General features: G+C 70.9%; 40 protein-coding genes, 4 tRNA genes, 1 pseudogene and 1 riboswitch. Of the genes and pseudogenes, 26 read left to right on the top strand and 19 right to left on the bottom strand.

Annotated features, from left to right (window positions below):
• The first annotated feature begins 577 nt into the window (after nt 1-577).
• Both ACWENQ_RS44100 and ACWENQ_RS44095 read left to right on the top strand, forming a co-directional pair.
• Complete coding sequence (locus tag ACWENQ_RS44100) at nt 578-1,027, top strand: hypothetical protein (protein ID WP_449927735.1); 450 nt, start codon at nt 578-580, stop codon at nt 1,025-1,027.
• A 548-nt stretch (nt 1,028-1,575) separates the two neighbouring features.
• Complete coding sequence (locus tag ACWENQ_RS44095; RefSeq protein WP_449927733.1) at nt 1,576-2,376, top strand: glycosyltransferase family 2 protein; 801 nt, start codon at nt 1,576-1,578, stop codon at nt 2,374-2,376.
• Nucleotides 2,377-2,539: 163 nt separating this feature from the next.
• On the opposite strand, the gene ACWENQ_RS44090 is transcribed toward ACWENQ_RS44095, so the two are convergent.
• Nucleotides 2,540-3,730 carry an MFS transporter gene (locus tag ACWENQ_RS44090; RefSeq protein ID WP_452419537.1) on the bottom strand — a complete coding sequence of 397 codons (1,191 nt, stop codon included), beginning with the start codon at nt 3,728-3,730 and terminating at the stop codon, nt 2,540-2,542.
• Nucleotides 3,731-3,955: 225 nt separating this feature from the next.
• Here ACWENQ_RS44090 and ACWENQ_RS44085 point away from each other — a divergent pair, with 225 nt between their 5' ends.
• Complete coding sequence (locus tag ACWENQ_RS44085; protein ID WP_354922510.1) at nt 3,956-4,360, top strand: nitroreductase family deazaflavin-dependent oxidoreductase; 405 nt, start codon at nt 3,956-3,958, stop codon at nt 4,358-4,360.
• Nucleotides 4,361-4,547: 187 nt separating this feature from the next.
• Here ACWENQ_RS44085 and ACWENQ_RS44080 read toward each other — a convergent pair whose 3' ends face one another.
• Nucleotides 4,548-6,026, bottom strand: coding sequence for an Nramp family divalent metal transporter (locus ACWENQ_RS44080; RefSeq protein WP_452419536.1), 1,479 nt, complete (start codon nt 6,024-6,026; stop codon nt 4,548-4,550).
• A gap of 68 nt (nt 6,027-6,094) precedes the next feature.
• Between ACWENQ_RS44080 and ACWENQ_RS44075 the strand changes: the two genes are divergently transcribed.
• Nucleotides 6,095-6,475: a PH domain-containing protein gene (locus tag ACWENQ_RS44075; RefSeq protein ID WP_354922518.1), complete on the top strand. Its 381-nt coding sequence runs from the start codon at nt 6,095-6,097 to the stop codon at nt 6,473-6,475.
• Here ACWENQ_RS44075 and pgeF read toward each other — a convergent pair.
• A complete protein-coding gene (gene pgeF / locus ACWENQ_RS44070) occupies nt 6,454-7,161 on the bottom strand; it encodes a peptidoglycan editing factor PgeF (RefSeq protein WP_452419535.1) in 708 nt (235 codons plus the stop codon). The two genes, ACWENQ_RS44075 and pgeF, sit on opposite strands and share 22 nt — an antisense overlap.
• A 240-nt stretch (nt 7,162-7,401) precedes the next feature.
• Nucleotides 7,402-8,568, bottom strand: a complete 1,167-nt coding sequence (glgA, locus tag ACWENQ_RS44065) for a glycogen synthase (protein WP_449927724.1) — start codon at nt 8,566-8,568, stop codon at nt 7,402-7,404.
• 294 nt (nt 8,569-8,862) lie between these two features.
• On the opposite strand from glgA, the gene ACWENQ_RS44060 reads away from it, so the two are divergent.
• The 7 genes from ACWENQ_RS44060 (at nt 8,863) to ACWENQ_RS44030 (ending at nt 16,299) form a co-directional block, all read left to right on the top strand.
• A complete protein-coding gene (locus tag ACWENQ_RS44060) occupies nt 8,863-9,285 on the top strand; it encodes a hypothetical protein (protein WP_449927722.1) in 423 nt (140 codons plus the stop codon).
• 133 nt (nt 9,286-9,418) lie between these two features.
• The gene (gene glgC, locus ACWENQ_RS44055) at nt 9,419-10,654 is read left to right on the top strand and encodes a glucose-1-phosphate adenylyltransferase (RefSeq protein ID WP_449927720.1); all 1,236 of its coding nucleotides are present in this window, start codon (nt 9,419-9,421) and stop codon (nt 10,652-10,654) included.
• Between the two features lie 383 nt (nt 10,655-11,037).
• Nucleotides 11,038-12,336, top strand: a complete 1,299-nt coding sequence (locus tag ACWENQ_RS44050) for a lipopolysaccharide biosynthesis protein (RefSeq protein ID WP_449927718.1) — start codon at nt 11,038-11,040, stop codon at nt 12,334-12,336.
• Between the two features lie 26 nt (nt 12,337-12,362).
• Nucleotides 12,363-13,445, top strand: coding sequence for a GNAT family N-acetyltransferase (locus ACWENQ_RS44045; protein WP_354922536.1), 1,083 nt, complete (start codon nt 12,363-12,365; stop codon nt 13,443-13,445).
• Nucleotides 13,445-14,590 carry a DegT/DnrJ/EryC1/StrS family aminotransferase gene (locus ACWENQ_RS44040; protein WP_452419534.1) on the top strand — a complete coding sequence of 382 codons (1,146 nt, stop codon included), beginning with the start codon at nt 13,445-13,447 and terminating at the stop codon, nt 14,588-14,590. Before ACWENQ_RS44045 ends, ACWENQ_RS44040 begins: the two co-directional genes overlap by 1 nt.
• Before the next feature lie 186 nt (nt 14,591-14,776).
• Nucleotides 14,777-15,430, top strand: a complete 654-nt coding sequence (locus ACWENQ_RS44035; RefSeq protein ID WP_452419533.1) for a hypothetical protein — start codon at nt 14,777-14,779, stop codon at nt 15,428-15,430.
• Nucleotides 15,340-16,299, top strand: coding sequence for a membrane-associated oxidoreductase (locus ACWENQ_RS44030; RefSeq protein ID WP_449927710.1), 960 nt, complete (start codon nt 15,340-15,342; stop codon nt 16,297-16,299). Before ACWENQ_RS44035 ends, ACWENQ_RS44030 begins: the two co-directional genes overlap by 91 nt.
• On the opposite strand, the gene ACWENQ_RS44025 is transcribed toward ACWENQ_RS44030, so the two are convergent.
• The 5 genes from ACWENQ_RS44025 to ACWENQ_RS44005 form a co-directional block, all read right to left on the bottom strand.
• Complete coding sequence (locus ACWENQ_RS44025) at nt 16,228-17,340, bottom strand: mechanosensitive ion channel family protein (RefSeq protein ID WP_449927708.1); 1,113 nt, start codon at nt 17,338-17,340, stop codon at nt 16,228-16,230. The genes ACWENQ_RS44030 and ACWENQ_RS44025 overlap by 72 nt on opposite strands.
• Nucleotides 17,341-17,353: 13 nt before the next feature.
• Nucleotides 17,354-18,349: a ribonucleotide-diphosphate reductase subunit beta gene (locus tag ACWENQ_RS44020; RefSeq protein ID WP_354922548.1), complete on the bottom strand. Its 996-nt coding sequence runs from the start codon at nt 18,347-18,349 to the stop codon at nt 17,354-17,356.
• Between the two features lie 45 nt (nt 18,350-18,394).
• On the bottom strand, nt 18,395-20,584 hold the full coding sequence (locus ACWENQ_RS44015) for a ribonucleoside-diphosphate reductase subunit alpha (RefSeq protein ID WP_452419532.1): 2,190 nt from the start codon (nt 20,582-20,584) through the stop codon (nt 18,395-18,397).
• 87 nt (nt 20,585-20,671) lie between these two features.
• Nucleotides 20,672-20,870, bottom strand: a riboswitch (cobalamin riboswitch).
• A 23-nt stretch (nt 20,871-20,893) separates the two neighbouring features.
• Complete coding sequence (locus ACWENQ_RS44010; protein WP_452419531.1) at nt 20,894-21,790, bottom strand: tripartite tricarboxylate transporter substrate-binding protein; 897 nt, start codon at nt 21,788-21,790, stop codon at nt 20,894-20,896.
• 61 nt (nt 21,791-21,851) lie between these two features.
• Nucleotides 21,852-22,430 carry an ArsR/SmtB family transcription factor gene (locus ACWENQ_RS44005; protein ID WP_449927700.1) on the bottom strand — a complete coding sequence of 193 codons (579 nt, stop codon included), beginning with the start codon at nt 22,428-22,430 and terminating at the stop codon, nt 21,852-21,854.
• A gap of 79 nt (nt 22,431-22,509) precedes the next feature.
• Here ACWENQ_RS44005 and ACWENQ_RS44000 point away from each other — a divergent pair, with 79 nt between their 5' ends.
• The gene (locus tag ACWENQ_RS44000; protein ID WP_452419530.1) at nt 22,510-24,105 is read left to right on the top strand and encodes an alpha/beta hydrolase; all 1,596 of its coding nucleotides are present in this window, start codon (nt 22,510-22,512) and stop codon (nt 24,103-24,105) included.
• 102 nt (nt 24,106-24,207) lie between these two features.
• Here the strand turns inward: ACWENQ_RS44000 and glmS are convergent, their stop codons facing one another.
• A complete protein-coding gene (gene glmS / locus ACWENQ_RS43995) occupies nt 24,208-26,028 on the bottom strand; it encodes a glutamine--fructose-6-phosphate transaminase (isomerizing) (protein WP_452419529.1) in 1,821 nt (606 codons plus the stop codon).
• Nucleotides 26,029-26,040: 12 nt separating this feature from the next.
• Nucleotides 26,041-26,304 carry a hypothetical protein gene (locus ACWENQ_RS43990; RefSeq protein ID WP_354922564.1) on the bottom strand — a complete coding sequence of 88 codons (264 nt, stop codon included), beginning with the start codon at nt 26,302-26,304 and terminating at the stop codon, nt 26,041-26,043.
• Between the two features lie 188 nt (nt 26,305-26,492).
• On the opposite strand from ACWENQ_RS43990, the gene ACWENQ_RS43985 reads away from it, so the two are divergent.
• The 6 genes from ACWENQ_RS43985 to ACWENQ_RS43960 all read left to right on the top strand — a co-directional run bounded on the left by ACWENQ_RS43985 (nt 26,493) and on the right by ACWENQ_RS43960 (nt 30,913).
• Nucleotides 26,493-28,445 carry an N-acetylmuramoyl-L-alanine amidase gene (locus tag ACWENQ_RS43985; RefSeq protein ID WP_452419528.1) on the top strand — a complete coding sequence of 651 codons (1,953 nt, stop codon included), beginning with the start codon at nt 26,493-26,495 and terminating at the stop codon, nt 28,443-28,445.
• Nucleotides 28,446-28,535: 90 nt separating this feature from the next.
• Nucleotides 28,536-28,607 (top strand) — tRNA-Gly (locus ACWENQ_RS43980).
• 16 nt (nt 28,608-28,623) lie between these two features.
• Nucleotides 28,624-28,694 (top strand) — tRNA-Cys (locus ACWENQ_RS43975).
• Nucleotides 28,695-28,744: 50 nt separating this feature from the next.
• Nucleotides 28,745-28,816: transfer RNA gene (locus ACWENQ_RS43970), tRNA-Gly, on the top strand.
• Between the two features lie 19 nt (nt 28,817-28,835).
• Nucleotides 28,836-28,910 (top strand) — tRNA-Val (locus ACWENQ_RS43965).
• Nucleotides 28,911-29,128: 218 nt separating this feature from the next.
• The gene (locus tag ACWENQ_RS43960; RefSeq protein ID WP_452419527.1) at nt 29,129-30,913 is read left to right on the top strand and encodes a hypothetical protein; all 1,785 of its coding nucleotides are present in this window, start codon (nt 29,129-29,131) and stop codon (nt 30,911-30,913) included.
• A 102-nt stretch (nt 30,914-31,015) separates the two neighbouring features.
• Here ACWENQ_RS43960 and ACWENQ_RS43955 read toward each other — a convergent pair whose 3' ends face one another.
• Both ACWENQ_RS43955 and ACWENQ_RS43950 read right to left on the bottom strand, forming a co-directional pair.
• On the bottom strand, nt 31,016-31,669 hold the full coding sequence (locus ACWENQ_RS43955) for a response regulator (RefSeq protein ID WP_449927686.1): 654 nt from the start codon (nt 31,667-31,669) through the stop codon (nt 31,016-31,018).
• A complete protein-coding gene (locus tag ACWENQ_RS43950) occupies nt 31,659-33,680 on the bottom strand; it encodes a sensor histidine kinase (RefSeq protein WP_452419526.1) in 2,022 nt (673 codons plus the stop codon). Before ACWENQ_RS43950 ends, ACWENQ_RS43955 begins: the two co-directional genes overlap by 11 nt.
• A gap of 227 nt (nt 33,681-33,907) precedes the next feature.
• Here ACWENQ_RS43950 and ACWENQ_RS43945 point away from each other — a divergent pair, with 227 nt between their 5' ends.
• Nucleotides 33,908-34,579 carry a hypothetical protein gene (locus ACWENQ_RS43945; protein ID WP_449927680.1) on the top strand — a complete coding sequence of 224 codons (672 nt, stop codon included), beginning with the start codon at nt 33,908-33,910 and terminating at the stop codon, nt 34,577-34,579.
• 10 nt (nt 34,580-34,589) lie between these two features.
• Nucleotides 34,590-37,985, top strand: a complete 3,396-nt coding sequence (locus ACWENQ_RS43940; protein WP_452419525.1) for a BTAD domain-containing putative transcriptional regulator — start codon at nt 34,590-34,592, stop codon at nt 37,983-37,985.
• A gap of 293 nt (nt 37,986-38,278) precedes the next feature.
• Here ACWENQ_RS43940 and ACWENQ_RS43935 read toward each other — a convergent pair whose 3' ends face one another.
• The 3 genes from ACWENQ_RS43935 to ACWENQ_RS43925 all read right to left on the bottom strand — a co-directional run bounded on the left by ACWENQ_RS43935 (nt 38,279) and on the right by ACWENQ_RS43925 (nt 40,793).
• Nucleotides 38,279-38,941, bottom strand: coding sequence for a DUF4097 family beta strand repeat-containing protein (locus tag ACWENQ_RS43935; RefSeq protein ID WP_452419538.1), 663 nt, complete (start codon nt 38,939-38,941; stop codon nt 38,279-38,281).
• A gap of 433 nt (nt 38,942-39,374) precedes the next feature.
• Nucleotides 39,375-39,887 (bottom strand): N-acetyltransferase family protein, encoded by a 513-nt coding sequence (locus ACWENQ_RS43930; protein ID WP_452419524.1) that lies wholly within the window; start codon nt 39,885-39,887, stop codon nt 39,375-39,377.
• A gap of 213 nt (nt 39,888-40,100) precedes the next feature.
• Nucleotides 40,101-40,793: a TetR/AcrR family transcriptional regulator gene (locus tag ACWENQ_RS43925; protein WP_449927671.1), complete on the bottom strand. Its 693-nt coding sequence runs from the start codon at nt 40,791-40,793 to the stop codon at nt 40,101-40,103.
• A 54-nt stretch (nt 40,794-40,847) separates the two neighbouring features.
• On the opposite strand from ACWENQ_RS43925, the gene ACWENQ_RS43920 reads away from it, so the two are divergent.
• On the top strand, nt 40,848-42,020 hold the full coding sequence (locus ACWENQ_RS43920; protein ID WP_452419523.1) for an FAD-dependent oxidoreductase: 1,173 nt from the start codon (nt 40,848-40,850) through the stop codon (nt 42,018-42,020).
• Between the two features lie 303 nt (nt 42,021-42,323).
• Here the strand turns inward: ACWENQ_RS43920 and ACWENQ_RS43915 are convergent, their stop codons facing one another.
• Entirely contained in the window at nt 42,324-42,938 is a 615-nt protein-coding gene (locus ACWENQ_RS43915; protein ID WP_449927665.1) for a hypothetical protein, read from the bottom strand.
• Between the two features lie 42 nt (nt 42,939-42,980).
• Nucleotides 42,981-44,234: a DUF1254 domain-containing protein gene (locus tag ACWENQ_RS43910; protein ID WP_452419522.1), complete on the bottom strand. Its 1,254-nt coding sequence runs from the start codon at nt 44,232-44,234 to the stop codon at nt 42,981-42,983.
• Nucleotides 44,235-45,211: 977 nt separating this feature from the next.
• Between ACWENQ_RS43910 and ACWENQ_RS43905 the strand changes: the two are divergent.
• Nucleotides 45,212-45,797, top strand: a pseudogene (locus tag ACWENQ_RS43905) (isochorismatase family protein).
• 1,488 nt (nt 45,798-47,285) lie between these two features.
• On the opposite strand, the gene ACWENQ_RS43900 reads toward ACWENQ_RS43905, so the two are convergent.
• Nucleotides 47,286-47,699: a hypothetical protein gene (locus tag ACWENQ_RS43900; RefSeq protein WP_452419521.1), complete on the bottom strand. Its 414-nt coding sequence runs from the start codon at nt 47,697-47,699 to the stop codon at nt 47,286-47,288.
• Nucleotides 47,700-48,720: 1,021 nt separating this feature from the next.
• Between ACWENQ_RS43900 and ACWENQ_RS43895 the strand changes: the two genes are divergently transcribed.
• From ACWENQ_RS43895 to nfi, 4 genes are all read left to right on the top strand, one after another.
• Nucleotides 48,721-49,221, top strand: coding sequence for a hypothetical protein (locus ACWENQ_RS43895; protein ID WP_452419520.1), 501 nt, complete (start codon nt 48,721-48,723; stop codon nt 49,219-49,221).
• Nucleotides 49,222-49,307: 86 nt separating this feature from the next.
• The gene (locus ACWENQ_RS43890) at nt 49,308-49,865 is read left to right on the top strand and encodes a TetR/AcrR family transcriptional regulator (RefSeq protein ID WP_452419519.1); all 558 of its coding nucleotides are present in this window, start codon (nt 49,308-49,310) and stop codon (nt 49,863-49,865) included.
• The gene (locus ACWENQ_RS43885; RefSeq protein ID WP_354907193.1) at nt 49,862-50,254 is read left to right on the top strand and encodes a DUF6463 family protein; all 393 of its coding nucleotides are present in this window, start codon (nt 49,862-49,864) and stop codon (nt 50,252-50,254) included. The genes ACWENQ_RS43890 and ACWENQ_RS43885 overlap by 4 nt, the downstream gene beginning before the upstream one ends.
• A gap of 261 nt (nt 50,255-50,515) precedes the next feature.
• Nucleotides 50,516-51,172, top strand: coding sequence for a deoxyribonuclease V (gene nfi, locus ACWENQ_RS43880; protein WP_452419518.1), 657 nt, complete (start codon nt 50,516-50,518; stop codon nt 51,170-51,172).
• Nucleotides 51,173-51,271: the final 99 nt, after the last annotated feature.

Raw genomic sequence — 51,271 nt, 5'->3', positions numbered from 1 at the left:
CGGCGGCAACGCCAACGGCGCCAGCGGCAACCAGCCCGGCGGCAACGGCGGCAACAACAACAGCGGCAACATCAACGTCGGCAACAACTGAGCCACACCACCATGGCCCGCCATGTCACCGACACCCCCCGCCAGTTACCAACCCACACCCAAACATTAGAAACACCGCGAAACAGGCGGCCGACGCGACCACAAGCGCCGGCCGCCTTCGCGTGTGCGCGGAAAGCAGTCCCGGCCACCCAGGTGACAGGAGCCGGGCCTTCTCTCATCCGGCCGGCCGTTCCGTCGAGTGCCCTGGCGCATGCCGGTACCGCCCGCTCATCCGCCGGTGCGTCTTGATGTAAAGATCAGCCCAAGCCGGAGACCCCTGCCCGGCGCCGCGCGGAGACTCCCTACGATGGCCGCCGGCACGGCCCCCAGGAGGGTCCACGTCGCCGTCCGCCGGCCGTCACGGACTCCTTCTCACGTCCTCCCGACCCGGGCCGATGTGACAGCGGGCTGCGTCATAGCGGGTTCGGGCCGCGAATTGTCGGTGACGCCGTCTACCATGAGCGGCCTCACGGAGGGATGTTCACAGATGCTCGACTCGCTGATCGTGCCGCTGCTGGTCACCACCGATCTGCCGCCGGAGGCGGATCTGGCCGAGTTCGGTGACCTGCTCACCGGCGCCGCGCGCACGCTTGATCGCGACGGGTCGAGCTATCCGGCGTTCCTGGCGGGCAAGGTGTTCTGGCTCGACCAGCCGGGCACGGCCGAGGCCGCCCAGGGCGATCTGAGGTTCGCGGCGTTGCTCGGCTTCCTGGCCGCCTCAGGCCCCGAGCACATGGCGAAAGACGTGGTGGCCGACGCGCGCAGAGCCATCAGCGCCGCCGTCGACGCCCGCTACGGCGATGTGGGAGCGGCGACCCCGGCGGTCATGGCCATCAGGGCGACCGACGTGCGCGAGCGCACCCCGTCACCGGCGCTGTTCGTCGAGACGTCTGATGCCCTGCCCGCACTGGTCGCCGTCGCCAAGCCCTACACCTGACCGACCTGCCTGTCCTCCTGCCGTCCTGCTGTCACCTCTCGCACCTGACACCTGACCGCATCCACCCGTCCGGGTCCTCCTGCTGTCGCCTCTCGTACGTGACCGCACACCCGTCCGGGTCATCGTCGCCCCCGCCCGCCGCGCCCGCCCATGCGCCCGTCCGTGCCACACCGTCCCGTAGCGCCCACCCATGCGCCCGTCCGTGGGCCGCCCGTGCGCACATCCGTGCCGCGTCGCCCCCGTCCGTGTCCGGTTCGGGGTTTCTCGTGGTACGGCAGGCCGTGCGCCGGGCCGTTCCGTCGCCCGCACCCGCTTCGTCCCTCACCCGCTTCGTCCTTTACCCGGGCCGTCCCTCACCCGGGCCGCGGCCCTCCTGGCCCGCCGACGCCTGGCCGGCCCCGCTCGCCCGGACCACACGCCCCTACCTGAACCGGCGCCCTTCGCGTTCCGTGCACACACCTCCCGCAGGACTTTCTGAGGTGCTGCCTCAGCCGGACGCGGGGGCGTCGTTAGGGTGGTGATCGACCACTCTCTCGGGAGACACGGCATTGTTCACCTTCGTCATCCCCGCACACAACGAAGAGGCCACCGTCGCCACCATCGTCGGCCAGGCCCGCGCCGCCGCGAGACCGGGCGATCGGGTCCTGGTCGTCGACAGCGCCTCGACCGACGCCACGGCCGAGCGCGCGGCCGCGGCGGGGGCGGAGGTCCTGCGCGGGCCGAAGGGCAAGGGCGCCGCGATGAACGCCGCGATCGACGTGGCCGGCGCCGAATGGGTGTGCTTCCTCGACGCCGACCTGGTCTCCTCGGAGGTCAACATCGCCGCCGAACTCCGCGCGGCGGCGGCCTCCAGCACCGCGGGCCACGTGGTGGGCGACTACGAGTACGACCACCCAGGCACGATCCTGAGCTCCACCTTCACCATCTACGAGCCGCTGACCGACAGGTTCTTCCCCGAGACGGGGTTCATGGGGGCGAACGCGCTGACCGGCTACCGGGCGGTGCGCCGGTCGCTGCTCACCGATCCGCTTCCGCCGGACTTCGGGGTGGAGTCCTTCCTCAACATCACGCTCGCGCTGGCGGGGGCGCGGGCGGAGGTCCGGCATCTGGGTGTCATCGGGAGCCGGTTCCGTCCGACGGGCGGGTCGATGGCCCGCGAGATCGGTACGGCGATCCTCGACCTGGCGATGGCGCACGGCCGTCTGGACAGCGGTGAGCGCGGGGCGTGGGAGGCGTGGCTGGAGGAAGGCGTCGCGGCCATCGCGCCGCAGGCGGCCGACGGCGGCCGGTCGGCCACGCTGTCCCGGCTGTTCGCCGCGGTCCGCCGGCCGATGCCGTCCACCCGATAGCGCCCCGCAGCCCGACCCTCCCCGCACCACCGCCCCGCGGCGGGCACCCTCGCGGCCTCGAACCAGCGGGCGGCCATGCCTGGCCGAGCCCGGCCCGGTGGCGAGGGCGTCGGGGCCCGTGTGGGGGTCGAAGGCGGGAGGGTGAAGCCGAGGCGTGGCGTGCTCAGCTGATGTCCTCTCTGCTTTCCTGATGCCTCTCCCCCAAGGGTCGCGGCCGGCCCGTCCTTCGCGACAGCACCCAGGCGGCCACCAGGTACGGCACGCTGAACAGCACGAAGATCCCGCTGTGGGGCAGGACGAGGGACGCCGCGGCGTACAGGCCGAGGGCCGCGATGACGCAGATGTCGGTCAGCAGGCCCGCCAGCGAGGTGACGGTGGCCCGGCTGGGCCCGGTGATGCGCCGTTGCAGCCTGGCGTCGGCCAGCACGTCGCCGAGCTGGAACATCGCGAAGGCGACGGCGATGGCCACGAATCCCGCGAGATGCCCGGACGCCGCACCCGCGGCCAGGGCGACGGCGCCGGTGGCGAGGAGGGCGGCCAGGCCGCGTGAGCGCAGACCGGCGGCCCGCTTGGCGAGCAGGCCGCCCGAGGTGGCGCCGAGCCACACCAGCAGCACCATCAGCGGAACGGTCTGCGCCGTCGCGCCGCTCTCCTGGGCCAGCAGCGGCACGTACTCCTCCAGCTCGCCCCACACGGCCGTGACCGCGGGAACCAGCAGCAGCGCGTGCCGTACCCGGGGGGAGCGGCGCGCCTCGGCCAGTCCTTCCTTGAGGGTGTCGAGGTAGCCGGTCGGGTCGTCGTCCTCCGGCTCGGCGCGGTGTTCGGGCAGGGTGGCGGCGATGGCGGCGCACAGCAGGCAGGCCAGGACGGTGGCCACTCCCACGCCCTGGTAGCCGGCGACCGCGAAGAGAGGACTGGCGGCGGCGGTGGCGAGCGCCGTGGCCACCAGGCTGATGGACCGGGCGCGGCCGGCGACCTCGGCGTAGCGCTCGGCCGTACCGGTGTGGGCGAGGTTGTCGTGGACGAGCGCCTCGAACGCGCCCGACTCCAGGGCCTCGCGGGCGCCCCACAGCACGAAGCCGGCGGCGAAGGCCCAGTAGGAGGGCACGGCCGTCCACAGTGCGAAGCCGGCCGCGCCCAGCAGCGGGCCGGCGATCAGCAGCGCCTTGCGGGACAGCGTGTCAGCCAGCGCACCGGAGGGCACCTCGAGCACCAGCGCGGCCAGCACCCAGATGACCAGCAGGGAGGTGATCTCGGGGACGGTCAACCCGGTGTCGGTGAACAGCAGCGTGTAGACCGGGTAGAACAGGACGAAGTCACCGAGGAACGAGTAAACGTAGAGCTTTGGCAGCATGAGGTCTTTCCTGTCGGGGGGCGGTGCGGACGTCGGGCGTGCTGCCGTGCCCGGGGGTCCGCGCTCACGCGCCCCGTGACCTCTGGTGCTGGATCAATGTCGCCAGGTCATGGTCGGATTCTAGCCAGAGCGGATCAGATGTGGGCGACATTTCCGACCTGGGGTCGGGAGGGAACGTCCGCAACCGTGGCTGTGTCATTACCGATTCTCGGGTAGGAGGGCCACATGCTCTACGGTAAGGAACACGTCCAGCGCTATCAGGAGACCGACGGCGCCGAGGGTCACGACTGGAACGGCACGACGACGCTGCTCCTGACGACGACCGGCCGTAGGTCCGGCAGGAAGCACACCACTCCGCTGATCTACCAGCCGTACGACGACAAGTTCCTGGTCGTCGCCTCCAAGGGGGGCGACCCGCGCCATCCCGAGTGGTACCTCAACCTGCAGGCCGATCCGGCGGTCGAGGTGCAGGTGAAGGACAGGAGGTTCAGGGCCCGCGCCCGTACGGCCGAGCCCGGCGAGAAGCCCGAGATGTGGGGGCTGATGACCAGGGCCTGGCCCGACTACGACGAGTACCAGACCAAGACCGACCGCCCGATCCCCGTGGTGGTCCTGGAGCCGATCAGCTGACGGGTCTCCTGAGCACCGCCCAGACGGTGGGACCGTCCCGGCAGATGGATCTCCCGGGTGACCTGGAACCCGTGCTTCTCGTAGCAGGGCACGATGCTCTCCTTGCTGCTCGCAGGCAGTCCGCCACGCCTTCGGCGTCGCACGTCTCGAGCCTGGCGCGCGGCAGCGCGCTGCCCCCATGATCATCTCAGAACGTCACCAGTGGCTCTCCGAGGAAGTCGGCGACGAAGTTGACGAAGAAGAACCCGAAGAACAGGAAGTTCAGCACCAGCACCACGTAGTGCCACCAGTGCAGCCGCGCCGGGCGCGGCAGCCTGCTGTTGAGGTACATCAGCATGAACGGGTAGATCAGCGCGCCCAGGTTGGACATGTTGGCCGACCACTGCACCAGTTCGACGGGCACCGCAAGGTGCAGCACGATCGCGATGACCACCAGCAGCGCGCCCATGAACGGGTAGTAGAAGCGCCTGGGATCGCCCTCGATGAGGCCGCGCAGGCGCGGGCTGGTGGCGTGCGCGGCGTCGGTGGTGACGCGGACCATCGCCTCGAAGATGCCGAGCTGGGTGGAGAAGAGGATCAGCACGCCGATGATCAGCACGATGACGAACATCGGCCTGCCGTAGTCCTCGTAGAGGACGCTGGCCACGAACGTCGGCACATTGGCCGTGGTCGGCCGCTGGCCGGACAGCTGGACGGCGCGGGCCATCAGGATCGTGGGCAGCAGCATGCCCAGCATCGCGCCGATGAAGAAGACGCCCCACATGTCGACCATCAGCAGCCGGTACCACCGCTTCCAGGTGGCGGCGTTCTCCACGTTGTCGGGGAAGGTCACGCCGGTCTCGAGCAGTTCGTTGCGGCCGCCGCGCAGGCCCGCGATGAAGCCGGTGCGGAAGCCCATGCCGTAGCCCTTGTCGCGGTAGTGGCCCATGACGTACCAGTTCAGGCCGGAGGCTAGGGCGGTGAAGCCGGCCAGGGCGCCGAGTTGGGTGGCGGTGATGCCGGAAGGCGGGGCGGCGGGTGTCACGAAGCCGCGGATGGCCTCCCACCACTGCGCGAAGGGAACCACGAACAGGTCGATGAGCAGGAGCGTCACGAGGATCGCGCCGACCATCCCCCAGTTGGCCAGCTCCAGCGCCCTGCTGATGCGGCGCGCGGCGGCGGTGATGAGGAAGACCAGCACCAGCAGGGCGATGGCCCACAGTCGGGGCTCCTCGGCCCCGGCCGGGGGGACCGTCCCGTGGACCAGCGCGTAGACGCCCTGGCCCGCCGAAGCGGCCCAGCCACCCGCGATGAAGGCGAAGATGACCACGAAGACAGACAGGGGCACCCAGAGCCTGTAGCCGGGCGGGACCCTGCCCCATCCGACGACGGGGGCCTCTCCCGTCGCCATCACGTAGCGCGCGCACTCGACGTTGTAGAAGGTCTGCAGGACTGCGGAGACGGTGATGACCCAGCCGACGCCGACGAAACCGTACTGACCCACCGCCTGCGGTCCGAGCAGCCATTCGCCGCTGCCGATGGAGATGCCCAGAGCGATCAGGCTCGGGCCCACCGCGTACATGAACAATTCCTTGACCCCGATGTGCCGGACACCGAAGACCTCCTCCGGCTGGGGCAGGTCGGTGACGGCGAGATCAGGGCGGCTGACTCCGAGAGCTTGGGACATGTCCTCACCCCCCTCTCACTTCCAGAGTGATCTGCGACAAAGCCCGAGGCAAGCCGCATGCTGGGGGTATGGACGTCACTTACGACCGCCGGGAACAGCTCCAGCAGGTCCAGAGCGGACTGCTGCCCGGGGAGCAGATCATCGCCGTCTACGACGCCATCGGCACCGGAACGGGATTCCTCGGTCTCACCGACCGGCGCGTGATCGTGCAGGACAAGTCGTTCGTCGGCAAGCGGCTCGCGATCACCAGCATCCCCTACTCACGGGTCTCCGCCGTCAGCGTCGTGAGCAACAAGTCGTTCGCCGGGTCGTTCTTCTCCTCGGGGGCGATCGCCATCCACGTCGGCACCCACACCTACGAGGTGGAGTTCCGCGGGGAGAACAAGGCCCAGCACGTGCACAACGTGATCATGCACTACATCTCCGGTCAGGGCGCCAGCCAGGCGTAGGCGGCGAAGCGGCCGGTCACGCGGTCGCGGCGGTAGGAGAACAGCTCGGGCGACTCGATCGTACAGCGCTCGTCGTGCCGTACGTCCTGGACGCCCGCGGCCCGCAGCTGGGCGGCCACTCCCGCGCGGACGTCGAGCGCGGGAGTGCCGAGCCGGGTGGTGGAGCGCATCTCGGGCGGCGCGGACTCGCTCAGCTCGGGCGAGACCTCGTAGCACCGGCCGCAGGCGGACGGCCCGGCCAGCGCGACCATCCTGCCCGGCTGCGCCCCGTGCCCCGCCATGGCCTCGACCAGCGCCGGGACCACGCCCTTGAACGTGCCCTCGCGCCCGGAGTGTGCCACGCCGACCAGACGCGCGACCGGATCGGCCACGACCACGGGCACGCAGTCGGCCACCAGCACGGCCAGGCCGACGCCCGGCAGGTCGGTGAAGACCGCGTCGAGCGCGGGCGGCTCGGCGCCGAACGGCTCGCTCACGTAGGCCACCTCGGCGCTGTGGACCTGGCGCATGTACACCACCCTGTCCGGGTCGAGCCCCAGCTCCGCGGCGGTGTCGCGGCGGTTGGCCAGCACGCTGCCGGGATCGTCGCCGACCGCGCCGCCGAGGTTCCTGCCGTCGTACGGCGGCGCGCTGGCGCCTCCCTTCCGGTCGGTGACGACAGCGTGCACTCCCTCGGCCAGCAGCACGGGCTCCCCTTCGATCGTCGGCCCCTGCAGCCTACGCCAGCCGCATCGCCACGGCCGCCGCCCAGAACCCCGGAAGGCCCGGCCCTGGCGCACCCGCCGACCGGCCCCCGGCGGGCGGCGCGAAACCGACGGGCAGCGCGAAACCGACGGGTGGTGCGAAACCGACGGGCGGTGCGGAGCCGGCGGGTGGTGCGGAGCCGGCGGGCGGTGCGGAGCCGGCGGGTGGTGCGGAGCCGGCGGTCAGCTCGTCAGTGAGCGGTAGAGGTCCATGGTGCGCTCGGCGATGCGCTCCCACGAAAAGTGCTCGATCGCACGCGTCCGGCCGGCCGCGCCCATCTCCCTGGCCCGGTCGGGGTCGCCGAGCAGCGCGTTGATCCGCTCGGCGAGGTCGGCGGCGAACTTCTCCGGATCGTCCGGCGTGCCGTCGGCCCCCTGCTCGATGGGCACCAGCAGCCCGGTCGAGCCGTCGGCCACCACCTCGGGGATGCCGCCGGTCGCGGTGGCGACGACGGCCGTCCGGCAGGCCATCGCCTCCAGGTTCACGATCCCCATCGGCTCGTACACCGAGGGGCACACGAACACCGTCGCGTGCGTGAGCAGCTGGATGACCTCCGGCTTGGGCAGCATCTCGGAGATCCAGAACACCCCGTCGCGCTCCAGCCCCTCGACCAGGCCGCGCACCTCGGCGGCGATCTCGGGGGTGTCGGGGGCGCCGGCGCACAGCACGAGCTGCGCCCCCGCGTCGAGGTCGCGGGCCGCGCGCAGCAGGTGGACCAGCCCCTTCTGCCGGGTGATCCTGCCGACGAAGACGACGTACGGCCGGCCCGGGTCGATGCCGTGCTTGCGCAGCACCTCGAGCCCGTGGTCCGGCGCGTACTCGACGGTGTCGATCCCGTTGTGGATCACGGTCACCCGGTCGGGGGCGATCTCGGGGTAGGCGGTCAGCACGTCGCGGCGCATGCCCTCCGACACCGCGACGATCGCGTCGGCCGAGGCGAGCGCGGTGCGCTCGGCCCACGAGGACAGCGTGTAGCCGCCGCCCAACTGCTCGGCCTTCCACGGCCTGAGCGGCTCGAGGCTGTGGGTGGTGACGACGTGCGGCGTGCCGTACAGCATCTTGGCCACATGCCCGGCGAAGTTGGCGTACCAGGTGTGGCTGTGCACCAGGTCGGCGCCCTCGCACGCGGCGGCCATCTCCAGGTCGACGCCGAGGACCTGGAGGGCGGCGTTGGCGGTCTCCAGGCCACCGGGCACCCGGTAGGCCGAGACACCCGGCTCGTCCCTGGGGGCGCCGAAGCACCGGACCCGGACGTCGGCCAGGCGCCGAAGCTCCCTGGCGAGGTATTCGACATGCACTCCGGCACCGCCGTACACCTCGGGCGGGTATTCGCGACTCAGCAGATCCACGCGCACACTGCGACCCTAACGCACGCCGCCCTCCCGGCGACGCGGGAAAACACCCGGGTAAAAACGTTGATGAGATGTTCTTGGTGTACTTTCCTTCGCCGGCATGTGCACCATGCTGTCGAGGAGCCGGAAAAGGACCTTCCCGTTTTCCCGCCCCACCGCTCCTCGCCGTGCCCCTGCCCCAGCGAATTCGCACGTCACCCACCTGCCGGCGCCGGCCGAATGAATTGTCCCGCACCATGGATCCCGCGGCCTTTCCGAAATGTCCGCGGCGGCAATGGAAGGAGGACGAGAATGCACGGAAGGCAACGTGCGCTCCTCATCGGAATGGCGCTGGCCGCGCAACTGGCCGGGCAACTGGCCGGGCAACTGGTCACGGCCCCGGCCGCGAGCGCCGGGGTCGCGGCGATCCCGGCGGCCGGTCCGGCACCGGGCGCCGGGATCCTCGCGCGGACTCCGCCGCGGACCGACCGGCAGAAGCAGCTGTACAAGAAGGGTTACGACAAGGGCATCTACCGCGGACGGCTGGACTGCGAGCAGAGCAAGCCCTTCCACATCGATCCCACCGGGGTGAAGTGGTACGACCAGGGCTACCGGCACGGCTACTCCAAGGGCTTCACCACCTGCGAGCGTCCGATGACGCCGAAGCTGACGCCCACGCCGAGGCCACCCATCAGCCCGCCCGTCAGCCCACCGACCAGCCCGCGGCCGTCGTAGCGACGGCTCCGCGGGGCCTTCCAGGGCGGCGAACGTGTCCCCATGGTCGCGATCATGGCGGTCCGCGACTCGCCGCCCGGATGACAGGCATGTGGACCTGCGTGGACTGCCCGTTTCGGGGTAGCGTCCAGCCATGACGTCGCCCAGGGTTCTCGCAGTCGTTCTCGCCGGTGGAGAAGGCAAGCGGTTGATGCCGCTGACAGCGGACCGCGCCAAACCCGCGGTGCCGTTCGGCGGAATCTACCGGCTGATCGACTTCGTGCTGTCGAACCTCGCCAACGGCCACTACCTCCAGATCGTGGTCCTGACGCAGTACAAGAACCACAGCCTCGACCGCCACGTCTCGCGGACCTGGCGCCTGTCGGCCATGCTGGGCAACTACGTCACGCCCGTCCCCGCGCAGCAGCGGCTGGGTCCGCGCTGGTTCTCCGGCTCGGCCGACGCGCTGTTCCAGAACCTCAACCTGATCTACGACGAGATGCCCGAGCACGTGATCGTGTTCGGCGCCGACCACATCTACCGGATGGACCCGCGGCAGATGGTGGCCCAGCACGTCGACTCGGGCGCCGACGTGACGGTGGCGGCGATCAGGCAGCCGCTGTCGCTGGCCGACCAGTTCGGCGTCATCGAGACCGATCCGTCCGGCCGCAGGATCGTCGCGTTCAGGGAGAAGCCGAAGGACGCGGTGGGCCTGCCCGACTACCCGCACGAGATCTACGCCTCGATGGGCAACTACGTCTTCAAGACGCAGGCCATGATCGACGCGCTGCGCGAGGACGCGCTCGACCCGACCAGCAAGCACGACCTGGGCGGCAACATCATCCCGATGATGGTCAAGTCGGGTGGCGCCGACGTCTACGACTTCGCCAACAACCTCGTGCCCGGCTCGACCGAGCGCGACCGGGGCTACTGGCGTGACGTGGGGACGCTCGACGCCTACTACGAGGCGCACATGGACCTGATCTCCGCGCACCCGGTCTTCAACCTGTACAACGACCGGTGGCCGATCTTCACCGGGCACGATCCGCTGCCGCCCGCCAAGTTCGTCCACAACGAGGGCGACCGGGTGGGCCGCGCCATTGACTCGCTGGTCTCCCCCGGGGTGATCATCTCGGGCGGCGCCGCGCAGCGCTCGATCCTGTCGCCGCGCGTGGTCCTGCACTCGCACTCCCGCGTGGAGGACTCGGTGCTGATGGACAACGTCAAGGTCGGCAGGGGCGCCATCGTCCGCAAGGCGATCATCGACAAGAACGTCGTCATCCCCGACGGCGCCAGGATCGGCTTCGACCTCGACTACGACCGCACCCGCTTCGCCGTCACCAGGGGCGGCGTCGTGGTGATCGGCAAGAACGAGATCGTGGATCGCTAGCCGGAGCGCGAGAAGGTCGCCCGCGCGCGAGGGACGGCCCGGTGGTCTCTCCCGCGCGAAGGCCGCCGGACGCGGTGGACGGTGGTGCGCCACGCTTCGGCGCCGGTCTCCCGCGCGCGAAGGCCGCCGAGGGCCGCGCTAGAGGGCCCGCCGATGCCGCCGAGGGCTACTGAGGGCCGCCGAGGATCACTGAGGAGGGTCGCTGAGGGTCCGCCGATGGCCGCCGAGACGGGCCGGCCCGCATAACGAGTGGCGCAAGACGTGCCGGGTCACTCCGGCCATCGGACATCATGGTCAGTGTGACAAGTGAGGCACCTGACGCGGACGACCGGTTGAAAGTTTCCGGAAAGACCGCCGCAAGCGGCAAGGCCGACGATGACGCCATGCCAACCCCAGGCGCCACACCCACTCTGGCCGACCGGCTGCGCCGGGATCTGCGGAACCCCCTGTTCCTCCAGGCCTACGCGCTCATGATCAACACCGGGATCACCGCCGTGCTCGGGCTCGGCTACTGGTTCCTGGCCACGAAACTCTACTCGCCCGCCGCCTTCGGCGAGGGACAGACGATGATCAGCGCGATGCGCCTGTTCTCCTCGCTGACCGGACTGGCGTTCGTGGGGGCGATGGCGCGGTTCATCCCCGTGGCGGGCCGCCGCACCTCGGAGTTCGTGCAGCGCGGCTACGCCGTGGCGGGCGCGACAGGTGTGGTGGCGGCGCTGGGCTTCCTGCTGACGCTCCCACTGTGGGGCCCGGCCTACGCGAGCCTCGGCGGGCTCGGTCCCGGGCTGTTCTTCCTGGCCTCCGTGCTGGTCTGGACGATCTTCACGCTCCAGGACGTGACGCTGGCGGGCCTGCGCAAGGCGATCTGGGTGCCGGCCAACAGCCTGGCCTTCGGGCTGGTGAAGATGGCGATGCTGGCCGGTCTGGCCTTCGCCCTGCCCGAGGGCGGCCTGTTCGGCGGCATCTTCCTGTCGTGGATCATCCCGACCGCGATGGCGCTGATCCCGATCAACTGGTTCATCTTCAGGTACGCCATCCCCCGTCACGTCAGGGAGAACGCCGGCGACCCGCCCCGGCTCCGCGAGATCGGCAGGTTCCTGGCCGGAGACTTCCCCGGCGCGCTGTCGCTGCTGCTGACCCTCTACCTGGTTCCGGTCCTGGTGGCCGCCTGGCTCAACAACGCCACGGTGTTCGGCTACTTCTCGGTCACCCACACGCTGGGCTGCATGATCGGCCTGTTGGCCGCCAACATGGCCGTCTCGCTCACCGTCGAGGGCGCGTTCAAGGCCGAGGAGTTGGCCCGCAGCGTCCGCAACGCGCTGCGCCGTACCGTGGTGATCATCGTGCCGATCGTGGCGATCGCGGCGCTGGGCGCGCCGCTGATCCTGTCGGTCTTCAGCGCCGAGATGGCCGAGGCCGCCGCGCCGCTGCTGCGGCTGATGGCGCTGTCGGTGCTGCCGGGCATGCTGATCGAGATCCACCTCAGCACGCTCAGGGCCATGAGCCAGGCCAGACGGCTGGCGATCGTGCAGATCGGGCTCGCGGGGCTGATGCTGGGCCTGATCGGCGTCCTCTTCCCCGTCGCGGGGATCACCGGCGTTGGTTGTGCGGTGCTCGCCGCCAATGCCGTCGTCGCGCTGGCGGTGGTGCCGCATCTGCGCAGAGTTGCCGCAGTTTCCTAACAAGGATGGGTATGTTCCAGCTTGATATGAAACGCTCTACCTTCTCGGTCATCCGCCCGGCTGAGCTCGGTGAGAGCGAACTGACCGCCTGGCGTGGGATGCAGGCGGCCCAACCGCATCTGGCCAACCCCTTCCTGAGCCCCGAGTTCACGATCGCGATGGGTGAGGTGAGCAAGGCGGCGCGGGTCGGCGTCATCAGCGACGGCGAGGGCATCGCCGGATTCCTGCCGTTCGAGGTCGGCGCGGGCGGCGTGGGCGCCGCGATCGGCTCGTGGGTGTCGCTGTGCCAGGGCGTCATCCACCGGCCCGGCGCCGACTTCGCCGCCGACACGCTGCTGAAGGGGCTGGGCCTGCACGTCTGGGAGTTCGGCTGCCTGGTGGAGCGTCAGCCGTGGTTCCACCCCTACGAGACCCTCTCGCAGCAGAGCGTCGTGCTCGACCTGTCGGACGGCTACGCCGCCTACGCGGCCGGGCTGGCCAAGCGCTCGTCGAAGTTCTACAAGAGCACCCTGTACAAGGAGCGCAAGCTCGGCAGGGACTTCGGGGAGGTCACGTTCGACTTCGCCGCGCGCGGCGCCGACGACTTCCGCGTGCTGCGCGAGTGGAAGTCGGCGCAGTACCGGCGCATGGGGCGCGCCGACAGGTTCGGGCAGTCCTGGGTGGTGGAGCTGGCCGAGCGGCTGCACGCCATCGACTCGCCCACCTTCGCCGGCCCGCTGTCGATGATGTACGTCGACGGCCGTCCGGTCGCCGGGCATTTCGGGCTGCGCTCCGACACGGTGCTCATCGGCTGGTTCCCGGCCTACGACCCCGAGTTCGCCAAGTACTCCCCCGGCCTCATCCAGCATCTGCACATGGCCGAGGCCGCCGCCGAGATCGGCATTCGCTCCCTCGACCTGGGCATCGGCACCAACTCCGAGTACAAGGACGCGCTGCGCAGCACGGGCGCCCCCGTGGGCGAGGGGGTGGTGCGCCGCCGCACGATGGGCGCCGCGCTGCACCGCATGCGCCACGAGCCCGTCCGCCGGGTGCGCCGGCTGATCCTGGAGTCCCCCCGGATCTACGGCGCCGTCGACAAGGTGCTGCGCGCGTACGGCAGGCGCCGGTGATGCGCGACAGGGCGGGCCAGGACTGCATCCACGTGCCGTCGGGCCGGTTCGCTCTCTACCTGGCGCTGCGCCACTGGTTCAAGCCCGGTGACACGGTGCTGCTCGCGCCCACCAACTGCGAGATCGTGCTGTTCATGGTGCTGGCGGCCGGCCTGACGCCGGTGCTGGCGCCGGTCTCCTGGCGCGACGGCAACATCGACGTGCCCGCCGTCGACTGGACGGGCGTGTCGGGCGTGCTCACCACCCACCTGTACGGCCAGCCCGACCGGATCGCCGAACTGCGACAGGCCTGCGCGCGCCACGGCGTCACGATCATCGACGACGCCGCCCACGCCATGCTGACCACGGTCGACGGGCGGCTGGCCGGCACGTTCGGGGCGGCGGGCGTCTACAGCCTGGCCAAGCACGGCCGCGCGATGTCCGGCGCCTACCTGACCTGCGCCGATCCGGCGGACCTGCGGACGCTGGCGCAGGCGAGGGACGACCTGCTCGTGCCGGGACGCCAGCTGGCCGCCGTCCTGCGGCCGGTGATCAGGGAGACGATCTACCGCACCGGGCTGGTGCGCCCGATCTGGCACGCGCTCAAGCGCCTGGGCCTGATGACCTGGACGGGGCACCGCCTGCCGTCCAGGGAGCCGGAGCTACGGGCGGCGCTGGCCGCGCGCGGGACGGGCCCGGCTGCCGACGCCGCGCTGCTGTCCGCCCTCGACTACTGGCTGTCGATCGACCAGGCGGACTGGCGGATGCGCCACGGTCCGCTCGTGCGCCGCTACCAGGACTCCAGGTTCCGGGTGATCGACCGCGAGCGGGAGGCGCGCCTGGCGGGCGTCCGGCTGCTGCGCGACACGCCCTGGGCCGCCGAGGGGGTGCGCCACGCCGAGCCCCAGCCGCTGCTGCGGGTCCCGCTCGTGGTCGAGGACAGGGACGCCGTCGTCGCCCGGCTCGAACAGCAGGGTGTGGTGCCCGGGTTCATCTACGACCCGCCGCTCCACGACTATCTCGACCTGGTGCCGGCCGGGCCGAACCCGGAGGCCGCGCGCTGGTGGACGAGCCATGTGCTGCCCGTCGACCCGCTGCGCGCGCGCCGGATCGCGGGGCTGCTGGCCGAGCTGGAGGTCCGGCCCGCCGTACCGCCGCCCATGTGACCCCGGGCGTGGCTGGCGTGGGTCCATGCCCGGGGCGAATGGCGTTCACATCCATCCGGGGGGCGCCATTCCCGCCGGTCAGACCTGAGAAAGAAAAAGCCTGTCGGCTTGGACCGTTTTCTTTCTCGCGAACACCACAAAGGTAAATGGCAATTCGCGTGTCCGCCACAGAATAAAATCTGGTCCGTGCGCAGATTATCCGCCGCCGAACGCCGCCTGTGGCGGGCCTTTCCCACGGGGGCGTGGGTGGACCTGCGCACGGGCGACAGGGAACTCGACGACCCGGCGCAGGCCGATCGCTGGGGCCGCGAGCGCGAGGTGCGGGCCGAGGTGATCGCCGCGCTGCTGCTCGGCGCGGTCGAGCGCACCCCCGGCCGGGTAGCGGGGGTACGGCTGGCGGGCGCCAGGGTGGTCGGCGCCCTCGACCTGTCCGGCGCGACCATCGACGCCACCCTCTACCTGCTCAACTGCCACCTGGCCGAGCCCGTCGACCTGTCCGACGCCACCGCCAGAGGTGTCCGGCTGCGCGGCTGCGAGCTGGCCAGGGTCAAGGGTTCGCGGATGAAGGTGGACGGCCTGTTCGAGTTGGACGGCTCGACGGTGCACGCGGGCGTGCGCCTGGACAACGCGCGGGTGGAGGGCCAGTGCCGCCTGTCAGGACGACGATCAGCGCGCCGCTGCCGCGCACCTCGACCTCGGAGTCGGCCCACGGCGACGTCCGCGAGCCCGAGGGCGGCGTCACTGACACGATGCACGAGTGGGCGCTGTGGGCGGGCGGCCTGTCGGTCGGCGGCGGCACCTTCCTGCGCGGGCTGCGCGCCCACGGCGACCTGCGGCTGATCGGCGGTACCTTCCCCGGCGGCCTCTACCTGGAGGGCGCGCACGTCGGCGCGGTCAACGCCGACTTCATGACCGCGGGCACCGCCGAGCTCAGCGCCGGCTTCAGGGCGGACGGCACGATCAGGATGCGCGGCGCACGCGTCGACGGGGTGCTGTCCTTCCACCATGCAGAGCTTCGTGCGGAGGGCCGGGCGCTGCACCTCAGCCACATGCAGGCGGACGAGGTGATCATGCGGCCCGACGTGATCGAGGGCGAGGTCAACTTCGGCTACTCGCGCTTCGGGGTGCTGCTGGACTCCCCCGACGCCTATCCGGGCGCGGTGCGGCTCAACGGCCTGACCTACGAGTCGCTGCGCGGTCCCTGGTCCCTGGCCGAACGGCTCGGCTGGCTGGGCCACGACCCCGGCGGGTACCGGCCGCAGCCGTACGAGCAGCTGGCCTCGTGGTACCGGCGCATCGGGCACGAGCCGGAGGCGCGGCGGGTGCTGCTGGCCAAGCAACGGCGGCGGCGCGGCACCCTGCGGCCGGCGGGCAAGGTGTGGGGGCGGCTGCTCGACGTCATGGTGGGCTACGGCTACCGCTCGTGGCTGGCGGGTCTGTGGGCGGCGATCCTGCTGACCGCGGGGACGGTCATCTTCACCCGCGTTCCGCCGGTCCAGGTCGACCCTGACCAGGTGCGCACGTTCAACGCGTTCGTCTACTCGCTCGACCTGCTGGTGCCGGTGAGTGTGTTCGAGGTGCGCGGCGCGTACGAGCCGGCCGGGTGGACGGCCTGGGTGGCGTGGACGCTGGTGGTCTCAGGCTGGGTGCTGGCCACCGCGCTGATCGCGGGCGCCACGCGGGTCCTTCGGCCAGCCTCCGGGGCCTGAGTCGGCGAAGGCGCCGTAGGAGGAGCTCTCCACCCGGAAGCGGGGCAGCGCGTGCGGGTGGTGGGCCTTCAGGTAGGCCACGAGGTGCTCGCGGGCGTCGGCCTTCAGGTCCCAGACCGAGGCCGAGTCGGCCGCGCTCATCAGTGCCCGCAGCTCCACCAGGCCGTTGGGCAGGATGTCGGTGACCTGGAGGGTCCAATCCTTCTGGTCCCACAGCGGGTGGTCCTTGATGAAGCGGTGCAGTTCCTCGCGCAGCTCCGGTACGGGCACCGACCAGTCGACGCGGAAGTAGACGTGGCCGATGACCCTGCTGCCGTGCCTGGTCCAGTTCTCGAACGGGTTCTGGGTGAAGTAGGAGACGGGGAAGACCAGACGCCGCTCGTCCCACGAGCGGACCACGACGTAGGTGAGCGTGAGCTCCTCGATCCTGCCCCACTCGCCGTTGACCACCACCACGTCGTCGAGCCGCAGCGCATCGCTGAAGACGAGCTGCAGCCCGGCGAGCATGTTGCCGATCGTGGACTGCGCCGCGATGCCGACGATCGCGCCGGCGATGCCGGCCGAGGCGAGCAGTCCGGCGCCGAGCGCGCGCACCTCGGGGAAGGTGAACAGCGCGGCGCCGAAGGAGATCACGATGATCACCGCCGCGGCGGCCCTGCGGACCAGCGCGATCTGCGTTCTGGCCCGCCTGGCTCTGCGGTTGTTCTCCTCGACCTGTTCGAGCCGGTCGAGGACGACGTCGGTGACCGCGTAGGCGGCCTGGATGAGCAGCCAGGTGAACGCGGCGATGGTGAGGATGCCGGTGAGACGCTCGACGATGGGCAGCGCCGCGCTGCCGACCATGCTGGGCACGAACGCGGTGTTGAAGGCCACCACCGACGCCACGGCGAACGCCGGCCAGGTGCACCTGCGCACCAGATGCCCGACGAAGTCCCAGGTACGGGCGGCTCTCAGGAGGAGCCTGCGAACCAGCTCGACACAGACGACCGCTCCGAGGACGGATGCGATCAGGATGAGCCAGTTCACCGGCGCCACGATCATGCCCCCTAATGTCTCAGAATGTCTCGTCGAAGGTCACATTGCCCTCGACCGCGACCTGGTATGCCGACACCCTGCGCTCGAAGAAGTTCGCCAGCTCCTGCACGTCCTGCAGCTCCATGAACGCGAAGGGGTTGGCGGTTCCGTACCTGACGGGCAGGCCGAGACGGCGCAGCCGCTGATCGGCCACGTACTCAAGGTACTCGCGCATCTGCTCGACGGTCATTCCCGACATGCCATCGCCGCACAGGTCACGGGCGAAGGCCAGCTCGGCCGCCACCGCCTCCTCGATCATCCTGGTGACCTGCTCGCCGAGCTTGTCGTCGAACAGGTCGGGCTCCTCGGCGCGCACGGTGTCGACGACGCTGAAGGCGAACTCCATGTGCATCGACTCGTCACGGAAGACCCAGTTGGTGCCGGTGGCCAGGCCGCCGAGCAGGCCGCGGGAGCGGAACCAGTAGACGTAGGCGAAGGCGCCGTAGAAGAACAGGCCCTCGATGCAGGCGGCGAAGCAGATCAGGTTGAGCAGGAAGGCCCGGCGGTCCGCCCTGGTCTCCAGCCGCCGCAGGTCGGCCAGGGAGTCGATCCAGCGGAAGCAGAACTCGGCCTTGTCGCGGATGGAGGGGATGTTGTCGACGGCGGCGAAGGCCTTGACGCGCTCGTCCGGGTCGGGCAGATAGGTGTCGAGCAGCGTCAGGTAGAACTGCACGTGCACCGCCTCCTCGAACAGCTGCCTGGACAGGTACAGGCGGGCCTCGGGGGCGTTGACGTGCTGGTAGAGGTTGAGCACGAGGTTGTTGGCGACGATCGAGTCGCCGGTGGCGAAGAAGGCGACCAGCCGGTTGATGAGATGGCGTTCCTGGGGCGTCATCCTGGCCAGGTCGGCCAGGTCGCTGTGCAGGTCCACCTCCTCGACCGTCCAGGTGTTGCGGATGGCCGCCCGGTAGCGCTCGTAGAAGTCGGGGTAGCGCATCGGGCGCAGCGTCAGGTCCATGCCGGGGTCGAGCAGCACGTGGTTCTCCTTGCGGTGGGTCGTCGTCGGCGCGGCGGGCGAGGGCTACTGGCAGGCTTCGCAGATCTCGGGGTTCTCCAGCGAGCAGGCGACGGCCTCGCTCACCGTGAAGGCGGGCTCTGGGGCGGGCTGAGCGGTCGCCTGCACGGTCGTCTGGGCGATCCTCGTCGCCGGGCGCGAGCGCAGGTAGTAGGTGGTCTTCAGCCCCTGCTTCCAGGCGTAGGCGTACATCGACGACAGCTTCCCGATCGTCGGCGTGGCCATGAACAGGTTCAGCGACTGCGACTGGTCGATGTACGGCGTCCGCGCCGCCGCCAGGTCGATGAGCGCCTTCTGCGGCAGCTCCCACGCGGTCCGGTACAGCGTCTTGAGCTCGGCCGGGATCCCGGGGATGTCCTGCACCGACCCGTCGGCCCGCTTGATCTCGTCGCGCATCTCCTGCGTCCACCGCCCGAGCCGCTGCAGGTCGGCGACCAGATACCGGTTGACCTGCAGGAACTCGCCGGACAGGGTCTCGCGCTTGAAGACGTTCGACACCTGGGGCTCGATGCACTCGTAGCATCCGGCGATCGAGGCGATCGTCGCGGTGGGCGCGATGGCGATCATGAGGGAGTTGCGCAGGCCGGTCCGGTCGATCTTGGCGCGCAGGGCCGTCCACGCGGGCGAGTCGCCGGCGCCGAAGTGGTCGGGGTGCAGCACCCCCTGGGCCGCCCTCGTGTCGCCGTAGGAGGGGTGGCGCCCGCGCTCGACGGCCAGGTCGGCGGAGGTGTCGTAGGCGGCCAGCGCGATCTCCTCGGCGATGCGCGTGGACAGCGCCAGCGCCTCGGCCGAGTCGAACGGCAGGCGCAGCGAGAAGAACACGTCGGCCAGGCCCATCACGCCGAGCCCGATCGGCCGCCACCGCAGGTTGGCGGTCTCGGCCTCCGGCGTCGGGTAGAAGCCCAGGTCGATCGTCTTGTCCAGGAAGCGCACCGCGGTCCGCACGGTGGCCCGCAGCCGGGCCCAGTCCATCGAGCCGCCGGCCAGGTGGGCGGCCAGGTTGATCGAGCCGAGGTTGCAGACGGCGGTCTCGCCGTCGCTGGTGACCTCGAGGATCTCGGTGCAGAGGTTGGACAGGTGGATGACGTTCTCCGGGCGCGCGGTCTGGTTGGAGGCGCGGTTGGCGGCGTCCTTGAAGGTCATCCAGCCGTTGCCGGTCTGCGCGAGCGTGCGCATCATCCGGCCGTAGAGGGTGCGGGCCGGGATCTGGCGGGTGTGCAGGCCGGCCGCCTCCGCGGCCCGGTAGGCGTCGTCGAACGCCTCGCCGTACAGGTCGGTGAGGTGCGGCACCTCCTTGGGGTCGAACAGCGACCACACCTGGTCGGCCTCGACGCGGCGCATGAACTCGTCCGGCACCCAGTTGGCGAGGTTGAGGTTGTGGGTGCGGCGGGCCTCCTCGCCGGTGTTGTCGCGCAGTTCGAGGAACTCCTCGATGTCGGCGTGCCAGGTCTCCAGGTAGACGCAGGCCGCGCCCTTGCGGCGGCCGCCCTGGTTGACGGCGGCGACACTGGAGTCGAGCGTGCGCAGCCAGGGGACGATGCCGTTGGAGTGGCCGTTCGTGCCGCGGATGAGCGAGCCCCGGGAGCGGACCCTGGTCCAGGCGATGCCGATGCCCCCGGCGTACTTCGAGAGCCTGGCGACCTGGCCGTAGCGCTCGTAGATGCCCTCGAGGTCGTCGCGCGGCGAGTCGAGCAGGAAGCAGGACGACAGCTGCGCGCGGCGCGAACCCGAGTTGAACAGGGTGGGCGAGCTCGGCAGGTAGGACAGCGTGGACATCAGGGCGTACAGTTCGGCGGCCTCGGTGACCGAGGCGGAAAGGCCGCACGCCACGCGCAGCAGGAAGTGCTGCGGGCGCTCGAGCACGCCGCGCGTGTCGGGGTGGCGCAGCAGGTACCGGTCGTAGACGGTGCGCAGCCCGAAGTACTCGAACCTGTCGTCGGCGCTCTCGTCCACCAGCGCGTCGAGGGCGGCGGCGTGGGCGGCCACGAAGGCGGCCAGCCCGTCCTGGAGCAGGCCGGCGGCGTGGGTGGCCGCGATCGACTCGGAGAAGGTCCGCACGCCGTGCGCGGCGGCCTCGTCGGCGATCTCCTCGGCCAGCAGCCTGGCGGCCACCCTGGAGTTCTCCGGATCGGCGATCACCCTGGCGGCGGCCTCCTCGATGGCCAGCCGGCGATCCACCTCTACGGTCTGCGTCACGCTCTCTCCTCGCGAGCTCGGCCTCGTGAGGGCAGGCGAGAGCGCGCGGGCATGCCGCGAGGCCCCCCGGCCCTCCCTCGAGGCCATGGACAGGTCACACCGCTGGCAGGTCTTCGGACTCGCGGGCGTTCGTCAGCTTCCTACTGGCCGTCGCTTCCCAGGCCATGGGCCCAGTGCGTCGTGACGGCGGTCGTTCCCGCTCACCGCTGCGGGGCAGCGCCGGATTCGCACCGGCTTCCCTTTTTGCTCCGCCCTGATCGGGCGAACCAGCGACGACCAGGATCCTACATCTAGTGGCCGCGGGCGCAACTACCCCAACATGTCGATGAGGCCGAGGTCTTTGAGCACCTCACGGGTCCGCTCGGTCTCCGACCCGAGCCACACGCCGAAGTCGCCGCCGCTGAGGGGAATCGGCTTCCACCCTCTCGTACGGCACGCATCCGCCCACTGCCGGGACCCGGTGATCTCCTCGAGGATCGCGACCGCCTGGGCGTGCTCGCGCTCGGTCATCTCCCCCGGCCCGAGCACCCCGCACCAGTCGGCGAAGTCGACCCGCACGCCCGACTCCAGCAGCGTCGGCGCCTCGATGCCGTCGACCGGTTCGGCGGAGGAGACGGCCAGCACCCTGACCTGGCCCATGTCGATGCGCTTGCGCCAGTCGCCGAGCGGCCCGGCGGCGACGGCGGCCCGGCCCACGAGCAGCGCCGCGGCCGCGTCGTGCGTGGTGGGATAGCCGGCGTAGTCGAGCACCCTGGCGTCGGCGCCGAGCCCGCGCGCGACCAGCCCGAACAGCAGGTGGTCGGTGCCGCCCTGGGGCCGGCCCGCCAGCACCGTGGCGCCCGGGTCGGCGAGCAGCCGCCCGGCGAAGTCGTCGAAGCCGCGCAGCAGCGAGGCGGCGGGCACGACCAGCACCTCGACGTCGCCCACCAGCCTGGCCAGCGGGGTGCCGGCCGCCTTGGAGCCGTTGCGCAGGGCGGTCGCGAGCGCGGGCAGGCCCGTCACGGTCAGCGAGGTCCCGCCGTCGGCGACGCCGCTGTATCTGAACTGGCCCGCCAGGACCTTCGCGACGGGGATCCACGCCTCTCCGCCCGGCACGACGGTGAAGCTGGCTCCCTGCCGGGGGACCGTGGCGCCGCACCCGGCCAGGCACGCCAGCGCGGCCACCGTCCCCGGCACGAACGCTGCCACGAACTCCCGACGGCGCATGCGCGCCCCTCCCCGTCGCCCCCAACCCTTGTACAGGATGTTATTGGATGATCACCTTGCGTCACACCTCGGGGGTGGCGGGCAGGTCGGCGGGAACGGCGAGCAGCCGGATGTGGAGGGGCCTGGCCTCCGGCGGGGCGTCGGCGGCCCGCCGGCTGTACTTCTTCAGCAGCAGGATGTACTCCTCGAAGAAGTCCTCCAGCTCGTCCAGCCGCATCCGGCCGAGCGCGCGCGACACCTTCACCCAGGCGGGGTCGGCCTGGTAGGCGGCGGGCAGCTGCTCCAGGAGGATCCGCTTGTCCTCCTCCAGCCCGATCCGGTGGAACTCGGCGAGGACCGGGCGGTCCTCGGGGGCGAGCTGGGCGGGCAGCGGCAGCCTGATGTCGCCCGTCTCCGCCCTGCGCCACCACCGCTCGCGCCCGGTGGACCGCTCGGGGATCTCCTCGATGAATCCGTACTTCTCCAGCTGGCGCAGGTGGTAGCTGGTCGTCCCGGTCTTGGCGTCGAGCAGCGAGCCGAGCGTCGTGGACGTGGCCGGGCCGTGCAGGCCGAGGTGGCGCAGCATCGCGCGGCGCATGGGATGGGCCAGGGCCTTCAGCTTGCCTGGATCGTCCAGAACCCAGGGCTCGTCATCCTTCATGACGATCACCCTAGTACTCCAGAAGGATTTCTGCAGACATCTCTTTGCCGATAGTTCTCTGCAGACTATCTTCGGCAATATGACGCGATTCGTGAAGACAGTGATGCCGGCGCTGCTGGCGCTCTTAGCGGCACTCGGCCTGGCCGGGGCGGCTCAGGCCGCGCCCCCGGCCGCGCCCCCGGCCCCGCCCGCCGTACCCGTGCCCGGCGACCTGGCGGCGACGGAGGTGAGCTTCGCCGGCAGCGGGCTCACCCTGCACGGCACGGTCCTGGCCCCCAGGAACCGGCGCGGCGCGCTGCCGGGGATGGTGCTCGTGCACGGGGCCGGCGCCGGCACGCCCAGGACCAAGCTCATCACCGAGGCCGTGGAGTTCGCCAGGCGCGGCATGGCGGTGCTGGTCTACGACAAGCGGGCGGCGGGCTACTCGACCTTCCGGCGCTCCTACTCGCAACTGGCCGACGACGCGCTCGGCGCGGTGGCGGCGCTGCGCCGGCAGACCGGGGTGGACCCGGGCAAGGTCGGGCTCTGGGGGCTCAGCGAGGGCGGATGGGTGGTGCCGCTGGCCGCCTCCCGCTCCCGGGACGTGGCGTTCGTCGTGCTGGTCGGCGCCAACTCCCTCGAGCCGCTGCGCCAGCAGTCGTGGGCGGTCATGGCGGGCCTGCGCAAGGCGGGCGTGTCTGGGGCCCTGCCCGGCAGGGCGGTCCCCACGCTGTACCGGGCGATCTCCGCCGGCGGGCTGTTCCCCGAGCCGTGGCACGACCCGCTGTCTGTGCTGCGCGCTGTCCGCCAGCCGGTCCTCGCCATCTGGGGCACCCACGACCTGCTCACCCCGCCGCGGGAGAGCCCGCCGCTGATGGCGCGGGCCCTGGCCGAGGGCGGCAACGAGCACGTGACGCTCCGGCTGTTCCCCGGCGCCGAGCACGCCGCCCACCTGACCCCCGACGGCGGCGTCACCCGGCTGCCCGAACTGGCCCCCGGCTACGCCGACCTGGTCGGCTCCTGGGTGTCGGACGTCGCCACGGGCCGGGCGCCGCGGACGAGCCCGCCCCCCGCCGCCCCCCGGGCGCACCAGGCCTCGGCGACCGTCGCGGTGCCGCCGCCCGCCTGGTGGGAGTCGGCGCCCGTGCAGACCGCGGCGCTGCTGCTGTTCCTGACCGCCTTCCTCGGCTACCCGCTCACCGCGGCCGCCCGCCGGATCAGGCGCCTGGCCACGGCTTCGGGCGCACGGGGATCCCGCGAAGGGGCCTCCGGCACAGGGCGTCCAGGCGCGGCCGCCTCCGGCACAGGGCGTCCGGGCGCGGCGGCCTCCGGCGCCGGAGGATCCGGAGCGGAGGAATCCGGCGCGAAGGGAGCCGGGGCACGGTGGGCCGGGGCGGCGCCGAGGGTGCTGGCGGCCTCCGGTCTGGTCGTGGTGCTCGGCGGCTTCGCGTACCTGACCTACCTGATCATGACCGGTGGCAAGCTGGCCCAGCCCGGCCCCGTGCTGGCGGGACGGCCCGTGCTCTGGCTGGCGTTGCAGGCGCTGACGGTGACCGTCGCCGTCACCACCGTCCTGACCGCCCGCGCCTGGCGCGCGGCCGAGCGGCGCGCGGAACGGGTACGGCTCGGCCTGCTCGTCACGGCGGGCGCCGTGATGATCCCCTGGGCCCTCTACTGGGGCCTGCTGCTGCCGTGAAAGCGGGTAGGCCGTGCGGGGGGAAGGCGGTGCGGGGTGCGGGGGGGTGCAGGCCGTGCGGCTGTGCGGGCGCCCGGCCCGCACGGCCGCACGGCCGCTCCGCTACTCGACCGTGACGCTCTTGGCCAGGTTGCGCGGCTTGTCGACGTCACGCTCCAGGGCGACCGCCGCGTGGTAGGCCAGCATCTGCAGCGGGATCGAGAGCAGGATCGGGTCGAGTTCGATCTCGTTCTTCGGGATCACGATCACGTCGTCGGCCAGCTTGGCCTCGGGCTCGCGATGGCCGACCATGAGCACCCGCCCGCCGCGCGCCCTGATCTCGCCGAGCGTGGTGAGGTTCTTGTCGAGCAGCTCGTCGTCGGGCACGATCGCCACCGTCGGCAGCTCGGGGCCGATCAGAGCGAGCGGCCCGTGCTTCAGCTCGCTGGCCGGGTAGGCCTCGGCGTGGATGTAGGAGATCTCCTTGAGCTTCTGCGCGCCCTCGCGGGCCACCGGGTAGCCGCGCACCCTGCCGACGAACATCATGCTCGGGTGCCCCGCGTACTTCCTGGCCAGCTCGGCGATGCGGTCGCCCTGCTGGAGGATCTTCTCGATCTGCGCGGGCAACTCGCGCAGCCCCTCGACGATGCGGCGGCCGTCGGCCGGCGACAGGTCGTGCACCCGGCCGAAGTGCAGGGCCAGCAGGGCGAAGGCGACCGCGGTCGAGGTGAAGGCCTTGGTGGAGGCCACCGACACCTCGGGGCCCGCGTGCAGGTAGATGCCGCCGTCCACCTCCCTGGCGATCGCGCTGCCCACGGCGTTGACGATGCCGATGACCCGCCCGCCCTTGCGCTTGAGCTCCTGGACGGCCGCCAGCGTGTCGTAGGTCTCGCCGGACTGGCTGATGGCGACGTAGAGGGTGTCGGGGTCGACGACCGGGTTGCGGTAGCGGAACTCGCTGGCGGGCTCGGCGTCCGCGGGGATGCGGGCCAGCTCCTCGATGAGCTGCGCGCCGATCTGGCCGGAGTAGTAGGCGCTTCCGCAGCCGATGATCTTCACGCGGCGGAAGGAACGGGTCTCGCGGGCGTCCATGTTGAGGCCGCCGAGGTGGGCGATGTGGAAGCGCTCGTCGAGGCGGCCGCGCAGGGTCCTGGCGATCGACTCGGGCTGCTCGGAGATCTCCTTGAGCAGGTAGTGCTCGTAGCCGCCGGTGTCGTAGTGGCCCGCGTCCCAGTCGACGGTCAGCGGCTCCTTGGCGGTCTCGCGCCCTCCGCTGGCGAAGGTGTGGAAGCCGTCGGCGGTCAGGACGGCCAGCTCGCCGTCCTCGAGGTGGACGACCTGGCGGGTGTAGCGGACGAGGGCGGCCACGTCGGAGGCGGCGAACATCTCCTTCTCGCCGAGGCCCAGGACGATCGGGCTGCCGTTGCGGGCGACCACGATCTCCTTGGGCCGCTCGGCGTCGACGACCGCGATGCCGTAGGTGCCGACGATGCTCTTGAGCGCCTTCCTGACCGCCGCCTCGAGCGTGTCGGTCTCGGTCACCGTACGGGCGATCAGGTGCGCGAGCACCTCGGTGTCGGTCTCGGAGGCGAAGGTCACGCCCTCGGCGACGAGCCTGGCGCGCAGCTCGTCGGCGTTCTCGATGATGCCGTTGTGGACGACCGCGATGCGCTCGTCGGACGACAGGTGGGGGTGGGCGTTCTCGTCGCTCGGCACGCCGTGGGTGGCCCAGCGGGTGTGCCCGATGCCGAGCGCGCCCTTGAACCTGGCGGGTACGGCCTTGGCCAGGTCGGCCACGCGTCCCTTGACCTTACGCAGCTTGAGGCCCTTGTTCGAGACCACCACCCCTGCCGAGTCGTAGCCGCGGTACTCCAGGCGCTGAAGCCCCTCCAGCAGGATGGGCGCGGCATCCTTGCTGCCGACATAGGCGACGATTCCGCACATGGGCCAACCTTCCTATCCGTAGACGATCCTGCGCAGCTGGCGCAGCGACAGCTCGGGAGCCGCCACGCGCCGCACGGGTAGTTCCGCCGCGATCCTCGGGAAGATCTCGTCGTTGGTGAGGCCGCGAGACTTCAGCTCGCCGTGGCGGCGCCGTACGAACTCCTCGACCGGCTCGGAGAAGTAGGCCACCACGTCGGCCACCACGCGCGCCGCCTCACCGGGATCGAGCTGGCTCGTCCTGGTCAGGTGCGCGATGAGGTCCTCGTAGGGATGCACAGGGCAGGACACTACGCATGGATCACACGACACGCCAACATCCTGCCCGAAATCGGGCAGGAATTCCCTCGATCGGATACGACACGCCGAAGGGCGGGATGCCCGCAAGCCCCGTAGGCGCTGACAACGCGCGCAGAGATCGCCATACCCCTCGAAAACACGAGCCACATGCCCTTTACGCTACGTAATTGACTGGTCTCGCATCGCAGGGGGTTCTCATGCTCTTCTGGGCCGCCGCACTTCTCGTCGCGCTCGCCCCAGGAGGGGCGCAGGAGGATTTCCGGGCCGCGGCCAAGGAGTACGGCGTGCCGGAGAGCGTGCTGCTCGGGGTCTCCTACCTCGAGTCGCGCTGGGACTCCCACGACGGGCGGCCCAGCGTGTCGGGCGGTTACGGGCCGATGCACCTGGTGGACGCGGAGGCCGTACCGCAGGAGGGGCATGACCACACGGGCGACCCGCGCGGCGACGACGCGCGCCCCATGCGCATCGCCCCCGCGCACCCGCCCGCACACCCCGGCGCCCGCTCCCCCACCGCCACCCGTGACGCAGCCGCCGGTGACGCCGCCGCCGGTGACTCCTCCTCCGGTGACTCTGCCGCGGGTGACTCTGCCGCGGGTGACACCGCCACCAGTGACGCCGCCGCCGATCAGGACGCGCCGACCCTGCAGCGGGCCGCGCTGCTGACCGGGCTGCCCACCGAGACGCTGCGGCGCGACCGGGCGGCCAACATCCGGGGCGGCGCCGCGCTGCTGGCCGACCGGCAGCGCAGGCTCGGCGCCCCGCTCAGCGCCGAGCCCACCGCCTGGTACCAGGCCATCGCCGCCTACGCCGGCCCGTCCTTCGCCGGCGAGGTGTTCGAGGTGCTGCGCGAGGGCGCCGAGCGCCGCACCGACGACGGCTCGCTGGTCCGCCTGCCGGCCGCCCCCGTGCCGGTGTTCAGGACGGCGTCCGCCGCGAACACCGAGTGCCCCGCCACCCTGGCCTGCGAGTGGATGCCCGCCGCCTACAAGCGCTTCGGCAAGGACGACTACGGCAACCACGACAGGATGCGGACCGAGCGGCCCATCGACTACATCGTGATCCACGACACCGAGGGCTCGTACGGCGGCATCCCCACGCTGGTCAAGGACCCCAAGTACGTCAGCTGGCACTACACGATCCGGTCCGGCGACGGGCACGTCGCCCAGCACGTGGCGACCAAGGACGTGGCGTGGCACGCGGGCAACTGGGACGTCAACACCCGCTCGATCGGCATCGAGCACGAGGGGTTCATGGCCAGGGGCGGCAGCTGGTACACCGAGGCGATGTACCGCTCCTCCGCCCGGCTGGTGCGCTACCTGGCGAACAAGTACGACGTGCCGCTCGACCGGGCGCACATCATCGGCCACGACAACGTCCCCGGCGCGAGCGCCTCGGCCATCCCCGGCATGCACAACGATCCCGGGCCCTACTGGGACTGGGCGCGCTTCTTCGCCATGATGGAGGCCCCCCTCGGCGACGAGGCGGAGGACGGCAGGTCCGTGGTCATCAAGCCCGACTACGACGCCCACCGGCCCGACTTCGTCGGCTGCGTCCGCAAGCGTCCCGCCAAGCTGTGCGAGCCGCAGGGCGCCGCCAGCGTCTGGCTGCACACCGAGCCGCGCGACGACGCGCCCCTCGTCGACGACGTCGGCAAGCGGCAGAAGGGCGCCTCCACCTACAGCGTCTACGACCACAGCGCCCGCGCCAGCGCCGGCCAGCGCTACGCCCTCGCCGACACCAGCGGCGACTGGACGGCCATCTGGTACCTCGGCCAGAAGGCCTGGTTCCGCAACCCTCCCGACCAGCCCACCGCCGTCCGCGCCGCCGGCCCGCTGGTCACCCCCGTCCACGACCAGGTCAAGGTGTACGGCAGGGCCTACCCCGAACGGTCGGCCTACCCGCCGGGCGTGCGCTTCCAGGAGCTCACGCCGCTGCCGTACCGGCTGGGCAGGGGGCAGCTCTACTCGCTCGGGCAGACGGTCAGGGGCACCTATCTGGCGGCGTCGCATTTCAACCCGGCCAAGCATGTCATGGTGCGCGGCAGGATCCGCTACCACCAGATCCAGCTCGGCCACCGGATGATGTTCGTCAAGGCCGACGACGTGCGGATCGTGTCATGAAAGTCGGGCCCCCGCCCCTCGCTGCGCACACGCACTCTCCAAAGGCGATATGGTTTTCCCGTGGCCGACGAGCACATCGCCGGATCTCACGCGGAAGTGGCTCAGTGGTAGAGCATCACCTTGCCAAGGTGAGGGTCGCGGGTTCGAATCCCGTCTTCCGCTCGGAGCACGATCTCCTGGTGGAGTGGCCGAGAGGCGAGGCAGCGGCCTGCAAAGCCGTCCACACGGGTTCAAATCCCGTCTCCACCTCGGGCGTCACGCGGAACCTCGCGGATCCGCTAAAGTAGGTAAAGCGCCATGCGGAAGTGGCTCAGTGGTAGAGCATCACCTTGCCAAGGTGAGGGTCGCGGGTTCGAATCCCGTCTTCCGCTCTGAGTGACAACTCGATACGGACGATTAGCTCAGCGGGAGAGCGCTTCCCTGACACGGAAGAGGTCACTGGTTCAATCCCAGTATCGTCCACCACGCTTCAGAGCCCCAGCTCACGGCCAATGCCGCGAGTCTGGGGCTTCTCGCTTTTCATGGACTTTCGTGGTTGCTGTCAGCACATGTGCTGACGTTGAGGGCCGCGCGCCGGATCGTGGCCAGGATGCCGGCAAGAAGCGGTCACAAGTCGCGCCAAGTGCGGCACCAGTGGGCGTCGGCATCATGTCTCCCTTCCTCCTTGAGAAAGGGACATCCATATGAGAAGGACAGCGATGCTGCTGAGCGGTTTGCTGCTCACCAGCCTGCTGGCCGCCAGTCCGGCGCTCGCCGCCCCCACCGGGAAGACAGCCGCCCTCCCCGCGAAGACAGCCGCCGCCACCGTGAAGACAGCCGTGGCCAGTGTCAAGGCGAGCCCCGCGAAGTCGGGCGAGTGCCCCACCACGGTGGGCTTCTCCGCGGTGGTGGCGGCCAAGGGCGCGGGAACCGTCCGCTACCGCTGGGTGCGTGGCGACGGAAGCAAGGGCGTCATCAGGAGCTTCCGCGTCAACGGCGCGCGCAGGGTCGTGGTGAAGGAGCGCCAGACGTTCGACCGGACCACCTCGGGCTGGCAGGCCGTCGAGATCCTCGGCAGGCGCGGCCTGTCCGGCAAGGCCCGTTTCGACGTCACCTGTACGGGCCCCGGCACCGTGTGGGACGGTTCCCACCTGCTGCCCGCGCGGATGGACAGGCCGCTGGTCGCCGCCGCCCACGTCGACGGTCCGCCGGTCCACCACGGCCCCTGCCCCACGACCGTGACGTTCACCGCCACCATCCAGGTCTCGCGCACCCCTGCGACTGTCGACTACCAGTGGATCGACAGCGCCACAGGTGAGGGCCGGCCGGAGACGGTCTTCTTCGCCGCGGGCGGCCCCCGCGTCCGCCAGGTGACACTGCCGCTGGCCGTCGGCGACTCCACCAGCGGGTGGAAGGCCGTTCACATCCTCAACGCGAACGGCCACGACTCGGGGCGGGCCACCTACCAGGTGACCTGCCAGGGCACGCCGCCGGCCACGCCCACACCCACGCCCACGCCGACCTCCACGCAACCGCCGGCGCACAAGCCCGAGGCAGAGATCGTCGACCTCTCTCCGGGTGACTACGCGGGTCGTTGCACCGAGCCGGTCGAGTACCAGGCCGTCGGCCGCGTCAAGCTGCCGGCGGGACCGGCGCAGAGGGTCACCTACTGGTGGAGGCTGGACGCCACCCAGTGGGAGTCCAGGGAACTCGACTTCCCCGCGAGCGAGCAGCCCCGGGCTCTGGCCGTCACCGCCACCTGGAAGCTCACCTCCAACGACGGAGGCTCCCACAAGCTGACTCTCAAGGCCGAAGGCGGCGCCGCTCCGGCGGAGCGGGTGTTCACCTTCAGCTGCGCGGCCCAGCCCGACCCCGCCAGGCTGACCGTCCGGTACCTGCTGACGCCTCGGTTCAAGGGGACGTGCACCGGCAACCTGACCCTCCAGGCGTCCGGGGTGGTCACGACGGATCGCGCGACCACGATGCGGTACCGCTTCGTCGTGGACGGCGTGCCGGGCCCGACCAAGACGCAGGAGCTCGCGCCCGGCACCAGCCGGGAGATCGCCGAGGTCTGGACCAACAGGGCGACGAGCAGCGGCACCGGCGTCGTGCGGCTCGAGGTCCTCAATCTGAACGAGCCGGTCAAGGAGGCGGCCTACGCCTGGACCTGCGTTCCGGAGGACACCTCGGGCGCGGTGCGCATCAGGGAGCTCTCGACCAGCGGCTACGACGGCGACTGTGTGGAGACGCCCCAGCTCGGGATCTACGCCGCACTCGTCGCGGCCGCGGGCACGGAGGTGACCTACCGCTGGGTCGTCGGCGGGGTGCCCATGGGCGCCGTGAAGACCACGACCCCGGCCAACGGCATCATCTCCATCGGGCAGGGTTGGCGCTGGGAGGACAGGCCGAACGGACCGGTCAGGTTCGAGGTCCTGAGCCACGACGAGCCGGCCGCTGAAATCACCGTCCCTGTGACCTGCCGGAAGTAGCGCACGGGAGACACGGCGGTGCCCACGGGTTCACCCGTGGGCACCGCCTGCGTTCGGGGCTGGGCGGCAGGTCCCGGTGTCGCCGCGGGACGGCCATGGGGATCAGCGGCCGAGCCCCGCGTCCCTGGCGCGGAGGATGGCCTCGGCCCGGTTGGCGACGTGCAGCTTGGCGAAGATGTTGGAGACGTTGTTGCGCACGGTCTTCGGTGACAGGAACAGGGCGGCCGCGATCTGCGGGTTGGACCGGCCCGCGGCGATCAGCGCGAGGATCTCCCGCTCGCGCGGGGTGAGCTGCGGGAACGTGGCGTCGTCCGGCCTGGTTGCCGGGCCTGAGAAGTACTCGGCCACGCGCCGCGCGACCGAGGGGCCGAAGATGGCCTCGCCGTGGGCGACGGCCTGGATGGCACGGACGATCTCGGCCTGGTTGGCGCCTTTCAGCAGGTAACCGCGGGCTCCTGCGCGCATCGCCTCGAACAGGGTGGCGTCCTCCTCCGACATCGTCAGCATGAGGACGCCGATGTGCGGGCTGTCCGCGACCACGCGCCGCGTCGCCTCGATGCCGTCGAGGCCGGGCATGGCGACGTCCATGACGACGATGTCGGGCTGCAGGGCGGCGGCGCGTTCCACCGCCTCCAGACCGGTCGCCGCGGTGCCGGCCACGTCGATGCCGGGGATCGAGCCCAGCAGTACCGCCAGCCCGTCGCGGTAGATCGGGTGGTCGTCCGCGAGCAGCACGCGGATCGGTTCATCGGACACCTGCCACCTCCATGGTCTGCTCCAGCGGAAGCCTCGCGCGCACGAGCGTGCCACCGCCGGGCGGGCAGCTGACCTCGCAGTCTCCGCCCAGCTCGGCGGTGCGTTCGCGCAGCGACAGCATGCCGACCCCGGCCACGACGTCAGGTTCGATGCCGGAGCCGTCGTCGCGCACGAGCACCTCCAGTGCCCCGTCCCGCACGCCGAGTGAGATGTCGCAGCGCCCGGCGTCGGCGTGCCGTGCCACGTTGGCCAGCGCCTCCGACACGATACGGTATGCCGCGACCTCGACCGCGGCAGGCAGCGGGGCGAGCCCGTCGCCGGACACGACCACGTGCAGGCCGCCTGCGCGGACGCGCCCGGCCTGCTGCTCCACCGCGCGGAGCAGGCCGAGCTCGTCGAGCGCCGGCGGGCGCAGGTCGTGCACCAGACGGCGGACATCGGCCAGCACGGTCGAGACCTCGGCGGCCGTCTGCTCCAGGATGCGATCGGACTCCGCGGGCGCGGTGGCGGCCAGGTTGCGGGCGGTCTCGATGCGCAGGGCCACGGCGCCCAGGCTCGGCCCGAGCCCGTCGTGCAGGTCACGGCGCAGCCGGCGGCGCTCCTCCTCACGGGCGAGCACGAGCTGGGCGCGGATGCGTTGCAGGTCGGTGCTGAGCTCGCTGGCCCTGGCCGCCGCGGCGGCCTGCCGTACGAGGTCGCCGAGCAGCCGCTGGTCGCGTTCCGTCAGGTCGGCTCCGCACAGCACCAGGCGGCCCACCGCTTCGGCGCGGTAGGCGACGGGCAGCGAGACCGACGGGCCGCGCGGTGAACCGTGCTCGACCACGGACCGCACGCCGCCCGGCCGCTCGATCTCCACCCGCACGTACGGCAGCCGGAACGCCTCCGCCACTGTCCGGGCCAGGGCGAGGAGTTGCTCGTCCGGCTCTATGGCGAGCTCGAGCCGCTGGGCGAGGGTGGAGACCATCGCGTACGGATCATCGCGCGCCCCGCGGACGAGCCGCCGTGCCGCCCGCCACAGCCAGGTGCGCAGCGGCGCGTAGGCGACCGCCACGATCGCGGTCGCGGCCAGCGCGGAGTCGCGTTCGCCGAGCACGCTGCCCGCGAGGGTGAACACCGCCACATCGATCACCACCACCGCGACCGCGAGCACGCCGTACAGGAACGTCGCGGGCAGCAGCCGGTCGATGTCGTACAGGCGGTATTTGCTCACCGCGACCAAAACGGCGCCCGAGGTGAGCCCGAGCGCAGCGCACAGCAGCAGCGGCGGCAGCTCCGGCGGGGCCACCAGCGGCAGCGGCAGCACGAACATGCCCACCAGCGCCGCCCACGTCAGCCAGCGGATCTGCGCCCGCCGCTCCGGATCCGCGACGCGGTAACGGTGCACCATGACCGCGAAAGGCACCACGAGGCTCACCGGCACCGCGGCACTGGCGACTTCGAGCACGGGCAGCCAGACCTCGTAGGGCAGGCCGACGCTGAACGGGTCGAGGTCGAGCCGGGCGATCTCAAGAGGCAGCGGGGCCGCGTCGTAGCGGGTCAGCACGGCCATCGGCGCGAACGCCCAGACGGCGGGCAGCAGCGCGGTCAGCGCGAGACTGGCCGCCGACAGCCACCGCCATCCTCTGCCGGACGGCAGGCGCCCGTCAGGGAACAGCAGGATCAGCAGCGGCAGCCCGATCAGCAGCGCGGCGCCGAACCGGGCGTAGAACCAGTAGGCGAAAGCGGCCCATGGCGCGCCGGGGGACACGTAGATCGCGTGCACCGCCCACGCGCCGAGGAAGCCGTTCAGCGCCCAGGCGAGCCCGGAGAGCGTCAGCACCCATGCGACCGGATGCCGGGGCAGCCGCCGCAGCAACAGCGCGCCGGGCACGGCCTGGGCCAGCCCCGCCAGCGCGGAGGGCCAGCCGGCCTCGTCGAGGTCGCTGTTCGGCGGAAGGGCCACGCCGGCGTTGCCGACGTCCAGCAGCACGGTGCCGGCCAGCAGCGCGGCCGCGCACACCGTCACGGCCACCGGCAGGACCACGGGCCGGCGGGCAGAACTCGACGCCGGCATCCCTGCCGGTCCGGCATTCATCACCCGAGCATTGTCGCCGGGTTCGTGTCCTGATGTCCCGGGACAGCCTGTCCCGGGACAGCGGGCCGAGCGCCGGGACCTGAGTGGGGACGGGCGACCCTGCCGGCCCGGGACGGCGGACGCGCATCGTGGACCCCGTCGCCATTCGCAACCGGAGGGAAAGCATGGACGCCCGCATCACAGACGAGCCGGCCAAGGCTCGCACGGATCTCCAGATCATGAACGGCTCGCCGGGCACCGGCCGTCGACCGATCGGCGTCGCCGCCGTCCGCCTCGCCGGCGCCGGGCTCACGGCGGGCACGCTTTCCTGGGCATCGGCCATCTTCGTCTTCGGCTCGACCGGCGTCGGCGTGGGAGAGCGCGTCGTGGACCTGACCGGCCTGCTGTTCCAGCTCGGCGTGTTCTGCCTGCTGTGGGTGCAGATGAGGACCCAGGCCATCGGAACCTCCCGCGCCGCCGCCGTGGCGCTCAGGGTCGAGGCGGTCCTGCTGGGCATGGCCAGCGTCTGGTCGTTCCTGCACGGCGTCCTGCCGGACGACGTGAAGAACGCGGACTGGCTGGCCGCGCTCGACCTCTGCTGGCCGCTGTCGATGCTGGGCATGGCCGCCATCAGCGTGAAGCTGGCGGTCGCGGGCCGGTGGGTCGGGAAGCTGCGCTGGTGGCCGCTGGTCGCGGAGAGCTGGGCCGTCGTGACGGTCCCCTCCTACCTGGTGCTCGGCGAGGACGTGTCGCGCTGGGTGGGCGGTGGGCACCTGGTCGTCGGGTACGCCGCGCTCGGGGTGCTGCTTGCCGTCCGGCCCGGCCACGTGGCCTTCGTCCCGTCCGAGAAGGCGTGAGCGAGTACAGGTGGAATTTCGAGTCCTGGGTTCTCTGGAGGTGCGCGACGCCGAGGGAGGACCCGTCGAGCTGGGCGGTCCGCGCCCGCGCGCCGTACTGGCCCGGCTGCTGATCGCGCGGGGCGCGGTGGTCTCCGCCGACGCCCTGCTCCACGACCTGTACGGCGACGCGCAGCCGCCCAGCGCCCTGGCGACGCTCCACTCGTACGTGTCGAACCTGCGCCGCGCGCTCGAACCCCGACGCCCTCCGCGCACCAGGCCCACCCTGCTGATCGGCCGCCCGCCCGGTTACCTGCTGGCGACGGACCGGGTGGACGCGGTCCGCTTCGCCGACCTGGTGGGCCGGTCGGAGCTGCGTTCGCCGGGGGACGCGCTGGTCTGTCTGGAGGAGGCCATGGGGTTGTGGAGGGGCGCGCCGTACGAGGAGTTCGGCGACCAGCTATGGGCGCTCACCGAGGTGAGCCGGCTGCACGAGTTGCGGCTCACCGCCGTCGAACGGCACGCCCGCACGCTGCTCGACCTGGGCCGCCCGCAGGCCGTGCTCGCCTTCCTGGAGGCCGAGACGATGGCCAACCCGCTGCGCGAGCGGCTGTGGTGCCTGCTCGCGCTGTCGCTGTACCGCACGGGGCGTCAGGCGGAGGCGCTGGCCGTGCTCCGGCGCGCGGCCGACCTGCTGGCCGATCAGCTCGGCCTCGACCCGGGCCCCGAACTGCGCGCCATGGAACGTGACATCCTCCACCAGGCCGATTCGCTGGCCGCCGTCGCGCACGACGCCGTCCTGCTTCTGGCCGCTCCCGAGACCGCCCTGGCATCCTCGCCCCAGCCCCGCCCGATGACCGAGCCCAGTCCGATGCCCGAGCCCAGTCCGATGCCCGAGCCCAGCCGGATGCCCGAGCCCAGCCGGATGCCCGAGCCCCGCCCGATGCCCGAGGTCGGTCCCACGCCAGGGCGGGTGTTGCGCGGGCGCGACGGCGAGCTCGCCGCGTTGCTGGCGCCGGCCGGCCGGGCCGCGCACGCTGGGCTGTCGGTCGCGGCGGTGACCGGGGACCCTGGGGCAGGCAAGACCTTCCTGCTGGAGGCGTTCGCCGAGCTCTGCGCGACGCGGCTGGGGCAGCTGGTCCTCTGGGGCCGCTGTCACGACGACGAGACGACCCCGCGGCTGTGGCCGTGGATCCAGGTGTTGGACACGCTGGAGCAGCACTGCCCGGCGCCGGATCACCACCTGGTCGAGCCGCCACAGGACCGGTGGCCGGACGGGCACGCCGCATCGCCAGGCGCGAGCCGGACCGTCGCCCGACGGCTGATCGCCGCCGCCGGGTCCCGCCCGCTGGTGATCATCCTGGACGACCTTCAGTGGGCCGACCCCGCCTCGCTCGATCTCCTCAGGGACCTTCTCGACCTGGCGAAGGACGCCGCGATCACCCTGGTGACCGCGTTCCGTACCGGCTTCGACGGCCCGCTCACCACCTGGGCGCGCTACGACCTGGTCCGCGTGCCCGTGACCGGCCTCGGCGCCGACGCCGTGCGTGCCGTCGCCGCCGACCTGGGAGTGCACCTGGACGAGGAGTCCGCCCGGAGAACGACCCGGCGCACCGGAGGCAACGCGTTCCTCGTCCGCGAGAGCATCCGGGCGAGGAACCTGGACGCCGTCCCCGACGCGGTCGCCGAACTGGTGCGGCTGTGGCCGGCGCCCCTGCCCGGGATGGCGGAGGCGCTGGCGGTCGCGGCCTCGATCGGCGGAGCGTTCGATCCCGCGCTGGTGGCCGAGGTCGCCGGAGTCGAGGCGTACGGCCTGCTCGACGAGGCGGTCCGCGGAGGACTGCTGAGGGCAGACGGGGCCGGCCGCCTGGCGTTCGCCTGTGACCTGGTCCGCGAGGCCGTGCGCCGCGGCATCCCGCCCCTGCGACAGGCGGCCATCCACCGGGACCTGGCCACCGCCCTGTCCTCCCGTCCGTCCACCGAGGTGGCCGTCATCGCCCGCCACGCGGTCCAGGCGGGACCCGCGGCGTACGGCGAGGCCGTCCGCTGGGCCGTGACCGCCGCCGAGCACGCGGACCTGCATCTCGCCTACCAGGAGGCGGCCACCTGGTGGGACAGGGCGGTCACCGCCCACGACGCCTCAGGGGGCGACCCGGCCGAACACGTCGAACTCCTCCTGCGCAGGACCCGGGCGTGCCTGAACGCCGGGGACCCGATCGCCGCGCGCCGGGCCAGAGCGGTGGCGCTCCGCGTCGCCGACCGCGGGGAGCAAGAGACCGGCCTCGTGGTCCGCGCGCTGACCGCGTTCGACGTCCCGGCCTTGTGGACGTTACGGGACCCGTACGAGCCGGTCGATCTCAGGCTCGTGCGACGTTTCGAGGCCGCGCTGCGCGACCTGCCCGCCACCGACTCTCCCGAGCGGGCCAGGCTGCTGGCCGGGCTGGCTCAGGAGCTGTACGACGGCACCTGCGACCCGCGTCGCGACGACCTGTCCGCCGAGGCCGTCGCCATGGCCCGCCGCCTGGGCGACCCGCACCTGCGCATGCTCGCGCTCAACGCCCGCCACCTCGCCCTGCCCCATCCACGGCATCTCCCGGAACTGCAGCGCATCGCCGCCGAACTGCACGACCTCGCGGCACAGACGAACACCCCCGAATTCGAACTGCTCGCCCACATGATGGACACCCACCACCACCTCGAAACGTTCGCCCTGCCCGCGGCCGACCGCGCCGCCGCCCGCTGCGACACCCTGCTGGAACGCCTCCCGCTGCCCTGGCCACGCCTGCAACACACCCTGTGGCGTGCCAACCGGCTCGCCATGGACGGCCGGTTCGACCAGGCCGCCCTCCTGTACGACGACGCCGAGGCCCAGTCCGCCCACCTCGGCGTCTGGCACGCCCGCCAGGCCGTCGCCATGGGCCGCATCGGCCTCGGCTTCCACCAGGGAACGATGGCCGAGGCCGGCCCGCTCATCGACGCCGTCCACGCCGTCCACCCCACCCTCGGCCACGACGTCCGGACCTTGCAGCTGTGCGCCCAGGGCCGCGTCGACCAAGCCAGGCTGCTGAACGACGGCCCGCGCCCCGCGCCGCGCCGCGACTGGTCGTGGCTGTCCATGGTCTGCCTGCGCGCCGCCGCCGCGGCCGCGCTGGGCCGCCCGAACGAATGCCGCGCCATCTACGACACCCTCCTGCCCTACAGCGGCCGTGTCTCCGCCCTCTCCGCGGTCGTCTGCATGGGGCCGGTCGACTGGTACCTGGCCCTGCTGGCCGCGGCGATCGGCAGGCACGACACGGCCGCCGCCCACCTGAGCACGCTCGAACGTCAGGCCGACGCCAACGGTCTCCTGTGGTGGCGCGAGCGCGCCACCGCCGCGTCCCGGCGCCTGCCGGACCGCAAGCCCCTCCACCTCGTCACCAGAGGATGACGGTTCCGGCCGGCACCGCTGGGGGTACCCGTCCCCGCGTGCCACCCGGGCGCGATCGGGCGGCACGTCGGCGCGACTTCCGGTGCGTACCGCACCGGAATTCCTGAGCCTGCCGAGTTTGAGAAGTCGTTGACGCCCTGCTCCACCTGGTCTTCCACGGCCTGACTCCGCGCGAGTCCAGCCTTCAGCAGGAGAAGGGATCTCCTGAGTCCGGCGTGCCGGGCACGCGGAGGGCGGTGTCGGCCGGCCTTCAGGAACTCCGCCGCATCCAACAACCTGCGCTTACGCAGAGGTCACAAGCTACGGGCGGTGATGTCGCCGTTGGAGGTGGTGGCGTGGATGTCGAGTCCGGCGGTGCCGTCGTTCTTGAGGGCGTTGGTGATGCGGCCGCGGGTGGTGCCGGCGTCCAGGGCGGCCGAGACTCCGCCGGCTGCGGCGATCGAGATGTCGCCGGACTGGGTGCGGAGCACGACCTTGCCGCCGACGGCCTCGGCGATCCGGATGTCGCCCCGTGCGGTGCTGATCTGTGCGGGGCCGCCCAGCCGACCGGCCTCGACGTCGCCGTCGGTCGCGGTGAGGTGAAGGCTTGCGGTCTCCTCGAGCTTGATCCGGTGGTACGCGCCGTCGAAGGCGACGTCGCCGAGGCGGCCGACGGTCCTGAGTTCGGCGCCGGCCGTCTTCGCCTCGACGTGGGACCCGGCGGGCAGCCTGACCGTCACGTCGATGGATCCAGACGGGCCGAGGTACTGGTTCCTCACCGAAGTCCCGATCCGCAGGACGCCGTCGGCGTATTCGACCGTGGTCTGCTCGGCCGCCTTCACATCGCGGCTCTTCGCGGCGTTCGTGGGCCGGACCTCGACCGCGGTGTCGGCCCGGTCGGCGGCGATGAACTGGACGCGTCCGGCGGGGATGTCAAGGACGGCGGAGATCGGGGCGGGGGTGTCGAACGTCTGCATCATGTGCTCCTTGTGCTGTGTTCTGTCGACATCCACCATCGCCAACCGCTCTGATACCGGGCTGTCGCCGTCCTGACGCCACCGCTGACATGCAGCGGAGAGTAGCCGGCCGGGCCCGGCCGGGGTCCACCCTGGTCGGGCCTCTTGCGCTCAGAGCGACCGCGACCGCGGCGGCCACCACGGGTTGATCAGGAACTCTCAGGAGCTCGGTGAGCTTTCATGGAGCCCGCGGTAGCTTCGGCGATACCGGCTCACCTAGTCGTTTCTGCTGGTCAGGCACATGTGTTGGATGATCGGCGGGTCGACCTGCCGGATCTGCCGTTGGAAGTGATGGGCCGGGTTCCGGCCTTCGAGGCCGCGTTCACCTCGGTCGCCGGCGGGGTGAGCAAACCGGCCGACTTCCACATCTCGGTTGCGGCCTGCCGCACGGCCGTCACAGGCCGGGGCCGGGCACGGTTCGCTCGAGCTCCAGGAGGGCAAGCGGAGGGCCCTCGCCGAAGTCGTGGTTGTGTCGCCTGCCGGTCTCGCCGAAGCCGTTCTTGGAGTAGAAACGGCGCGCCTGGGCTGAGTCTTGAAGCGTCCACAGATGCACGCGGTCATGGCCGGCCTCCCGCAGCCGGTCCAAGGTGGCGGCCAGCAAGGCCGCCGCGAGGCCGCTGCCCCAGACGTCTGGGTGGGCGAAGAAGGTGTGGATCTCCGCGAGGCCGGGGCGGGAGGAGGAGGCCCCGAAGCGGGCGAAGGCGCCTGGACGATCATCCAGGAGCGCGAGCAGAACTGTGTCCTTGCCCTCGGCCAGGATGGCGTCCCACTTGGTGCGCCGCTCCTGGATACCGGCGGCAGCGACCTTCGGCGTGCACAACGGGCCGTGCGAGATGCCCCAGGAGATCGCATGGATCTCGCCGAGAACCTCCCCGTCGCCGGGCCCCGCCTCGCGGATAGTGATCATGCCTTGCATGGAGGAGACTCTACGCGGTGGCGTCGAGGGATGAGCCTCGCGGTTTCGCACCTCGCCTCCCTGCCGGTGATTTCTGTCGTGGCGGAGTGCTCGCGGTGGGGGCCGCTGCCTGTGCGGGCGTGGCCGCCGGCCCAGTCGGCTGCTGCTCGCCAGGTTGGGCCGACTCGGCACGGACACCGGCCAGGCCTTGCCGACGGTGCCGTGTCACGCCGGCGGCCGGGTGAGTTTGGCGGCCACGGCGTCGAGGACCCAGTCCAGTCCGATCGCGAAGGACTCCTCGGCGTCCACCTCTGTGCCGTCGTGCACGGCCTTGGCCAGCGCGGGAAAGCGGCCCGTGGCCAGCATCCTGCTCACATGCGGGCCGTAGGCGCGCTGCCAGTCGCGCTTGGACAGGCCCGTGGCGCGCTCGGCCCGCAGGTTCGCGATCTCGCGCCTGATCGCGCCGGTGAAGTAGGCGCTGACGGTCTCCACGGCGCGCATGACGGTGTCGAGGTCGGCGAGGCCGTCGAGGGCGGCCAGCGTGGCCTCGGTCACGGCGAGGGCGTTCGGGCCCAGGCTCGGACGGCCGCCGAGCAGGTCGGCCAGCCATTCGTGACGGAGGGCGGCCTGCCTGGTGCGGTCGGCGCGGATGCGCAGCACCTCCCGCCAGTCGCCGGGCTGCTCCTCGGGGAGGATCTCGGCATGGACCTCGTCCACCATGAGGTCGAACAGCTCCTCCTTGGTGGAGATGTATCCGTACAGCCGCATCGGGCCGGCGTCCAGCCGGGCGGCGACCTTGCGCAACGACACCGCCTCCAGCCCGCCCTCGTCGGCCAGCGCGATGGCGGCGGCGACGATTCGCTCGCGGTCGAGCGGCGCGGGGCGAGTCGGCGGCTCCGGCCGGTCCCACACAGTCATGGGTTACATCGTACTGTTGCGATACAGCGTCTCGGCAAAATACAGTGTATCGATATGAGACATCGTATCGCCGTGATCGGAGCCGGCCCCGCCGGCCTTACCTTCGCCCGCGTCCTGCACCGCCACGATCACCCCGTCACCGTCCTCGAACGCGATCCCGCCCCTGACGCCCGTCCCCCGGGCGGCACGCTGGACCTGCACGAAAATCTGGGCCAACTCGCGCTGGGCAAGGCGGGGCTGCTGGCGGAGTTCCAGGCGCTGTCCCGTCCCGAAGGACAGGCCATGCGCATCCTGGACGTGGACGGGACCGTCCTGCGCGACTGGCAACCCCGTCCTGATGACCGGGCCAATCCCGAGATCGACCGCAGGCAACTCCGTGACCTGCTGCTCGGCCCTCTGGACGTTCAGTGGGGGCGGGGCGTGACGGAGGTGGTGCCGGGGACCGGGGATGGCGTGCTGGTCCGTTTCGCGGACGGGCGAGAGGAGACGTTCGACCTCGTGATCGGCGCGGACGGCGCCTGGTCCCGGGTCCGTCCGGCGGTCTCGTCCGTGACGCCGCACTACACCGGCGTCACCATGGTCGAGACCTCCCTGGACGACGTCGACACCCGCCACCCCGACCTCGCCCGGCTTATCGGCGACGGCTCCATGGCTGTGTACGGCGTGAACCGCGGCCTCGTCGCCCAGCGCAACAGCGGCGGCCACGTCAAGGTGTACGCCCAGTTCCGCGCGCCGCTGGACTGGCACACGAACCTGGACCGGCATATGGGCCTCAATCGGCGCGCAGGCATGGACGCGGGCCTGGACCTGGCCGACGTCGAGGCCGTGCGATCAAGCATGCTGGCTCTGTTCGACGGCTGGGCCGCTCCCGTCCTCGACCTCTTCCGCCACGGCACCGCTTTCGTCCACCGCCCCCTCCACGTCCTGCCCGTGTCCCACACCTGGGCCCACGTCCCCGGGGTGACGCTCCTGGGCGACGCCGCCCACCTGATGCCCCCACTCGGGTTGGGCGCGAACCTCGCGATGCTGGAAGGCGCCGAACTCGCCGAGTCCGTCGCCGCCGCCCCCGGCCCAGGCGAACTGGACGAGGCCGTCCGCGCCTTCGAGGAACAGATGTGGGCACGGGCCGGCAGGTGGGCGAAGATCACGACGGCCGGGCTGGAACGCCTCGTGAGCCCGGACCCCACCGAAGCCCTCGCCCTATTCGACGAACTTCAGCCATCCTGACCGCCAGGCGCGACGCCAAGGCTTCACGGGGCAGCACGGCACGGCCGCGGTTCCGTCCGGCAGTTCCGCCGCCATGGGGCGGGCAGCAACCGGACGGCCGGTGCCGTTAGCAAGCCAGGGCGGGTGCGCTCGTCTGCACCGCTCGGGCTGCGAACCGGCCTCCAGCTGATTTCGACAGGTGCGCCCGCCATGACGGCAGACACCCTGCTCGCCACGTGGCTCGCCGAGGAGTCCACCTGGGCAGGTACCCGGCTGTCCAGCACATCGCGGCCGTCTCCTGCTGCTCTGGGGCGGGAAGTCGGTCTACCGAGCTTTGTGTCCCAGCACCGCCTCGTCGTATGACGGTAGGGGCTTGATCAGCGGGTTGAGCAGATCGGCGGCCTGCTGTGTCGTGATGACATCGGCCGGGTCGACCTTGATGATCTCGGCTTGGTCGGGGTCGAGTTCCCAGACGTCCTCGCCGATGAGCCGGCCGCGGTCATCGTAGGGCCAGACCATCTCTTCCTGAGCCTTGTAGATGTACATGGCGTTCTCGTCATCGACGTCGAACCCGGCGGCAGCGAGCACCTTGCCTGGTTTGAACTGGTATCCGGTCATCTTGGAGGCGATCATGTTGTCGCCGACGGCGATCATCTCGTCGTCGGTGTACATGACGCACTCGCCGGTTTCCGCCCAGGTGCGGTACAGATTGCGTATCGCGTCCTGTCCCCGCAGGGTCACGTCCATGCCCAGGGCATGGAAGTGGTACACCGGCTCCTCCACCATCATGTCCGGCGCGAAGATCTCCTGGTAGCGCCCGGCGATCTCCAGGTAGCGGTGACGATAGTAGGCCTGCAGAAGGAACCGGTGCCGCGGATTGTCGGTCGTCTCGAGCAGTCGCTCGATCGCCTGGTTCGTCCGGGTGATGTCGAGTTTCATGTCGGCCGCCTCTCTCGTGTGGCTCGCGGCGGAGCGCTGTCGTCAGGGTGACTTGGTGACCGGAGGGGTCTTCCAGGTGCCGTCGATGACGCTCTGCTCGGGCCAGTACATGCGCAGCATGAGGTTGAAGGCGCCGGTCGGGGCGGGCAGCCAGTTGGCCTGTTTGCCCGCAGGGGCGTCGTGCGCGATGTACAGGTCCACCGACCCGTCCGGGTTGGCGGTCGGCTTTGCGGTGTGCCCGATCTCGTAGCGGTTGATGGGGTTGTCGACGAGGAAGCCCGAAGGGCCGTACATCGTGATCGACCAGAACGCGTTCACCGGAGGCGTCTGTCCGGCAGGGAAGTGGATGACGTACTCGCCGGCCCCGTCGAGCGGTCGGCCCGAGGAGTCGACCAAGGTCAGCGGATAGATGGCGTCCTGGGGCAGGTTCGCGCCCAGGCCCTGCCAGGCTGTGGCGGCGCGCCGCATGTAGTCGGTGCCGTAGCTGCCCAGGTTGGTGGCGAAGCGCCAGCCGTTGACGTCCTCGCCGAGCGCGGCCACACCCGCCTTGATCTGTTTTTGTGCCGTTGGTACCGCCGCCCGCAGGGCCTTGCCGATGGCCGGGTCGACGGCGTTGAGGTCGAACGGCTTGCCAGGGTGGATTCCCAGCTTGGCCAGCGTGGCGACCATCGGCGCGTCCGCGGGGGCCGGCGGGTTGGTTCCCATCGCGGTGGCCAGCGTGGAGAAGAATGCTTGGGCCTCCATCTGCTCCACTTGCGCCGGCGGGGAGGCCGCGGAGACGGTCGGATCGACCTTGCCCGGCGCGGGCGTGTAGGCGCCGTGACCGTAGGCGCTGAGTGGCAGCAGGGTGTACTGGGAGACGAGCTTTTGTACGGCGGGCAGGTCGGAAGGGCCGTTGAGCTGGGTGCGCCCGAGGATCCAGACCGTGTCGGTCGGAGATTTGATCTGTTTGACACCGTCAGGCAGGGCGCCGCGCCAGTTCGGCCCGGTGATGGCGAAATCCCCCTTCCCGGTGCCGGTGGTCCTCTTGCCGGGCGAGGCGAACACGTTGGTCCAGGCGTCCAGCATCGGCATCAGGTAGTACCGGCCCTGCGTGTCGGGCATGTGCAGCACCAAGGGTTCCTTGGCCAGATCCAGCCACGCGCTGGTGTAAAGGGTGTCGACGTTGGGCGAGACCACCCCTTTGAAGGCGGGACCGGGAACGTTCTGCGCTTTCGCGAACTGGTTGATCGGCGCCTTGATGGCGACGGGATCGGGCTCGGCGACGTTGCTCAGGGTCCGCTTGGAGGTCTCCATCAGCACCAGGGGATAGCCGTAGACGTAGGCACGGACGGCCTCCGCACTGAGGTCCTGGGGCGTGGCCGAAAGGGATGGTGCGACTGTAGGGCGAGGCGAAGACCAGGCGACCGACCCCAGGAGCAGCAGGCCAGCGGCGGCAAGCGTGCCCGCACAACGAGCACGGGTGCCCGGTGGCCTCCTGCCCGTCGATGTCCGGGGTCGCGGGACAGCGTCCATGGTGCCTCCTCCAGTTGAGGACAACATCAACAGCCTTCCGCTCCTCTCCATCAGGCTCCGGAATCCATCTGGCTCCGGAATGAAGAGCTGCGGGTGAAACCGTGAAAGGCAAATTTCGCGGTAAATGACTTACTTCGGCGCCCCGGGAGAGGGCGACGCATGTCTTGCCGGACTGGCCGGTGTCCGCTTACGCACGATGTCGCGCCGCTTCGATCGTCGACCTGGAACTGTTTCAGCAGGGCCTCCACCAGCGGCCTGCCCGCGCTCGCGTTCAACCTTCAGCTCATCGGCCAGCCGCCGTCGGGCGCTGCCCTCAGGGACCGGCCGCGGTTTCGGCCGGCCGTACGGTCCGGGGACCGAGCTGGCGACGTGCCTGGCCGAGTGGGCGACCTTGTTTCTGCCGGGGCGGTCCGGAAGGCAGCGCAAACCCCGTCTCGGCCGGCTTCGTGAATCCGCCATGCCTCACAGGCTCCCCGGTCGGCCTGTCGGCTGTCCCGCAGGCCGTTGATGATGCCGTTGACCTCCGTCAAGCTCATGCGGCCATACCGGGACCCCCTTCCGCCCCTCAGAGTGAACACGCATAGTGAGTATGATTATACTCCATGTCACAATCGAGTGGATGTGCTCCGATTCCGGAGCGGTGAACCGCGTTGCCGTGCGCGCCACGCCAGTCGGTGAACGTCCGGCGCGTGACGTGCCCGCCCTCCGGCGGAAGAGTGATCATCAGAGAGGTACACCCGAGGAAAGGGGATGTTTCCGTGAGTCGTGCACTGATCATCGTCGATGTGCAGAAGGACTTCTGCGAGGGCGGCAGCGTTCCGGTGAAGGGCGGCGCGGATCGAGCCGCCGCCATCGCCGAGCTGGTCCGGCGCGCCGACGGACAGTATGCCTTCGTCGTCGCCACCCGTGACCACCACATCGATCCGGGCCCACTTCTCCGACAATCCCGACTTCCAGGACTCGTTCCCCGTGCATTGCGTCGTCGGTAGTGAGGGAAGCGAGTTCCATCCGGATTTCGCGCCCGCCGTCGACTCCGGGCACGTCGACGAGGTCTTCTTCAAGGGCGCTCACTCCGCCTCCAAGAGCGGTTTCGAGGGCTCGACCGAGGACGGCACGACACTGTCCGCCTGGCTGAAGGCCCGTGACATCACCGACCTCGATGTCGTCGGCATCGCGACCGACCACTGCGTGAAGGCCACCGCACTGGACGGAGCGCGCGCGGGCTTCACGGTGCGGGTCCTGCTCGACTACACCGCCGGCGTCGCTGCCGACACCACGCGCACCGCACTGGACGAACTGCGCCGGGCCGGTGTCGCGCTGAGCGGCGAACCTGTCGTCGCCTGAACAGGCCGGTCCGGCCTGTTCAGGCGGTTCGGATGACCCCGCGGATCAGTGCTTGGCGTTACCGCCCGGGAGGAGAGTCCCAAGGCCTGGCACGCCGGGGCGTTCCGGCGTGACCCGTATCCGCACGGGGTCTCGGCCCTCGACTCGGGTCGGGGCGGGCAAAGTAGAGCAACCCGGCCTGGGCAAACACGTCTCCCGCGCGTTATCGCCCAGCGGGCGCCCGACTGCCTGATCGGACCGAAACCCGGCCTTGGTTCGGGCGCACTCCATCCTCTGCGACCTGCGGCGATCTTCTACCTTGCGGCGGCGGTGAGCGGTCGGGGTGGAAGCACCGCGCGTTCCTGAGGGTCGAAGACCTCTGCCGGCGGGAATTGGAGGCGTCGGCCACGGTGGATTGCTACCTGCTACCGGCCTGGCCAGAGGGCGTTTGAGTGGTCCCATCAGCGGCCCTGCTGCCGGAAGCAGCCTATGGGCGAGGCGCCACAGCCGGTGACGCCGATACCGGCAATCCGCAGGAGGGCGGCGAAAATCGTCTTCATGGCCCCTGACTGTGGCCCGCTCGGATTGACAGCCGGTTGACAGGAGATTGAGGTGAGCGCGGTCTGGCCGTTCATGGACATGCCACCAACCGGCACATGCGGCTGATCACTGGATCGCATGGAATGTCCGCCTGCACAGCATGATCCGTGCGGTAGGAAGGCACCGTGACCAACGATCAGCGGCACGGCAGTCGATGGCAGGACCCCTCGCGCGTGATCCGTCCCGTAGAGATCCTGGTGAGTGCCCTGGCGGTCGGAGCGGGATTCGGCGCGGCAACCTCCCTCGTGAACGCCCTCTCCCACAGCTACGCCGACCTTTCAAGCCGTGCCTACACCACCAGCGGGTGGTCGATCGCGGAAATCATGAGCGTGCTGCTCGACTCCGGCTGGGCTTGGGCGGGTTTGGCGGTCGCAGTGGGGTGGCTGGTCACACGTGCCGGGGAGAGCCGGCCCCACCGCGCTGGCGCGGGGCGGTGCCGCCGCCGGCGCACTGGCCCTTCTTGCGGCCACAGCCGCCTACAGCATCGTGGACACCATCCGTAGCGGCGGGCAATTCCCCTGGTACGAGTCCGAACCGCCCCTGTGGTGGGTCGCCAGTGTCGTGTTCGGAGCGCCCTTGGGAGCCGTTGGTACATACGTCAAGCGATCGGGAGCGATCGGTTTGCTCGCACGCTTGACCGTGCCGGTCGGCGCCGCCGTCCAGATGGTCGTGCTCCCGCCCGGCAGGAACGAGGTGGTCGAGACCATAGGGAAGACGATCGTGTGGACGGCGGCTGCGGCGAGTACCGGCTTCATCGTCGTCCGTTTCCTCCTCGTGGAGCGACGCCGGCGCTCTCTGGCAGCTGCGGAGTCGCCGTCAGTAAGGCCTCGTTCGTAAGTCCCTCAGGGGGCCTCAACGTTGGCCGAGGTGGAGACCGCCGGAGCTCCGGCGTTCGTGAGGATGCCCGACTCACAAAAGCTGTGCCCGAACGAATCCAGCCAGCAGTACGGCGAAGCCGCCGATCTCACCGACGATCAGAGAGACCATGAACGCGCTCGTGCCGCGTACGGGATGGCGCAACTGATTGTCGGTGTCACGACGCCAGCCGTGGTAAACGTAGGTCCCGATCGCGGCCACGAAGAAGAAGATCATGACCCCCGCCGCCACCAGGTCCACCGACGACGGCCAGTCGCTCAACTCGACGAACGCCGCGAGCAGCAGCGTCGCGAACGAATAGAGCAAGGCGGTTCGATGTGCGACGTCCACATAGGGGTGAGCCACATGCTCCGCAGAGGTGGCCATCTGGCGATATTTCCATACGCCCAGCAGCAACGCCAGCAGAAAGATCAGGCCCGCCGCCAGCAGAACCATCTTGGCATCCATGCTCAGCACCACGACCGTGCGCGCCTCCATCCATGATCGGACAGGTCTCCCGTAACTCGAACAATCATGTACGAATTAAGGTGGAGATCGTAGCACTGGGCCGGAACATGATGGCGAACGCCTACCCGCGATGGTTCGCATGCAATACCTGGGTTCGAGTTCGAGAAGGACGCCTCCACCATGCGTTCGAGCTCGGAGCGCAGGCTCCAAGACCTCCCGCGCTCGGCGACTGCGCCGGCACGCCCGCGACCGCTGGCCCCAACTGGCCGGCACACCTCAAGAAGCCCTCGACCGCGCCTGCCGGGCAAAGCAGCTCCGTGCGACGGGTCAGGTTGGCGATCGCACCAAGGAGCTTCGAGCGTTCCCCTTGCGGAACACCAGTTCGTCCCGGACGCCCGGACCTCGGCCTTCACCGAGGTCGAGCACGAAGATCGACACTCCGGTACATGCCGTCGCCACCCGGATGGATCGGCCTCCTGACGATCCACTCGTGACGATCCAGAACCAGCAGGCCGAAATCGCACCGCAGGACTGACCCGGCGATGACAATGGTCGCGGCCGAGCCGCTCGTGCACGTGGACCACGAGGGTGACCGCCTCACGGGCTCACGGCACCGCGACGCGGGAGACAGGATCTCCGCCGACCTGTTGCCGCGCGGGGTGGATGTCCAAAGGGGTTCCTGGCTGTCCGGAAGCCGCTTCATCACGGTCGGCATGCTCTGCTGCCGCCAACCGCCACGTGAACCACCCCGGTGGCCGCCGGCTACTTAACGCCCAGGTCCGAGCATGGGAGGAGGCGCGCCCGGCTCTTCTGCTTCCGGCCCGACCGCATCGCGCGGGCGCCGCCGGAAAGCCGGGACGCGTCCTCGCGACGACCGCGTGTACCGCGCGGGACCGGTTACACCGCAAGGGGAGCGTGAGGTGGTGTGACCCGCCGCGGCGGGGCCCTTCCGGTCTCCGGTTACGGGGGGACGGGCGTGGGTAGCGCGACAGTTCCAGCTCCTCGCGTCAGGAGGGTTGCCGTGCCGGCTCTTCGCGTCATCGCGGCCACCGCGCTCTGCCTCGGCCTCGCCACCGGCGGGTGCACCGGCGTGACCCACGATCTCGACGATGTCACGCGGTTCCACCAGCCGCAGAACGAGGGTGCCAACGTCAGCCACCACGACGTGCACCTGCGCAACGTCTTCCTGCTCGCCGGCGCGCCCGGGCAGCCCCCGCCGGCCACGCTGCCCCTGTACGCGGTGATCATCAACGACCAGGGGCAGCCCGACCGTCTCGAGCGGGTCACCGTGGACGGCGGCGGCGGATCGGTCCAGCTGGCCGCGCCGGTCGTGGTGCCGCCGGGGCGGCCGGTCGGGCTCGACCGGCCGATCGCCCAGGTCACCGGCGTACGGCCGACAGGCTCGATCCCGATGACCTTCACCTTCAGCAGGGCGGGCTCGGTGCGGGCGCTGGTGCCGGTGAAGGAGAAGATCGGCTCCTACTCGACCGTCGCCCCCGGCCCGAGCGCCATGCCGTCGTGACGCCGTGATGCGCGCGGCAAAGGACGGCAGGCGTTCGGAACATACCATTCCGTATGGTACGGTGACGCGGACAAGAGAGGTTCACCATGGCGAGCAAGCGTGACTGGCTGGAGGCAGGACTCCGGGTGCTGGGTGAGGACGGCGCGCCCGCGCTGACCATCGAGCGGCTGTGCGGCGACCTCGGCCTGACCAAGGGGTCGTTCTACCACCACTTCAAGGGCATGGCGGGCTTCAAGACCGACCTGCTGCGGCACTTCGAGACCGAGCACACCAGCCGCTACATCGACAGTGCCGAGGCGGTCGCGGACGCCCCGTCCGTCAAGCTCGATCACCTCGTCACCCTGGTGCTCGAGGACAAGGGCGGCAGCCACGACCTCGAGATCGCGATGCGCGCGTGGGCGGCGCAGGACGCCGAGGTCCACGCGCTCCAGCAACGCGTCGACCGGCTGCGCATCGACTATCTGACCGCCCTGTGCGGCGGGCTCGTCGGCCGGCGGGCCGACGCCGGCCCGCTGGCCCACCTGCTGTACCTGGTGCTGGTCGGGGCCCAGCAGGTCGTGCCGCCGCTGCCCGCCGAGGACCTGCGAGAGATCTACGCGCTGGCCCTGCGCCTGGCGCCGGAGAACCGGGGAGACGACGAATGAACGGGCTGAACCGCTGGGTCCCGCGGCTGATCATCGGGTTGGCGGTGCTCCATTTCGGGTGGGCGTTCCTCCAGCCCAACGCCTGGGCCGCGATCGCCGCCGACGGCTTCTTCCGCGGCGTCGCCGACACGGCGCTGCCCGACTTCTGGGTACGCGAGTCGAGCGTGTGGTTCATGATCTCCGGCATCGCGTTCCTGGCGCTCGGCACGATGTCGCGGCACGCCGTACGGACGACGGGGCGGGTGCCCGCGCAGCTCGGGTGGTACATGCTGGCCATGGGCGTCCCGCTGTGCGTGTTCTACTTCCCCGTCACGGGAAGCTGGCCGATGCTGGCCATCGGCGTGCTGGCCCTGATCGCCGCGCGCCGTCCGGAGGGCGCCGGCGGCTGAGATGACATCGCCTCGACGCGCGCCCGGTGTCGCCGGGCGGCCGGAGGGCGACGGGATGCGCGAGCTCGGGAGACATCCGGCGGGTGGAGCGCGACGGGATGCGCGAGCCGGGGGACGTCCGGCGGGTGGAGCGCGACGGGATGCGCGAGCTCGGGAGACATCCGGCGGGCGCAGAGCGACGGGATGCGCGGACGCCGGGGACGTCGGGCGGGCGGAGCGCGACGGGATGCGCGGGCGCGGGGGACGCGGTTGGATGTCGGGATGACGAGCGCACATCCGTGGCCCACCACGATCGCCGAGGCCGAGGCCGAACAGGAGCGGCTGCGTCCGCTGGTCGACCTGTCCGACCCCGGCCCTGAGCGGGTGCGGTTCGTCGCCGGGCTCGACGTCGGCTACGCCGCCGAGGGCGACGAGGTGACCGGCGCCGTGGTGGTCCTGGAGGCCGGCACGCTGCGGGTGGTCGACAGCGCGGTGGCCCGCGGGCCCGCCGCGTTCCCCTACGTGCCTGGCCTGTTCGCCTTCAGGGAGCTGCCGCCGCTGCTGGCCGCCATGGAGCGGCTGACGGTGGCGCCGGACCTGCTGGTCTGCGACGGCTACGGCCTGGCCCACCCCCGCCGCTTCGGCCTGGCCTGCCATCTGGGCGTGCTGACCGGCCTGCCGGTGATCGGCGTGGCCAAGACCGCCTTCGTCGGCACATGCGACGACCCCGCCGCCGAGCGGGGATCGTGGAGCCCGATCCTGCTCGACGGCGAGGTCGTGGGCCGTGCGCTGCGCACGCGCGACGGGGTGAAACCGGTGTACGTGTCCCGGGGCAACCGGATCGGCCTCGACAACGCCTGCGCCCACGTGCTGCGCATGACGCCCGCCTACCGGCTGCCGGAACCGATCAGGCAGGCCGACCGGCTGTCGCGCGCCTGAGCCCCTAGGAGCTGTTTCCTGGATCACGTGCGGAGCCAGATGACCAAGGCTGCGACCGTGACGGTTCCCAGGAACATGTAGGCGCGTTTGTCGTAGCGG

The organism is Nonomuraea sp. NPDC004354, from assembly GCF_053602555.1.
This window is presented reverse-complemented; position numbering and strand designations above follow the sequence as displayed.

Coding starts and splice junctions, on each gene's coding strand:
- ACWENQ_RS43915 (WP_449927665.1), bottom strand. CDS start 42,938: ATGAAACTCGACATCACCCGGACGAACCAGGCGATCGAGCGACTGCTC.
- ACWENQ_RS44075 (WP_354922518.1), top strand. CDS start 6,095: ATGGACGTCACTTACGACCGCCGGGAACAGCTCCAGCAGGTCCAGAGC.
- ACWENQ_RS44100 (WP_449927735.1), top strand. CDS start 578: ATGCTCGACTCGCTGATCGTGCCGCTGCTGGTCACCACCGATCTGCCG.
- nfi (WP_452419518.1), top strand. CDS start 50,516: ATGACGAGCGCACATCCGTGGCCCACCACGATCGCCGAGGCCGAGGCC.
- ACWENQ_RS43900 (WP_452419521.1), bottom strand. CDS start 47,699: ATGGATGCCAAGATGGTTCTGCTGGCGGCGGGCCTGATCTTTCTGCTG.
- ACWENQ_RS43960 (WP_452419527.1), top strand. CDS start 29,129: ATGAGAAGGACAGCGATGCTGCTGAGCGGTTTGCTGCTCACCAGCCTG.
- ACWENQ_RS44080 (WP_452419536.1), bottom strand. CDS start 6,026: ATGTCCCAAGCTCTCGGAGTCAGCCGCCCTGATCTCGCCGTCACCGAC.
- ACWENQ_RS44000 (WP_452419530.1), top strand. CDS start 22,510: ATGACGCGATTCGTGAAGACAGTGATGCCGGCGCTGCTGGCGCTCTTA.
- glmS (WP_452419529.1), bottom strand. CDS start 26,028: ATGTGCGGAATCGTCGCCTATGTCGGCAGCAAGGATGCCGCGCCCATC.
- ACWENQ_RS44090 (WP_452419537.1), bottom strand. CDS start 3,730: ATGCTGCCAAAGCTCTACGTTTACTCGTTCCTCGGTGACTTCGTCCTG.
- ACWENQ_RS44060 (WP_449927722.1), top strand. CDS start 8,863: ATGCACGGAAGGCAACGTGCGCTCCTCATCGGAATGGCGCTGGCCGCG.
- ACWENQ_RS43920 (WP_452419523.1), top strand. CDS start 40,848: ATGAGACATCGTATCGCCGTGATCGGAGCCGGCCCCGCCGGCCTTACC.
- ACWENQ_RS44085 (WP_354922510.1), top strand. CDS start 3,956: ATGCTCTACGGTAAGGAACACGTCCAGCGCTATCAGGAGACCGACGGC.
- glgC (WP_449927720.1), top strand. CDS start 9,419: ATGACGTCGCCCAGGGTTCTCGCAGTCGTTCTCGCCGGTGGAGAAGGC.
- ACWENQ_RS43930 (WP_452419524.1), bottom strand. CDS start 39,887: ATGATCACTATCCGCGAGGCGGGGCCCGGCGACGGGGAGGTTCTCGGC.
- ACWENQ_RS43945 (WP_449927680.1), top strand. CDS start 33,908: ATGGACGCCCGCATCACAGACGAGCCGGCCAAGGCTCGCACGGATCTC.
- ACWENQ_RS43885 (WP_354907193.1), top strand. CDS start 49,862: ATGAACGGGCTGAACCGCTGGGTCCCGCGGCTGATCATCGGGTTGGCG.
- ACWENQ_RS44005 (WP_449927700.1), bottom strand. CDS start 22,430: ATGAAGGATGACGAGCCCTGGGTTCTGGACGATCCAGGCAAGCTGAAG.
- ACWENQ_RS44030 (WP_449927710.1), top strand. CDS start 15,340: ATGCACGAGTGGGCGCTGTGGGCGGGCGGCCTGTCGGTCGGCGGCGGC.
- ACWENQ_RS44040 (WP_452419534.1), top strand. CDS start 13,445: ATGCGCGACAGGGCGGGCCAGGACTGCATCCACGTGCCGTCGGGCCGG.
- ACWENQ_RS44050 (WP_449927718.1), top strand. CDS start 11,038: ATGCCAACCCCAGGCGCCACACCCACTCTGGCCGACCGGCTGCGCCGG.
- ACWENQ_RS43935 (WP_452419538.1), bottom strand. CDS start 38,941: ATGCAGACGTTCGACACCCCCGCCCCGATCTCCGCCGTCCTTGACATC.
- ACWENQ_RS44025 (WP_449927708.1), bottom strand. CDS start 17,340: ATGATCGTGGCGCCGGTGAACTGGCTCATCCTGATCGCATCCGTCCTC.
- ACWENQ_RS44010 (WP_452419531.1), bottom strand. CDS start 21,790: ATGCGCCGTCGGGAGTTCGTGGCAGCGTTCGTGCCGGGGACGGTGGCC.
- ACWENQ_RS43925 (WP_449927671.1), bottom strand. CDS start 40,793: ATGACTGTGTGGGACCGGCCGGAGCCGCCGACTCGCCCCGCGCCGCTC.
- ACWENQ_RS44045 (WP_354922536.1), top strand. CDS start 12,363: ATGAAACGCTCTACCTTCTCGGTCATCCGCCCGGCTGAGCTCGGTGAG.
- ACWENQ_RS43910 (WP_452419522.1), bottom strand. CDS start 44,234: ATGGAGACCTCCAAGCGGACCCTGAGCAACGTCGCCGAGCCCGATCCC.
- ACWENQ_RS43890 (WP_452419519.1), top strand. CDS start 49,308: ATGGCGAGCAAGCGTGACTGGCTGGAGGCAGGACTCCGGGTGCTGGGT.